The sequence below is a fragment of the Cohnella sp. GCM10020058 genome, assembly GCF_042683485.1.
GTDB lineage: Bacteria > Bacillota > Bacilli > Paenibacillales > Paenibacillaceae > Cohnella.
In genome coordinates this window covers 173,015-229,076 of record NZ_JBHUJV010000017.1, presented here as the reverse complement: position 1 = coordinate 229,076, position 56,062 = coordinate 173,015, and the positions used below count along the sequence as shown (strand labels likewise).

Here is a 56,062-nt window from a genome sequence, read left to right as displayed (position 1 = left end):
GCTTTCCGGTAAGCGGCAGATTCCTCCATCTGAAGCTCCAGTTCCCGAATGCGCCGGCCGAGACGGCTCACTGTATCGTCCTGCTCTCGCTTGAAAGCCGCGACAGCGTCCACAAGCTCTTTATTTTCCGTCTCCAGGTCCTCAAGCAGTCTGTCATATGCTTCTTCATTTACGATTGCGGTCGACTGCGCCTTCTGTTCGGGCTTCAGCCAGCCGTATCCCGCAATTGCAGCCCCGGCAATTACGAGCGTAACCCACGGATCCATGTCTAATGCACTCTCACTTTCCCGTTGCTATAGTGACAGGTCGATATGATGTCCTTTATAGGGATGTTCGGCCGCATGCGTCTCCGTTTGCTCGTTCTCGTCCGCGTGTTTTTTTTTCGAGAAAAGTCTCTTATGACGGCTTTCCTTGGGATCGTCGTCTTCAGAGATCGATTTGTGCCCGGTGCCTTCCGACTTCGCATTCCGCTTGGCGTCGCGCTCGGCCAGCTTCTGGGCCTGAACGCCAAGCGCGGCCTGGTCGGTAGACTGGCGAAGCTGCTGGGCAGCCTGCAGCGGCGTCAGTTCGATGGAGCGGGGAATCGAGGTTTGCACGTCGATCGGCTTGTAGCTCACGGCCGTTCGCCTCCTGTCGCGTTATAAAAGCGTCGCCATCGCAATCTCGCCTTCGGCGTAACGGAAGGTCACCCGCTTGGCGCTGTCCTTGACAAAACGCGTGTATCGGCCGATGACGATTTTCGTGCCGCCGTAAACCGTATGTAGTACGTTGACCCTCGCCTGATCCGTATCCTCAAGCGAGCGTTCGATCTCGAGAATGTTCGCCTTGGCCGTCTTGAGCTCCTCGGTCACCTGCCTGCGCGTCGAATTGAGCTTGATCCGCATCGCCAGCCGATCCGCAGACAACTGCCCGGCAGCCGCCAGCTGATCGAGCAGCACAAGCGCTTTTTCCGTCTTGTCCAAACTTTCGGACAATTGGCGCACTTGCTGGCGAAGGTCCCCGAGCTCTTGCCGCAGCTCGGGCTTCAAGCCGACCTCGATGGAGGTGACCGTGGACATCGAATTGCCGATCGTGCGAGCCACGACTAGATCGCCGGCTTGCATCAAGCCGCCGACCATCAAGCCCTTGGCGCCTTCGCAGCGGATGCTCCTGGCCGCCCGGATGTTCGAATGCATGATGCTCTGCGACACCAGGACGTCTTGGCCCGCCGTCACGTTGCTTTCCTGTACGAACGAGCACTTCACGTCGACGCCCGCCTTGACGTGACCTTTGCCCGATCCGATGATGCCTCCCGAGATCTCGATCGAGCCGTCCGATTCCAGCTCCGCTCCCTCAACGCCGCCTGTAACCCGGATATCACCGGAGGCGCGTACGCGGAAGCCCGTCAGCACGTTGCCGCGAATGACGACGGTGCCCACAAAGTCGATGTTGCCCGTGTGGTAGTCGATATCTCCGTTAACCTCGTAAACCGGAAAAACGTTCAGCTTGTCTTTGTCCGTCCATGTGACGAGACCGTCCATCGCGGCATACATGGCCGTCTTGTCCGGATTGACGACGACGTTTTTGCCGACCTTAAAGCTCGCTTCTTTACCCTCCTTGGGTACGACGGCATCGCCCGTTACCGCAATGCCCGCCGTCCCGGGAAGCGGAGGCACCCGGGTTGCGATCAATTGACCCGTTTTGACGTTGGGCAGCTGCTTCATTTCTCTGTAATCGACGCTGCCGTCTTCGCGCTCGGCTGGCCTTTTCGCCTGGCCCTGGTCCTCGAACAATACTTTGACATAGCCGTTGACGCCCTGGACCGGCTGCAATCCGGTTGCCACGAAGTTGTCGTTGTAAAAAAACGCTTTCGGATTGTCGGCGATCTGAATCAACAGATCTTGCCGTATGCCGTAACGAACGCCTGCGGATGCGAGCAGCGCCTCGAGCTGCCAGACGTTCACGCTTTCCGCACTCTCTGTCGGCTTGATCAGCAGCTGAGCCGCCATGCGGTCATCCGATATTTTAACCTGATAGACCTGGTCGATCGCAAACGCCTCTTCCCCTTTCATTATAAATCCCCCTTTCCTGTTTTATTTTTGAAGCAGTTGGTCCCTATGCTTGCCGAGCGCGCCGCGCAACCTCAGAATCGCTTTGGAATGCAGCTGGGAAATGCGGGACGGAGACAACGACATCACTTCGGCAATCTCGCTGAGCGACAGATCCTCGTAGTAGAAAAGAGATACGACCGTGCGCTCCTTCGGCGTGAGCTTGTCGATGCCTGACGCAAGAGAGTCTCTCAGATATGTCTCGTGCACCTTCGATTCCGGGCTCTGGGCCTTGTCGTCCACGAGCAGCGACATCCGCGTCTCGGCATCCTCCTCGCGGATCGGCTCTTCGAGCGAACCGACCGTTGCGACCGCAACCTCCTGAAGCATCTGCTGGAATTCCTTGTCCGTTATATTTAAGTAGCTGCATATTTCCTCATCGGTGGCGGAGCGTAAATTGCGCTGCTCGAGGATGGCGTATGCATCTTCCATTTTTTTCGCTTTGTCCCGAACGGACCGCGGCACCCAGTCGCCCTGGCGCAGCCCGTCGATGATCGATCCGCGAATACGCCAGGAGGCATAGGTTTCGAACTGCAAACCCCGCAGATGATCGAATTTTTCGATAGCGTCGATCAGACCCATGGACCCGTTGCTGACCAGATCGTCCTTGGATACGTTTTTGGGCAATCCCGCAGCCATGCGGCTGGATACATAATCGACGAGCGGAATGTACTTTTCGATCAGGCCTTTTTTAGCTTCGGTGTCGCCTTCTTCCTTCCAGCGGCACCACAGGTCGTAATGGGACAGCTTGGAACTCTTGGGTTCTGCCATCGCTGCATCACCTTCCTTAATCGTCGTTCAGACGCCGGATCGCCTGTGCGACTTGTTCCGGATTCGACTCGTCGATCGAGACGAGCCTTGGGGGCTTCAGCGGCTCGAAGCTGGCGGATTGCGGCTCTTCGTTGCCCGTCCATTGTTCCCGCATCAGGCGGGAAAGCGATTCGTCGTCCTCGGCCGGCGTCGTCATGTCCAGAACGATTCCTCGCTCCTCTTCTTCCCGCTCCTTGTCTCCGCCAAGCGTTTTGGCGGGCTGCAGCAGTTGCTGCAGGACGAGGCGAACGAACAGTCCGAGCAAGCCGAAAGCTAGAAATCCGTACAAGCCTCGCACAAGCGAAGTGAGCGGCGGATTGCTGGACGAGGAGATCAAGAAAATCAAAACGGCCCCGAAAAACGCGAACCCTAAATTCCATCGCCATGGCACGCTCATTTTAAATCTCCTTTACCCCGTTCTGCACGCTGCGGATCGTTAAAATTCCGCTCGCGCTGCTGAATTCGATCGTCCGCCCGAAATTACCTCCCGTATCCTCGGCGATTACGGGAATATCGAACGAGGCGAGCGCCAGCTTCGTGGACTCCACGTTGCGGGGTCCGATGCGCATGCTGTCGTTGCCGCTCGCGAATGCGAACATCTGAGCGCCGCCCGCGAGCTTCGCGACAAGGCGCCTCATGTTGGCGCCGCCGGCCTTCAGCCTGGACAGCAGTTCCGGAACGGCCGTATCCGCGTACTTCGCGATATTGATCTGTCCCTCCCGCGCGATATCCGAGCTCGGAAGCATAATGTGCGCCATGCCGGCAATACCCAGATTCGCGTCGTGAAGCGTCAGTCCGACGCAGGAGCCAAGGCCCGTCGTCTTGAGCGAGTCTCCGCCCGAGGCGACGTTCAAGTCCGCCATTCCGATTTTCACGATGATGACTTCTTTCATTAGATAGGCACTCCTAGCGCGCGGAACAAGCGCTCGAACGACTCGGGATCGGGAATAAAGAAAAAATGCCCCTCCGCTCGCCGGTCGTCTTCCAAAAATGTCGTATCGATGAGCAATGCCTCGTCGCCCATCGTGCCGAATTGAACCAGGCCATAGCTCAATATCGCACCCGCCATATCGACCGCGATCGCAGGGACGGTCGGCGACAGCGGCAAGCCCGTCAGATCCGCGAGAGACGACAGATAAGATCCGGCAAGGATATTGCCGATCTCGCTAAGGGCGGACAGCTCCATCTCGGTATACTCGGGGCCTTCCGATAACTCGAAGTGCAGAAGGCCCTGCAGCAGCACGCGCGCCTGATTCTGGCTCATCAGAAAAAACATATTGCCCGGCGCCTCTCCTTCTACGCGAAGGAAGATGGCGACCACGACCTCTTCGGCGCCGCCGACGCGGTCGGCGATGTCTTCGAAGGGAATGAAGCTAACTTTTGGGACGGCCATGTCGATCGGCTTATCGAGCAAGCGGGAGAGCGCGGTCGCCGCGTGTCCCGCTCCGATATTGCCGACTTCGCGCAGCACGTCCATTTTAAATTCGGCGTTGTGGCTGAACAGTTCCATATCGTCAAGCTCCGAATTGTTCGAGCTGGATGATCTCCGACCGGTTGAGGACTTCGGACAGATTAAGCAGAATAAGCAGTCGGTTTTCGCCGAACTTCGCCACGCCGCTCAAGTATTTGGCCTTGATGCCGCCGACGACTTCAGGCGGATTCTCGACCATGTCCGTGTTCAGGTCGATGACGTCGTTCGCCGAATCGACGATAAATCCGACTTCAAGCTCGTTCGCCGCAACGATGATGATCCGCGAGTTTTCCGTCGGTTCGGATTCGGGAAGTCCGAATCGGCTGCGCAGGTCGATGACCGGCACGACGACGCCGCGCAGATTGATGACGCCTTTTACGAATACCGGCGTCTTCGGCACGCGCGTAACCGGCGTCATGCGTTCGATCGTCCGCACTTTGTCAACCTCGATGCCGTATTCTTCGTGAGCGAGCGTAAAAACGATAACCTTGAAATCTTCTGCCATGACAGCATCCTCCTCGGATAGGAACGATTATTTGATGAGCGCGTTCGGATCTACGATCAGCGCGACTTGTCCGTCGCCCAAAATCGTCGCTCCGGAGATGACGTCCAGGTTCGTCAGATACTTGCCGAGCGTCTTCAGCACGATCTCGCTTTGTCCGATCAGCTCGTCCACCAGCACGGCGGCAAGCTTCTCTCCCTTGCGGATGACGAGCATCTCCGTCTCCTGCTCGTTCTCCTCGGAATAATCCGGCGAATCCAGCACGGCCGCCAGCGATAACACCGGTATAATCGACTTGCGGTATTCGATGACCTTCGCACCGTGCAAATCGCGGATCGCGCTGCGCTGCACGATGCCCGTCTCGACGATGGAGGTAAGCGGAACGGCGAACTTCTCCGATCCAAGCTTGACCAGCATGGCCGTGATGATCGACAGCGTGAGCGGCAGCTGAATCGACCACTTCGATCCTTGGCCCGCCTTGGAGGTGACCGATACGACGCCGCCGAGCGATTCGATCTTCGACCGGACGACATCCAGGCCGACGCCGCGTCCGGATATATCCGAGATCTTGTCCGCCGTGCTGAAGCCCGGTGCGAACAGCAGCATGTTGATCTCGTCGTCGCTCAGCTTTTTGGCTTCTTCCGGAGAGACGATGCCCTTTTTGACGGCGATGTCGAGGACCTTCGGCTGATTGATGCCGCGCCCGTCGTCCTCAATCTCGATGAAGACATGGTTGCCGCTGTGGAACGCCCTCAGATTGACAACACCCGTCTCGGATTTGCCTGCCTCGATCCGGCCTTCGATCGTCTCGACGCCGTGGTCGACCGAGTTGCGGATCAGATGCACGAGCGGGTCTCCGATCTCGTCGATGACCGTCCGGTCCAGTTCCGTCTCGGCGCCCGTAATGACCAGATCCAGCTTTTTGCCGAGCGACTTGGCCAAATCCCGCACCATCCGCGGGAAACGGTTGAACACGCTGTCCACCGGAACCATCCGCAGCTTCAGGACGATATTTTGCAGGTCGCTGCTGACGCGCGCCATATGCTCGACCGTCTCGGTCAGATCGTTGCGTTTCACCTCGCTGGCAAGCTGCTCGAGCCTGACGCGGTCGATCAGCAGCTCGCTGAACAGATTCATAAGCGAGTCGAGACGCTCGATATCGACGCGGATCGTCTTGTTCGCCACAGGCGCCGCTGCGGGCGCTCTTGCCGGCGCATCCGAGGCGGCCGGCTTGGCGGCGCTCGCCGTCGCCGCCGGAGGTGGCGCGGTCGCCGTCGCGGCCGCTTGTTGCACGGCCTCCTGAATCTGCTGCTCCGCACTTCGCGACTCGTCAAGCTCGCTCAAGCTCTCGAGATCGAGCGGTACGATGCGCACTGATTCGAGCTCGGAAATTTTGTCGAGCGCGTCCTGCAGATCCTTTTGCGGAATACGGGAAATGTAATAGACGGAAAACTGATGGCCGAATTGCTCCTGCTCGATATCCTGTACCGACGGATGGGACTTGACGAGCTCCCCGTTGCGCTCGAGCGCATCGAATACCATGTAGGCCCGTACGCCCTTAAGCAGGCAATCCTCGCGAATGGTAACCTCGATATGGAAAGCGGGACTGCCGTTTTCAATCGACTGCCTGAGCACCGATAGCTGGAATTGGTCAAGCAGCAGATGCGTAGCCACCATTGCAAGCTCGGAAGCGCCGCCTGCTGCAGCCGCTTGTCCGGCAGCTGCCGCTGGCGCGGCCGGCTCGCCTTTTACGATCTGCTTGAGCTGCGCCACGAGTTCCTTGACGTCCGCGCTGCCGTTGCCGCCGCCGACGACGTCCTGCACCATGCCTTCAAGCGAATCCAGACATTTAAAAAGCGTATCGAAAATGTGGCCGTTCATTTTCAGCTTGTCGTTGCGCACCAAGTCGAGCACGTTCTCCATCTCGTGCGTCAGCGAGGCGAGATCCTCGAAGCCCATCGAAGCCGACATGCCCTTAAGCGTATGGGCAGATCGGAAGATAATCTGAACGATGCTGATATCCTCGGGCTGCTGCTCGAGACGCAGCATGTTTTCGTTAAGCGACTGCAGATGCTCGTTCGCTTCGTCGATAAAAATGGACAAGTACTGATTCATTTCCACTGGGCGTCACCTCCTGAATGGCACAACTGCTTTAAAGCTGTTTCGCTTTTGGCTTTTCAACCGCTTTGACCAACTCGGGGGCGATACGCTGCAGCGGCAGAGCCGTTTGCGCCGCGCCGTTTTCCATCGCCGAACGCGGCATGCCGTAGACGACGCAAGTTTCTTCCGCTTCGGCGATCAGCGTCGCCGCACCGTCCTCGCGCAGTGTCTTCATGGCTCTGGCCCCGTCGCTTCCCATGCCCGTCATGAGGACCGCGTGGCGTCTTAGCTCCCGTCGTCCGACCAGCGAACCGAACATCACGTCGACCGAGGGGCGATGGCCGCTGACAGGGTCTTCTTCGGTAAGTCCGATCTTATAGACGCCGCCGGCGTCTCTGATGAGCTTCAAATGCTTGCCCCCCGGTGCGAGGTAAGCTTGTCCGGGCAGCACCCGATCGCCGTCCGCAGCCTCGCGTACTTCGATCTCCGAGCAGGAATCGAGCCGCTGCGCTAGCGAATGCGTAAACTTAGGCGGCATGTGCTGCACGATCAGGATCGGCGCGGGAAACGAGGCCGGAATCGCCGACAGCACTTCATGCAGCGCGCGCGGACCGCCGGTCGACGTGCCGATCGCGACGATGTCGGTAAAAGAATCCGACTGGCGGGGGGCCGGCTGCAAAGGCATCGGCTTCGCCTTCGCCTTATCCGGCAGCGAAGTTTGAGGCGGCGGATCGGACGTAGCCGGCTTCGTCGATTTCGACGGCTTCGATGCAGCCAAGCCTTGATCTGCGGACGCTTTTCCGGTTAAATCCGTTTTCTCAACCTGCCGGCTTTTTCGATCGGACTGCTCGCCGGACGACGGCGGCTTCGGAATCGTTCGCCGAGCGGGCGGAGGCTCCTGAGCGGCCTTGCCGGGCGCCCTTGGCCGCTCTATGGCTGCCGCAGCTTCTATTTTCGAAGCGGCTAAGCTCGAAAGGCGAGGCTTCGGCGCCAAGCCGGCAAGGTTTGCCGGCAGCTTAAGCGGATCGCGACCAAGGCTGCTCGGAGGCGCAGGTTGCGACGTTCGATTTTCGCTTTCAATTTGAGATGCTTCTACGTCTTCCGCTTGCGCCTCAGATTCAGTTTCCGCCTCGGATACAGCAGCAACTGCAGCTTCCGCCGGATTGCGTTGCATTCCCGCATCGCTAACCGCCGGGGCCGGCGCAACCTTAGCCTCGGCATCCGCTTCAGCTTGAAGCACCATCGCCTCGGCGCCTTCCTCCGTCATCCGCCGCAGCCTCAATTCGCCCGAGGCCAGCAGTTCTTTTGCGATATGCAACTTTTCGAGCAACATCTCGCCCATCTGCGAAACATCGAGCTTCAAAGCGCCGTCGGGCTTGCGGACAAAATCGAACGCCCCATACTGCAGCGCGCGGATCGTATCGCGCGTTCCCCTGTCCGTTACGGCCGACATCATGATGACCGGCGTCGGACGTTCGGCCATAATTCGCTTGAGCGCTTCAAGCCCGTTAATCTCCGGCATTTCCAGATCCATGACCGCGATATCCGGGCGCAGCTCCCGGATCTGCCGTACGGCCTCGGCTCCGTCTGCAGCGGTCCCTACGACCTCAAAGGCGGCGTCGCCGGCAACCAGGTCTCCGACTAATTTCCTCATGAAAGGGGAATCGTCAACGACCAGCACCTTAAATGCCATCATGCTTTCTCGTCCCCTTTCGGTCTTGTCGTTCGGTCCGTCAGCTCCACAGCTTGCGAACGCGCTGGAGAAAACCTTTGATGTTCGTTTGAACGGAAGTTTTCCGGCTTTCGTTTAAATATTCGGCGGCGATATCGTCAATTCCTTTGGATGCAGGACAATCGGGGTATAAATATGACAATGCCGTCTGTTTTTTGACGGCTTTCGACACATGCGCATCGTCCGGAACGAAGCCCAGCAGCGGGATTTCCAGCGACAAGTAGGTTCTGGCGACCTGCCGAATATTATCGGAGGTCTGAAGTCCCTCGCGGTTGTCGCCGACCCGATTGATCACGAGCCGAAATTCGGCCTCTTGTCCCATTGTCTTGACCATCTTCATGAGCGCATAAGCATCGGTGATGGATGTCGGCTCCGGCGTCGTCACGACGATAGTCTCATCCGCCGCTTGGATGAAGCGAAGCGTTTCCTTGGACAATCCGGCACCCGTGTCGAACAGCACATAATCGACTTCGCCGTAAAGCTTGGCGATCTCCGAAGCGAAGTACTCCAGCTCCTCGTCGCTAAGACGGATCAGATCCTTGAAGCCGGAGCCGCCCGCGATGAATCGCAGGCCGCCGGGACCTTCCTGAATAATCTCCCAGATCGATTTGTCCCGCTTGAGCAAATGAAAGAGATTATAGGCCGCAGGCGTGCCAAGCAGCACGTCGATGTTCCCCATTCCGATGTCGGCATCGAACAACAGGACGCTGTGGCCCCTCTTTTGCAGCGCCAGCGCGAAGTTCAAGCTGAAGTTGGATTTTCCGACGCCTCCCTTGCCGCTCGTCACCGTCAAAATCCGCGTTTGCTTGGCATAGTCAAGGTCGCGCGCCGATACCATGTGCCGCAGCGCTTCCGCTTGGTCACGCATGGGCCGGCGCTCCTTCCAACAGCTTGGCCGCGAGCCACGCCGGATCGAACGATCGGATGTCGTCAGGAACCGTCTGACCGAAAGTCACGTAAGGAATGCTGAATCCGAACTCGCGCACGAGATTCAGGATCGCTCCGTAAGAGTCGGTCTCGTCCATCTTGGTAAGCAGCAGCCGGGATACGCCATACTTGGCGAATTGAGCGGACACCTGTCTCATGTCCTGGTATTTGTGGGTCAGGCTGAGAACGAGAATCTTATCGGCCTCTTGACCAGGCGAGAGCAAGCTGTTGACTTCGGAAACGTACAGCTCGTTGCGGTAATTTCTGCCCGCCGTATCCATCAGCAGCAGGTCGCGGTCTTCAAGCTTCTTGTACGCCCTGGCCAGTTCCGAAGGAGAAAAGACGACCTCGAGCGGCACGTTCAGAATGTCCGCGTACGTACGCAGTTGGTCGACAGCGGCGATTCTGTACGTATCCGCCGTAATAAAACCGACGGTGCGGCGTCTGGACAGCGCTTGTTCGGCACCGAGCTTGGCGATCGTCGTCGTCTTGCCCACGCCTGTAGGTCCGACGAAATGTACGATATGCGTGTCCTGCGCGATGCCAGCGTCATAAGCAGGCGCCAGCCACGACAGGAGCAGCGCGTGCGCCTCGTTTAGAGCCAGCAGCTCGAGGTCGATATCCGTATCGTCGCCCTCTTTGTTCTCTTCCCGCTCCTTCAGCTTCGTTGAAACGGCGGCAGCGAATTCTTCGACATATATCGGCTCCACGCCTTGCTGCGCGAGCATGCGGCTGAGGCGCAGCACCGGCTCCGGCATGCGCTGCGGGGCCAGCTCGCGGCCGGCTTGCTGACGCAGCAGATCCTTCATCGCTCTCAGTTCGGCCAGCAGCTCGGCCGTCTCGCCTGGCGACGTTGCTTGCGGTTGCGGAACCGGGATCGCTTGCGTGCTTGCAGGGATCGGTTCGGCGACTCGCAAAGCTTGCGTCGTTTGAGTCGCGGCAGCCTGCGGCGCGTCAGGCGCGGTACGATCCGACGCACCTAGGGCGCGCGCAGATGCGAGCGCGCGGCTCATCGCTTCGTCGAAGCTCGCCTGCGAGGCCGAGCGTTCGTCCTTCAGTACGGATGGCGGATTGGAACGCCCCTGGACATTGCCAGCTTCGCGGAGCAGCGATACGGCAGCCTCCGCAGCGGCGGAGGTCTCCTGCTGCTCCGAAGATGGCGCGGACAAGGCGGACGAGCCACCTCCATAACGCTGCCGAATCGCGCTGGCGGGAAGCGGCTGCGGCGCCTGTTCGCCGGCGCCCCGCGCCGTATTCGCGTTCGAAGCCGGTTCCGTCCCTCTCATCGCCAAATTGGGCTCTTTTTTGACGGCTTCCGCCTGAGAACGCAAGATCGGCTTGGCCGACGGACGCGCCTGCGGCTTGGCGGACTCGTCCACCGCAGCGATCACTTCCATCCTTTTTTTGCGAAACATGCCAAGAAACCCGCCAGTGCGGATTTCTTTGGTGTTGAGGATGACGGCATCGGACCCGAGCTCGCTTCTGATTTGTTGAACGGCCTGCGGCAAATCATCCACTAAGTAGCGTTTGACCTTCATGCATTCACCACCCCGACGCTTTGTACTTCGATATTGGGCTCAAGCTCGCTATAGGAGAGCACGGGAATGTCTTGCAGGCTGCGCTCAATCAATTGACGCATATACATCCGAATGTTCGGAGACGTCAGGATAATCGGCTGTTGACCGGCTTGGAGCGTCTTGTTGATCTGCTCGCTCAAGCGGTTGTAGATCGCTTGCGTCGACGAAGGCTCCATCGCCAGGTAGCTGCCCTGGTCCGATTGCTGAACGGATTCGGCAATTCGCTTTTCGACGCCGGGACTGATCGTGATCACACGCAGCGGCTCGCTTGGATTGGCGTATTGCTGCGTGATCTGCCTGGATAGCGCTTGTCTGACGTATTCGGTCAGCACGTCCGGATCCTTCGTATACTTGCCGTAATCGGCCAGCGTCTCGAAGATCGTAACGAGATCCCGGATCGAGATTTTCTCCTTAAGCAGCTTGGCGAGCACCTTCTGGATGTCCCCGACCGTGAGGATGTTCGGCACCAGCTCTTCAACGAGCGTCGCATAGCTCTCGCGCACGCTGTCGACGAGCGATTTGGTCTCCTGGCGGCCGAGCAGCTCGTGTGCATAACGCTTGATGACTTCGGTCAGATGGGTAGCGACGACCGAAGGCGGATCGACGACGGTGTACCCGGACAGCTCCGCGCGTTCCTTGGTCGCTTCGTCGATCCAAAGCGCCGGCAGTCCGAACGCAGGTTCCTTGGTCGCGATCCCCGTAATCGAATCGTCCTCGAAGCCCGGGCTCATGGCAAGGTAGTGGTGCAGCAGCAGTTCGCCGCGCGCGACCGTGTTGCCTTTCATCTTGATAACATACTCGTTGGGCTTAAGCTGGATGTTGTCGCGTATGCGGATGACCGGCACGATCAGCCCAAGCTCGAGCGCGCATTGCCTGCGAATCAGGATAATCCGGTCGAGCAGGTCTCCCCCCTGCGACGTATCGGCCAGCGGGATGAGGCCGTAGCCGAACTCGAATTCGATCGGGTCGACCTGCAGCAGGCTGATGACGCTCTCGGGACTGCGGACCTCCTCAATTTCCTTTTCCTCGACGAGTTGCTCTTCGGCTTTTTGGCGCTTGGCGGCGCTTAACTGCATACGGTAGCCGGCTATCGCCAAGATTACCGCATAAGGAATCGTAGCCAGCGGGCCGATCGGAGTTGCGATGCCGAGCAGCAATATCGTGCCGGCGACGATATACAGCAGCTTCGGATACCGAAACAACTGACTCGTCAAATCTTCAGCCAAGTTGCCTTCAGAAGCGGCGCGCGTGACGATAATGCCGGTCGCCGTACTGATCAGGAGCGCAGGAATCTGGCTGACCAGACCGTCGCCGATGCTTAGAATCGAGTAAGTGCCTAATGCCTCGGTAATGTTCATGCCGTGGACGGCCATCCCGATGATAAAACCGCCGATCAAATTGATCGTTACGATAATGATACTGGCGACTGCATCACCCTTGACGAACTTGCTCGCACCGTCCATCGCGCCGTAAAAGTCGGCTTCATTTTGGATTTTTTCACGCCGTTCTTTGGCTTGCGTCTCGCTGATCATGCCGGCGTTGAGATCGGCGTCGATGCTCATTTGCTTACCGGGCATCGCATCCAAGGTGAAGCGCGCCGCGACTTCGGCGACGCGTTCCGACCCTTTCGTTATGACGATGAACTGAACGATGACCAGTATGAGGAAGACGATAAAGCCGATCGCGAGCTGTCCGCCGGCAACAAAGCTGCCAAATGTGGAGACAACCTTGCCCGCATCGTGCTTAGACAGGATAAGACGAGTCGTTGACACGTTGAGCGCAAGTCTGAACAAGGTCGTAATGAGGAGCAACGTCGGAAAAATTGAGAATTGAAGCGCGTCCGTCGTGTTCATGGCAATCAACAAAATCATGAGTGCTGCAGAAATGTTTACGATCAGCAGCAGGTCGAGCAGATGCGTCGGGATCGGGACGACCATCATCAGGACGATGCCGATGATGCCGACCAGAATGCTAACGTCCCGAATTTTCACAGGTCTTCTCTCCCCGCTTCAAGTTAAAAATCAATTCGGCGATGTCCCTATACATGACGGCGCCCTTTAAGACTGTATACGTAGGCCAACACTTCCGCGACAGCTTGGAACAAATCGGCAGGGACGGCGTCCCCGATATCTGTCCGCTGATAGAGCGCTCGTGCCAGCGGCTTATTTTCCATTGTCATAACTCCATTTTCTTTTGCGATCTGGCGAATCCGGAGCGCCAGATAATCCTGGCCTTTTGCGATCACCCTCGGCGCATCCATTTTGGATGCGTCGTATTGCAGCGCGACAGCGAAGTGAGTCGGGTTGGTGATGATGACGTCGGCCTTCGGCACTTCCTGCATCATGCGCATAAGCGCTAGGCGGCGCTGCTTTTCTTTAATTTTGCCTTTGATGAGCGGATCGCCGTCGGCGTTTTTAGCTTCGTCCTTAATGTCCTGCTTGCTCATCTTAAGACTTTTGTCATGCTCGTATTTGTGATAGTAAAAATCTCCGATGGCCAGAGCAAACAGCGTAACGCCTACCAGCAACCCGAGCCTGACGGTCAGACTCGCCGCAAAGGAAAATATATCTTCCACGGGCACATAGGCAAGCGCCATGATCTTATCGCGCTCCGCCCATATCGTCGTATAGACGATCATGCCGACGGCCAACAGTTTCAAAGAGCTTTTTAACAGTTCCATAATCGAACGAAGGCCGAATAAATTTTTGAGACCGTTCAGCGGATTAAGCTTGCCGAACTTAGGCTGCAGCGGCTGAAGAGTGAAAAGCCATCCGATCTGCGCGTAGTTCGCGCCGAGCGCGATGATGATCGTGACGATCAAAATTGGAGCAAGGATCAGTAGCAATTGAAGGACGTAGTTGGCGAACAGGCCCATGACATTGGCGTCAGTCACTTCCATTGACAACTGCCGTCTGAAAACATCTCCGAACAATGCGAATACCCGCTCGTGAAAAAAAGGCCCTAACGCCATCAGGATACAAACCGTTCCGACTAAAATAATGGAGCTGGCAATTTCGGAACTCTTGGCAACCTGACCTTTTTTCCTGGCGTCATTATATTTTTTCGCTGTCCCTTTTTCCGTCTTTTCCCCGGCGAATAGCTGCAGATCCATCCGCAAACGATTGGCTGTCAACGATTCATCTTCCCTTCGCGGCGGTACCTACCGATTCAACCGGATGAAGTGGCCTTCATGATGACGAACATCTTCTCGAGCGTGCTGAACATACGATCGAATATGATCTGGAAAAGCGTGCTGAAACCGGGCATTAATAAAATCAAGAGGGCCAACCCTATCAAAAGCTTGATTGGAACGCCGATAACAAAGACATTGTATTGAGGAGCCGTACGCGCCAAAAGACCGAGTCCAATATCCGTAATAAACATCGCGACGACCAAGGGAGCAGCAATCTGCAGTGAGAGCATAAATGTATCCGCGAACGTCCGAACGAGAAATTCCGTTAAACGTCCCTCGTATACCGTTTGAAACATAGCGTTTTCAAGCGGCAGCCATTTGTAGCTGTTCATAATCGCGCCTAGCAGGTAATGGTGACCGTTCATCGATAAAAATACCAGCATCATCAGCATGTATTTTAAATTGCCGAAAAGCGGAGCCGACACACCTGATATGGGATCCAAAATATTGGCCATCCCCAGTCCGATTTGCATATCGATAAAAGTACCCGCCGTTTGAATCAAACTGAAGAAAAGTGAAGCCGTATAACCGATGAAAAGGCCTGCAATAATCTCCTTCAGCACCGCTAAAATATAAGTGGCATCCGTCGGCACGGGATTATCGAAACCTACGGTTAAAAATACGAGCAATGCAATAAAAACGCTTATCGCAGCCTTAAACGGACCCGGCAATGAACGAGACGAGAAAATCGGCGCAACGACAACAAAGGCAGATATTCGACAAAGAACGAGCATATAGGCAGGGAACAACTGCATGACTTGATCGGTTGTCATGTCATCCGATATAACTCGACAGATTGCCGAGCAAATGACTTGTGAAATCAACCATCGTATTTAACATCCAAGGTCCGAAAACTAGAATGGCCACAAAAACGGCTACAATTTTAGGAATAAAAGCAAGCGTCTGCTCCTGGATCTGCGTCGTTGCTTGAAATATGCTGACGAGCAGGCCCACGACAAGACCGATGACCAACATGGGCGCACTCACTTTAAGAACGGTGAACAACGCTTGTCCGGCCAATCCGATTACGAATTCCGCACTCACTAGCGATCTTCCCCTCTTGCTCCATCAAGTTTGAAAACTTGTCAGGAGCGATTTGACGATCAGATACCAACCGTCCACGAGCACGAATAACAGGATCTTGAACGGAAGCGAGATCATGACGGGGGGCAACATCATCATCCCCATGGCCATCAATGTACTGGCGACGACCATATCGATTACGAGAAAGGGGATAAAAATCATGAATCCCATTTGAAATGCGGTCTTGAGTTCGCTAATCGCGTATGCGGGCACAAGCACCGTGATCGGAATATCCTGATACGATGCCGGCTTCGCCGTCTTGGTGTAATTTAAAAATAACAGCAAGTCTTTCTCGCGCGTATGTTTGTACATAAAAGCCTTAATGGGTACCGAAGCTTTCTCCAAAGCGACCGTCTGAGTGATCTCGCCTTTAAGGTACGGCTGAACCGCCTGTTCGTTCACTTGCGAGATCGTTGGAGCCATGATAAAAAAGGTCAAAAACAGCGCAAGACCGATTAACACTTGATTTGGCGGTGTCGTCTGAGTGCCTAGAGATGTACGAACAAATCCGAGTACGATAACAATTCGCGTAAAACTCGTCATAAGCACCAGGATAGAAGGCGCCAAACTGAGCACGGTCAGCATCAGCAGCAGCGACAACGACGAAGCGCCAACAGGCTGACTGCCGTCACCGGCGGTGATGCTGATGATCGGTTCGGCATAAACGGACGAGGCTGCGGCGAAAAGCGTGCCGGAGCTCAATAGGATACTGTACATCAATTTGCGTGTCATGGTTCTTCCGTCCGATCCGCTGGCCGGCTGTCCGACAGCAGGTGATCAACCTGCTGCTTGCGCTCGGACAGCTGGCGCAGGCGTTTTTCCAACGTTTGTTCAAAGCTGCTTGTATCCGGTCCGTTGTCGACGGCTTTGGAAATTCCTGAATTGCCGCCTCTGCGGTTCAGCCATTGCTTGAGCCAAGGAGGAACCGGAGACTTGGCGGACGCATCGGCATTATCATATTGGGCGATAAGCGCCGCCACGACTTCAGGGTCGGTGATTGACTCCAGGAGCTGTACGTTTTCCCCGACGCCGAGCACGTAGATGCGATTGTTCCATTCAACGACCTGCATCGATTTGTTCGTGCCGAGCGTCAATCCGCCGAGAGACCGCAGAGATCGGTTGATCCACCACCCGCGGTTGCGCTTGCCGACGAATCGAAGCAGCATCACGATACCGCCGATCATCAGCAGGAGCACGAGCAGCACCCACAACATATCCCAAGATGATGTCATGCCGTTCAGTCGCCGATCAACCCAGCGTTTTTTTGATCGCTTCGATTACGCGGTCCGCTTGGAATGGCTTCACGATAAAGTCTTTGGCTCCCGCCTGGATCGCGTCTATGACCATCGCTTGCTGGCCCATTGCGGAGCACATGATGACTTTTGCGTTGGAATCCATTTTGCGGATTTCTTTCAGCGCTGCTATTCCGTCCATTTCGGGCATCGTAATGTCCATCGTTATGAGATCCGGGGACAGTTCCTTGAATTTCTCGATCGCCTGCGAGCCGTCCTGCGCCTCGCCTACGACCTCATAACCATTTTTCGTCAAGATGTCTCGAATCATCATGCGCATGAATGCTGCGTCGTCCACGACCAAAATACGATTTGCCATAACGATTTCCTCCTAGGATGCTGATTATTGGATTTTTTGAACGCGGTCCCACTGACTGACGATGTCGGTAACCCGAACGCCGAAGTTTTCGTCAATGACGACGACCTCACCTTTGGCGATCAGCTTGTTGTTGACCAGAATATCCACCGGCTCACCGGCAAGCTTGTCCAACTCGATAATCGAGCCTTGAGACAACTCGAGAATATCCTTAATCTGTTTATGCGTCCGGCCCAACTCTACTGTGACTCGTAACGGTATGTCAAGCAAAAGATTTAAATTTCCCTCGTCCGCGTGCGTACCGCCTCCTGTTGGGAATCCAGCAAACTGGACCGGCTGCACATTTACGTTGCGGCTGACAGGTCCGCCAAGTGTCTGAGGCTGTTGTGGCGGCATGGAAAACTGTTGCTGTGCGTACTGAGGTTGTGCATATGGTGGCTGAGCGTACATCGGCTGCTGCGGCGGGTATCCGAGCGGCGGGTATCCGGGCGGCGGGTATGCGCCAGGAGGCGGATACTCGTATGCAGGTTGCGCCGGAACTTGCGGAGCGGCAGCCTGCGGCGGCGGTGAAAACTGCTGCGCTTGGGCAGGCGGAGCGCTAGGCTGCGGTGCAGGTGCAGATCCTGCTGACGTGGATGCGGGAGCCGGAATCTCGTCCATACCTCCAATGAGCGAGTGAACAAGTTCTTTAGCGAAATCCACAGTCAAAAGCTGCATAATCGTCGAATCTATCAACTCACCGATTTTCAGGCGAAATGAGATTTTAACGAACACTTCGTCCGGCGGAATCTTTTCAATACCGGTATTTTTTTGAACGTCCATCACATCAACGGCCGGCGGAGAAATATTCACGAATCGATTAAATATCGTCGACATCGATGTCGCCGACGAACCCATCATTTGATTCATCGCTTCCTGAACCGCACTGATATGAATTTCGTTCAACTCTTCGGTCTGTACATTGCCCTCACCGCCGAGCATTAGATCTGCGATAACCTGAGCGTCATGCGTTTTGATAACGAGCGAGTTGATACCCTCAAAACCGTCTACATAATCAACATGCACTGCGACGTGCGGCCTTGGAAACTCACTAACGAATTTGTCTCGCGAGATCATGGAGACTTTAGGCGTCGTAATGTCTACCTTTCTGCTGAGCAGAGTCGATAGCGCGGTAGCCGCGCTGCCAAACGTAATATTTCCGATCTCACCGAGAGCATCTTGTTCCAGCGGCGTAAGAAAGTCGTCTATATGCATCTCCGCCTTAGCAGCGGGCGCTTCTTCCTGGTCGCCGGCAGATTGTCTCAACAGGGCGTCGATCTCCTCCTGAGACAAGTAATCCTTACTCGTCATGGGCTTCTTCCACTCCTTCGTCAATGATCTCGAGGATTTGGATCGCGATTTTATCTCGAACCGTACCGGGGCTGCCGATATACTTTAGCTTATCCCCGACTTTAATATCCAGGCCGCTATCGACACTCTTTCCGAGCGTAATGACATCACCGACACCTAGATTTAAAAATTCGTGAATCGAGATTTGAGAGGATCCAAGTTCCGCCGCGATCGGCAGCTTAGCCTTCGTGACCCGTTGCTCAAGCTGCTTGAACTCTTCAGGCGCCCGCGATTTTTTTTGGGAAACGAACCAATGATGCACGGATAACTTTGACATGATCGGCTCAATTACAACGTGCGGTATGCACAGATTAATCATACCGGTCGTATCGCCAATCTTTGTGCTAAGCGAAATCAAGGCAATCGTCTCATTCGGAGAAACGATCTGCATGAATTGCGGATTCGTCTCAAGGGCTTCGAGCCGCGGCTCAATATCAATGACGGTCCGCCAAGCCTCCTGCAGCGTCTCGAGCGCCCGACTGAATATTTTTTCCATGATGATATTCTCGATCTCGGTCAAACTGCCGATTTTGGTCGGAGCCGAACCGACTCCCCCCAGTAATCTGTCAAGCATGGCGAATGCTACATTGGGGTGCACTTCTAGTACCATGCGTCCCTCGAGCGGTTCCGCTTCAAAAATATTCAGAATCGTCATTTTCGGAATGGAGCGGATGAATTCGTCGTAAGGCAGCTGTTCGACCTGTACGACATTGATCTGCACGAACGTCCGCAGTTGAGCCGAAAAATAAGTCGTCAGAAAACGCGCGAAGTTCTCATGTATTCGGGTCAGGCTTCGAATGTGATCTTTGGAGAATCGCGTCGCCCGCTTAAAATCATAAGCTCTTATTTTTTTCTGTGTATCCTCCTTACGAAGCTCTTCCGCGTCCATTTCGCCAGAGGACAGCGCGGCCAGCAAGGCGTCAATCTCGTTTTGCGAAAGAACGTCAACCAATTTTTTTCACCCCTCTCCCGTATTCGGCGAGACTCACAGTTCTTGCATTAAGAAATTCGTAATCCCAATTTTAGCGACCTTTCCCTTAGTGAGAACCGGATTGATTTCATTCAGCAGCTCGGCTACCAGTTCGTCTTTTCCCTTCGTGCCTTGCATTTCTTCAGGCGTCGTACTCCAAAGCGCGCGATTTATGATAGGCTTAATGACACTTTCCTTAATCTCATCGAACTCAGCCTTCGCTTTTGCGTTGTCTAGTTGAAATGTAAAGCCGAAAATTACAATGAAGTTCGTGTCTGACAAGTTCGTTTTTATATCGTTTAAATCGGATGTGACCTTGCTCCGTTCTTCCGCGGAGAGCGCTTCGGCCTCTACATGCTTCACGCTCTCCTGTACTGCCGTTTCCGTATCAACGGCGTCTTTCTTGCCGAAGAAGGTGGACCAGGAATAGAGCCCGGCAATTACGATAAGCGTAATCGCCAGAAGCAGAGATACAAGCCAAGGCAACATTTTTTTCATGAAGAAGCTCCCTCCGTCTGCGTATCGGACGAACTCGTGAGCGCAGCCATCATGCCAATGCTTCGCAAGTAATGGCGAATGGAGCGGATCACATCCGAACTATTTTCGACGACGATGTATTTTTTGCCCGTCGTCAGCGTGACGAGCGTATCCGGCGTCTGCTCTACTGATTCAATCAGTAAGGCATTAATAAAAAATTGTGTGCCGTTAAGCCGAGTGACGGCAATCATGGGAATCCCTCCGTAAATGGGGAGGGATTCCCCCTCCCGCTGTGATTCTAGTTGTTAAAACCAATATCATGCTAGCGTTTAACGCTTGAGGTTTACAACTTCCTCCAGAATGGAGTCGGAGGTCGTAATAATGCGAGAGTTTGCTTGGAATCCACGTTGCGCTACGATCATTTCGGTAAATTCGCTTGTCAGATCTACGTTCGACATTTCCAGCTGACCTGCAACGATAGTCCCTGTTCCGCGCTCCGCGTCTTGCGCAGTTCCCAGGTTTAGCTCACCTTCCGGATTCGCGTTCGATGTCACACGGTACAAATTTCCTCCGATTTTTTCCAGGCCACTCGGATTGACGACTTTGGCTACGCCGATCTGAATGCCGGTATCCGTCTGATTGCCGTCTTGATCGATCGAGACAATGCTACCGTTTTGAGAGATCGAGAACGAAGTTACGCCTTCATCCAATGTAATTGGAGCCCCTCCGTCGGCGGATACGACGAACATGCCGTCGCCGTTGACCAACTGTCGGTTAGCGTCGAGGGTAAAGTTTCCGGCGCGCGTCAGATAAGTGGCTTCGGAATCGCTGCTCGGCTTGACAGCGAAAAACCCATCTCCGTCGATCCGAAGATCGGTAGGCACGTTCGTAGTCATGGCGCTGCCCGCTGTATGCACGTTGTCAATGGATGCGACCGATACGCCCAGACCGATCTGCTTGGCGTTAACCCCGCCTGACGTACCTTCGACTGGGGAAGTAACTCCAGACATCGATTGGCTTAGAATGTCCTTGAACATGACGCGACCCGCTTTAAAACCGACCGTATTGACATTCGCGATGTTGTTGCCGATAACGTCGAGTTTGGTTTGGAATCCCCGCATGCCCGACACGCCCGAATACATGGAACGCAACATTATAATCCACTCTCCATTTAAGTTTTCTGCGCAGACGAACCGCTTCTGTCAATCCACGGTCCAGGCCCCCTCGGAAGGTCCAGCCCATTTCTGCTTGACTATTTTACGAAAACGGCGCTGTCTATGTTTGTAAATACATGCTGTAGGATCGATTTATCGTCCATTGCCGTTACGACGGTGCGGCTCGGTACATTTACGATTAAAGCCACATTTCTGTAAAGTACTAGCGAGTCTTTGGCGCCCTTGGCCGAAGCTTGATCCACTGCAGATGCAATCGCGCTCAATTGCTCGGGGCCGAGCTTGATGCCTCGCTGGGAAAGTCGCTGTTCGGCGTGATGACTAAATTTCAATGATTCGGCGGTCAGCATTGTCTTGAAGACACTGCTTTCAGGAGACTTGGATTCTTCCGTACTGCGCGGGCTCTGACGCGTTACCGACGTCAACGGGACGACAGCCCTGGCTGGGAGTCCGATGTTCAGACCGGATATCGGATCAATCACCCGTCTCCGCCTCGCCCTCCTGCGCGGCAATGGTCACGGACGTCAAGTCCGAGATCGCCACTTCGTCCTGACCGATTACGGCAAACTGGTCTCCGTTTTTCATTTTGATCGAATCGACGATACCAGACTTTGTTACCGTTGCTCCGTTCGTTGTCGAACCAAGCCATTCAACCTGCTTACCGATCAGGCTGGAGGCCAGCGCGGCGGACTGACTTAAGCTGTGCAATTCTGTCGCCATGTTCATCGTCTGTTCTAGTGACGAGAAAGTTGCCATCTGAGCGATAAAGTCTTTGTCCTGCATGGGCTCCATCGGATCTTGATTTTGAAGCTGAGTCAGCAGAATCTTCATAAATTGATCCTTGCCGAGCTCCGAGCTAGCTCCCGTGGCTTCTGTCTTGTTGAAGGTTGAATAATTTGACCAAACCGTTTTCGAGATTGTCGCCATTTTTCTGTCACCTCCCTGATTCGCTTTAAGCCGTTACGTTTAGAGCTCCCCCAAAGCCTGCTTCTCTTAACGTAGCGGAACGCTCAAGCTCTTCTTCGAATTCCTCCAGCGTCTCTACGCCGTCCGTCGACCGTTTGGCTTCACCGCCGCCAGTTTGCTGTCTGCGCTGCTCCTGATTCATAAACGACGGACTATCCGCAGTTTGCTGTTGCTGCTGAACGACTTCAACCCGTTCGATCTGTATACCTTGGTTCTGGAGCGACCCTCGCAGCTGTGCCATCTGATTTTCAAGCATTTCCTTGGCGGCTTCATTATGCGTAACGAATTGTGCGTTCAAGATACCATTTTGCATCGTGAGGCGAATCTGTACTTCCCCAAGGTGTTCCGGATGCAAGTTAATGTTTGCTTCTGATATCCCGTTCCCGCCGGTTAGCTTGAACTGTTTCACGAGAAATTTATTCATTTCTTCAGCAAACTGGTGTGCCGGGACTGTAGCAGGTCCTTGTTGCTTGACGCTCGATGCAAGGTCAGTCTTTACTTCTGCATCCTTAGAGATCGATTGCCAATTAAGATTCAAGCTCTGATCTTCCGTACTGACGCCAGCGTCTGCAGTCTTCTCCTGCTCAGAAGATGAGCTTTCGCCTTGCGTATATACGGAATGCAAATTCCAGTACACCACAGGCTCCTTGAACGCCGGTAAAACTTTCATGACGTCCGTTTGGCCCGTTTGCAGTGCACGTTGAATTGCTGTGCTGGCGTCAGCCATCTCTGTGGTTGACATTTGACCATTCTTCATTATTGAACGAAGATTCTTGATCGCATCGCTCAACGCGGGCAATAAAATTGCAGCTTGAATCTGTTCAGCAGGCGAATCCACGATCGTCGTCCCGTAATGAAAATCGCCGGCTCCCGTTAAGTTCCCCACCTGTTGCGATTGACTGGCATTTTGCTGCAGCATCGCTTGAAGGTTGGCTAGCAGTTCAGCCATTTTCTCGAACATCGAATCAGACGTTTGATCGTCTTGTCCGACCTGGGCAAGCTTCTCCTCCAACCCATCCAGCATTTGGGCAAGCTGTGTCTCCCCTTCGCTAGACGCTGCATCGGCCGACTCTCCAGACGGAGCCATAAGTGCAGCGGACAGCATGCCGAGCAATCCAGCCGTCTGATTGGGCGCCGCAGCGTTCTTGCCGTCTGCCGGACCTGCCGCATCGATTTTTTGCACCAGTACGCCTTGGAAAATCCCGCCTGCCGCTGTCGCCTTAGAAGCGCCGGCGCCCCCCGCATTCGTGGAGGAAGCTGCGTTTGTCGATTGAATATTCATCTTTTTCACCTCCCTTCCAATGTGCTGGTCAATCTTTTTGTTTAAGAGTTCGCCGGTACGAGCTTGCTTACCAGCGACGCGGTCTTCTCTGCGTCCTTTTGCGACATCGCGGCGAGCACGCTGGATCTGGCGTTGTTCGTCATCGCGCTCAGGATGCGCAGCGTTTTCGTCTGCTCGGACGCAGACATTTTGAGAAGCAGCTCCGCAGCGCTAGCCGCGTCCATGGAAGAGAAGGTACTTGCCAGCGCCGAGCTGTCGAGCGAGCTCGAAGCCGTCTTCGTCTTGTTCTCGAGCTCCTTGACCCTTGCCTGCAGCGCTGCGATCTGCTGGTTGGTCACGCCGTCGGAATCTTTGAGTCTCATCGTAATATCGGCCGCCACGGCAGGCGTCATCTTCTCGAGGATACGGCCTCTGGAAGTATCGTTCATCGCCCCCATAACGAGCGCCGCCTCTTCCGCCGTTAAGCTTTCCATAATCGGAGCAGCCTTGCCCGGCGTCATTTTGCCATACATATCAGCTAGCGAACGAATCTTGGCCTGATAGGCGTCTTGGTTGATCTGATGATCGCTCGACTGCTTGTCCAGCGCAGCGATCTTCTCCTGGAGCTCCGCGATCGTCTTTTGCTGCGTGACGCTTTTGGCATCCGAAGCTTTGAGCGCGGCGTCGCGCTGAGTCAGCAGCGCCTGCAGTTCAGCCAGCTTTTGCCTGGCCTCGCTCACCGACTCGACCTGCGACTGCTGCGCCGGATCCTCCGTGCTCTTCACGTCGGGAACGAGCGAATTGATGACCGGTATTTGATTGCCGATCTTCTGCGCCTTCTCTCGCAATGCCGGATTGAAGATGATCAGGAGAACGAAGAGCAATATCGCCGTAAAAATGATAGGCGTAATAAAAAACAGAAAACGTTCAAAGCCGGAATAGCCGTTTTTTTCCGCGCTGGCATCCGCCACGGCCTTCCCCTCCATTCATCGAGCTGACTAAGTTACCTTCTGGCAGAAGCTCTCCGCAGCGCGATTTCGTCCAGCTCGTTCTGCTCGCGGATGAGCGCTTCTTGACGGTACTTTTGCAGCGATTTGGAGCGTGCGTTCTGCCATACCTTCTCGTCCACCATCTTGTCGGTGAGGAAAACCTGACGCTGCTGGACATGCTCTTCGGCCGCTCGCACGCCTTGTCTTTGTTGCCTGATCCTGTCGTCCAAAAAAGAGATGTAATCCTGCAGCAGGTGAAGCTCGGCAAGCGCCGTCGGTTGTGACGAGCGTTCGGACAGCTCCTGTTCGTAAGCGCCGCGCTCTTGGCGGAGCTGATCGAGCTGCTCTTCTTCGCTTCTTAGGCGTCCGAGCGACGCGGCATACTCCCATTCCGCCATCGACTTTTCGCTTCCCTTAAGATCTACGATCTTTTGCAATGGATATCGGAATCGCAAGACCATTCAGCCTCATCTCTTGTAGAAGTCAATGACCAGCCGTTCCTGCGCCTGCTCCAGCGTCAGCTTTTCCGACGTGCGCTGCCTGCAGTAATCGTTGATGACGTCGATAAATTGAATCGCTTTATCGATCTGGGGATTCGTACCCCGCTGATAAGCACCGATATTGATCAGATCCTCCGAATCGCGGTAAACGGATAACAGTCGCTTCAATTGCTCTGCCGCTTCCTGCTGCTCGCTCGCTACGATATCTTTCATTACGCGGCTGATGCTCGCCAGCACGTCGATCGCCGGAAAATGTCCTTTGTGGGCCAAATGCCTGCTCAAGACGATGTGACCGTCCAAGATGCCACGCACGGCATCCGCGATCGGCTCGTTCATATCGTCGCCGTCCACAAGGACGGTATAAAACGCGGTAATCGATCCCGCAACGCCCGTGCCCGCTCGCTCGAGCAGCTTGGGCAGCGCCGCGAATACCGAAGGCGTATACCCGCGCGTGGCCGGCGGCTCCCCGATGGCGAGTCCCACCTCGCGCAGCGCCATCGCGTATCGCGTAACCGAATCCATCATCAGCATGACATTCATGCCGCGGTCTCTGAAATACTCCGCGATCGATGTTGCGATCAGCGCTCCCTTGATGCGGATCAATGCCGGCTGGTCGGATGTCGCTACGATAACGACCGACCGTTCAAGGCCTTCCGGCCCGAGATCCCGCTCGATGAACTCGAGCACTTCCCGTCCGCGCTCCCCGATCAGGGCAATGACATTGACGTCGGCCGATGTGTTGCGCGCAATCATGCCAAGCAGCGTGCTCTTGCCGACGCCGGAGCCGGCGAATATCCCCATCCGTTGTCCTTGTCCGACGGTTAGCAAACCGTCGATGCAGCGCACGCCTGTGCCCAGCGGATCCGTAACGCGCGGACGCTTGAGCGGATTGCTCGGCACGCTCTGCGTCGAATATCGAGGCATCCGCGCGGGCAGCCTGGCGCCGTCGAGCGGTCGGCCGAGCCCGTCGAGCACTTGTCCCAGCAGCTCGGAGCCGACCTGCACGGTCAACGGTCTGCCGGTCGCGACGACATCGCAGCCCGGTCCGATCGCCTGGAGCTCGCCCAGCGGCATTAACAGTACCCGGTTGTCGCGAAAACCGACGACCTCCGCCTCGATCGGAGCCCCGCCCCGAACCGGATAAATGAGACAAACTTCGCCGATCGCCGCATCCGGTCCTTCGGATTCGACGGTGAGGCCGATAATCTGCGCCACTTTTCCGTTGACGCGAACCGGGTCGATATGCTTCAACGCCTCGGTGTACTTGCCGAGATCAAGCGCCATCAACTGTCGCCCCTTCTTCGGAGGAGTGCGCCGCGATCTGCAGCAGTTCTTCGCGAATCGCCTCCAGCTGCGTATCGACCCGCGCATCGATGCTGCCGTAGGCAGAACGGATCACGCAGCCGCCGCCCCGCACCGTTGGATCCGGAACGATCTGAAGCTCCGCTTGGGAATCGACGGAGAGCGCGAGCTCATCCTTGGCCGCCTCTACGAATTCGAACTGCTCCGGCGCGACGCACAGCGTAATCGTTCCCTGCTCCTTGCGCCGTGCCAGTGCCTGCTTCATCAGGTCCAGCGCCGTCTCTGGCGCGCTTTCCAGCGTGCCGCGCACGATTTTCCCCGCGATATCGCAGCTAAGCTCAACGACGAATTGCTCCGCTTCAGCGATAATTCTCGCCTTGGCTTCATAGGCTTGCGTTACGACACGCTGCGCCTCTTGCAGCATCTGATCCAACCTTGCCATTGTCTGATGCTCCGCCTGCTCGCTGCCGCTTGCAAAGCCTTCCTCATAGCCGCTCCGTTTAGCCTCTTCGACGTATTCGGCATCTTCCGATCTGCGGGCTTCCCACCATGCCGCGATTTGCGCCTCGGCATCCGTCTGGAACTGATTCGATTGTTCCGCCGCAGTTTGAAGAATCTGCCGCGCCGTCTCCTCGGCATCCTCGAGGATCCGGTCCTTCAATGCCAGCGTTTGTTCGTCGGGCGCGTCGTCAACTGCCGCTTCCCCGCCGTTCGTCTTGGACTGCTGCGCGACGAAGCGTATCTGCTCCAGCCGCTTAAGCTCGTCCAACGATATAACGTGCGAGGATTTGATCAGATTAGACAATAATATCGTCTCCTCCGCCGCGAGCGATGATGATCTCGCCGGATTCCTCGAGCCTGCGGATCGTCGCTACGATGCGCGTCTGCGCCTCTTCGACGTCGCGCAGCCGTACAGGCCCCATGTACTCCATTTCCTCTCTGAACGTTTCGGCCATCCGCTTGGACATGTTGCGGAAGATCGCGTCCCGGACTTCCTCGCTCGCCACCTTGAGTGCGAGCTGCAAATCTGCGCTCTCCACGTCGCGTATAATACGCTGGATCGAACGATTGTCCAGGTTGACGATATCTTCGAAAACGAACATCCGCTTTTTGATTTCTTCCGCGAGCTCCGGATCCTGAATCTCCAGGGAATCGAGAATGGTCCGTTCCGTGCCGCGGTCTACGCCGTTCAGAATCTGTACGATCGATTCGATGCCGCCTGCGTTCGTATAGTCCTGCGTAACGGTGGAAGAAAGCTTTTGCTCGAGAACCCGCTCCACCTGAGCGATCACGTCAGGCGACGTGCTGTCCATGAGCGCGATTCTTCTGGCGACGTCCGCTTGTTTCTCCGTCGGCAGCGAAGACAGCACCGCCGAGGATTGTTCCGGCTGCAAATAGGAAAGCACGAGCGCGATCGTTTGCGAATTTTCGTTTTGTATAAAGTTTAGAATCTGCGTCGGCTCAGCCTTGCGGGCAAAGTCGAACGGCCTTACTTGCAGCGTTGCAGTCAGCCGGTTCAAAATGTCGTTTGCCTTTTGCGAGCCGAGCGCCTTCTCGAGAATTTCCTTGGCGTACGTAATACCGCCCTGCGTCAGATATTCTTGCGCTACGCAAATTTGGTGAAACTCGCTGAGGATGGACTCTTTTTCGTTATGATCGACTTTGCGTACGTTCGCGATCTCCAGCGTGAGCTGCTCGATCTCATCCTCTCGCAGATGCTTGAACACTTGAGCGGAAACTTCCGGCCCGAGCGTGATAAGCAGGATCGCCGCTTTTTGACGGCCGCTGAGCTGCATTTGCGTTCCTTTAGCCATGTATGCCACCTCTATTCATCCACCAGCCATGTACGCAATAGATTGACGAATTCGTCCGGTTTGCGCTTGGCGAGCCCTTCAAGCTGCTTGCGCACCTGGCTCTCGTTCGTGACGCTCTCGATATCGATCGTCGGCAATTCTGAGCGAGGCGCGTCGAGCTGCTCTTGCGCCGCCGCCGCCAACTCCGCTTCCCTTGCATTCTTTCGTCTTCTGTATACCAGATATCCGGCACCGCCCAGCACAGCAAGCGCAGCAACGCCGATGCCTGCCAGCCAAAGCGACGAAGCCGATACGCCGCCGCTCCCGGCGGAATCGTTCGAAAATTGTTGAGATACGACCGACACGCGGTTCGCAAGATCCGTGTCTGTCAGCGACTGCCCGGAATCCGCGAGCAGGATCCGCACATTGTTGCGAAGCATCTGCTCCAGCTGCGTCTGCTTTTCGGGCGTCATGACGGTCGAATCGACCGCTACGCTGATTGCTAGGTCCTTAACCTGGTAAGGCGCATAAGAGATACTCGTCGTTTCCCGGCTCGGCTCGTAGTTCGTCGTACCGCTCGTGCTCTCCGAGCTGGCCGTCCCGCTTGTGCCGCCGGACGGATAGTTAGGCACGTCCGTCGAGCCCGTGCCTGCGACGCCGCCTGCCGTACCCGTACCGCCAGTCGTGGACTCGCTTTGCGTCTGTTCGCTGATGATAATGCCCTTGTTGTCGTTGTTATCGAGCGGCTTGACCAGATTGAGCTGCGTGGAGCGTTGGTCGAAGTTGAGCGTCGACACGACGCTGACGACGAAGTTATCCATGCCGACCGTCTTGGCCAGTATTTGCTGGATATTGGTCTTCACGCCGCTCTCGTATTGCTTCTGGATGGCGAACTGCTCGTCGAGCGCACTGCCGCCGACTGCCCCCGTCCCGCCCAGCTTGGCGGACGGTGCAAGGTCTCCCGTCGTGCTCGTGATGGTGATGCCGTCATAGTTGAGGTTAGGAACCGATGTTTTTACCAGCTTGTAGTAGCTGTCGATCTCTTCTTGCTTGGGCCGGTAGCCGGGCTTGAATGTGATCTGAACGGAGGCCGTGGCCAGCTCCTTGTCGGAATCGTTCAGAAACACGGACTCCTCGGGAAGGTTGATCAGCACTTTCGCCTTCTTGACGCCCTGCATGCCTTGGAGCAGCTGCTGCACTTCGCCGTTAAGCGCGTTGCGGTATTTGACCTTGAACTCCTGATCGGTCGTACCGATCGTCGAGGAGGATTGGCTGAGTTCCGCAAAGCCGATGCTGCCGTTCTGCACGAGCCCCTGGGAGCCGACATCGACTTTGACCTTGTCCGCGGAAGCGCTCGGCACGGAAATGCTTGTACCGCCGTTGCCGAGCTTGTAGGGAATGCCGCTTCCGTTCAAATATTCCATAATGGCCGACGCGTCGCCGCTGTCGAGATCTTGAAAGGCCAACTCGTATTCGGTACGCGTAAGCATATAGGAAATAAAAATAATAAAGATCAGAATGAATGCTGCGGATGAAGCTAAAATCCATTTTTGCTTTTTGCTGTATTGATTCCAAAAGCCGATCAGTCTGTCTCTCAAGCGGGCCCATCTTTCGTTCACAATTTCACCTCATCTGCGGACTTTGGATGCTCGTCTAACCCAAGTTACATCTGCATCCGCATGACTTCTTGGTAGGCCTCGACCACTTTATTGCGAACCTGAGCGGTCATCTCGAGACTGAGTTCGGCTTTTGTAGAGGCAATCATTACATCACTCACGTCCGCTTGTCCCACTAAAAATCGATCCGTCACATCATGAGAATTTTGCTCTTGGGAAGCGACGCTTTCTACGGCTTTTTTCAGGAAGTCCGCGAAGCTCGCAGTCGCCTCGGAAGGCGTCGTTCCAGCCTGCGTGTTTTGAAGCTGGGACATCGAAGCGGCGGAAATGCCGGAGGCGCCCAAAAGATTATTGATAATCATGTTTCAATCCATCCTCGCGTGGGTAATGACGTTCAAGAGAACTAAGATCAATTACATAATTAAGAGGATCTGCCGATCTCCAACGTTTTGGAGAACATAGATTTGCTGGCATTGAGGGCCGTGACGCTTGCTTCGTAGGAACGCGTGGCCGAGATCATGTCGACCATTTCCTTCAATACGTCGACATTGGGCATGCTCACCATGCCGTTCGCGTCAGCGTCCGGATGCGTAGGATTGTAGACTTGCTTGAATGGCGTCTGATCGTCGGTAATAGCCGTGACCTTTACGCCCTGGGCGCCCGTAGCGTCCAATTTGTCGTTCAGCATGTTCTGAAAAGTCGTGTCGACAGGAGCGACTTCTACCATTTTCCGTCGGTACGGTACGAATTTGCCGTCGACATACGAAGCGCGCGTCGTTTCCGCGTTGGCAATGTTCGACGAGATGACGTCCATGCGCAGTCTTTGCGCAGTCAAGGCGGAAGCGCTGATATCGAAGCTTCCCAGGATCATTAATGCCCCTCCTCGATGGGTGTTTCTTAAAATTTGATGCTACCGTTTATTTACCCATTCCTGTGCGCATCATCTTAACATCATGGTTCAGTTGTTGAATATATAAGTTATAGCGCAATTGGTTTTCGGCTAGCTTCGTCATCTCGCTGTCGATATCCACGTTGTTGCCGCTGTTGTTAAACACTGTTGTCTTATCTGACAGCACCTGCGCGTCCGGAATCGAGCCCGAAGCGCCGATCGCGATATGCCTCGCGTCTGTTCGTTTCCCGATTAATGTCGAATTGCCGCCGTTCATCGCCTGACTGAGCAACTGCTCGAATTGAACGTCCGACCGTTTAAAATTAGGCGTATCGACATTGGCCACATTGTTTTGCAGAACGCTTTGTCTTAACGAAGCCGCGTGCAATGCGCCTTCGAGCCGCTGGTAGCTGACGCCGCTCAGCAAATCCATGTCTCTACCCCCTTTATTAAAAATCTATCACTTCTCTAATAATAACTTCGTCCTGCAATTCCAAAATCCTCTTTTTTTTCGACAAAGTCTTCACATGGCGTGGAAAAAAGTCGATATATAGGAGATTAAAAATTTCTAAAATTATCATCTACGAGTAGCCCTATTCTGACAATAAGAAAAAAGCCCTAATCTTCACGAAGAAGATTAGGGCTTAAATACGCCAAATATGGATATTTCAGGATTTCCTGGACGCCAATTCCGGAAGCAGTTTTGGGTTCATAATGCGAATATATGTCCCTTTCATGCCGAGCGAACGCGTCTCGATGACGCCGGCGCTCTCCAGCTTGCGCAGCGCGTTAACGATGACCGAGCGCGTGATCCCCGCACGATCCGCAATTTTCGAAGCGACGAGGAGGCCTTCTTTTCCTTCTAATTCCTCAAAAATCTGATCGACGGCCTCCAGTTCGCTGAACGATAGCGAGCTTACCGCAATCGCGACGACCGTCTTGCTCCGTGATTCCAGCTCGGCCTCTTCGGCTCTTTCACGCAAGATTTCCATGCCGATAATCGTAGAACCGTACTCCGCGAGAATGAGATTATCGTCTCCGAATGGCCCGCTTTCGCGGGCAAGGACTATAGTCCCTAATCGGTCTCCCCCTCCAATAATTGGCACAATTGTTACATTCGTCCCCGCGAATGCGGCATCGACGGGAGCCAGGAGAGATTGGCTATCGACGTCGACGGCTGTCGCGTCAATTCGCAGCAGCCTTGCGTTCGTTTCATTCGGAAAACGGTACTCATCCTGTCCTTCCTGCTTCAACATCCAATCCTGGAAATAGGAAGGCAGAGCGGCGCCCAATATTTTTCCGCGCCTGCTGACGACGAATACGCCGCCCGTAAGCGTCTCCCGCAAGCCTTCCGCCATTTCGCGAAAGCTTAGCGATTTGCCCGCAGCCTTCTGCAGCAGCGCGTTAAGCGTACGGGTCTTTTCCAACAGCGTCATGACTGCTTCCTCCTGCCTGACTTAAGCAACGGCTTTTACAAAATATATTGGCTTAAATCTCGGTTGCTGGCAATCGTGCCGAGCTTCTCCCGCACGTACTCGGGCGTAATTTCCAGCCGCTCCAGCTGAAGCTCCGGCGCTTCGAACGACAAATCCTCCAGCAGCTTCTCCAGCAGCGTATGGAGGCGGCGTGCGCCGATATTCTCTGTATTGCGGTTTACGTCTTGCGCCATGTTCGCCAGCTCCGAGATCGCCTCGGCGGTGAACTCGACTTCGATGCCTTCGGTACGCAGCAGCGCCGCATACTGTTTCGTCAAGGCGTTTTCCGGCTCCGTCAAGATCCGCACAAAATCTTCGTCAGTCAGGCTGCTGAGCTCGACACGGATCGGAAAACGCCCTTGCAGCTCCGGGATAAGATCGGACGGCTTCGCGACATGAAACGCGCCCGCTGCGATAAATAAAATATAATCCGTTTTAACGGGACCGTATTTGGTCACGACGGTCGAGCCCTCTACGATAGGCAAAATATCGCGCTGCACGCCTTCTCGCGACACATCGGGCCCCTGGCCCCGACCGTTGCTTGCAATTTTATCGATTTCGTCCAGGAAAATAATGCCCGACTGCTCCGCGCGGCGAACCGATTCAGAAACGACCTCGTCCATATCGATCAGCTTGCCCGCCTCTTCCTGCACGAGCAGCTTGCGTGCGTCTCGAACGGACAGCTTGCGCTTTTTACGCTTCTTAGGCATAAACTGGCTCAGCATTTCCTGCATGTTCTGACCCATTTGCTCTTGTCCGGGCCCCGAAAAGAGATCCATCATCGAAGGCGTTTGGTCTTCCACTTCGACTTCGACGAGCTCGTTTTCCAGCTTCCCGTCTTCAATCTTGGACAGGATATCGGAACGTTTGGATGCAAGATCGGGATCGACCGGGTCCGGCTCCTCCGCCTGCGCGTTCGCATTGCCGCCGAACAACATCTCCAGCGGATTGCGCTGCGTTTTCGCCTTGGACGGGGATGGCGCGAGCAAGGCGGCCAGCCGCTCGTTAGCGGCGCGAACCGCCTTGTCCTTGACTTTTTCCGTCCGCTCTTCCTTTACCATGCGGATCGACGTTTCGACGAGGTCCCGAATCATCGACTCGACGTCCCGTCCCACATAGCCGACCTCGGTAAACTTCGTCGCTTCAAGCTTAATGAAAGGCGCATGCACGAGCTTCGCAAGCCTGCGGGCGATTTCCGTCTTCCCGACGCCGGTAGGTCCGATCATCAAAATATTTTTGGGCACGACCTCGTCTCGCAGCTCGTCAGGGAGTCTGCTGCGGCGGTACCGGTTGCGCAGCGCGACGGCTACCGAACGCTTCGCGGGCTTCTGACCGACAATGTATTTATCCAGCTCGGCTACGATCTGCCGCGGGGTGAGTTGATCGTTCATCGCTATCCCTCCACTTATCCGATTCAAATTTCTTCGACGATGAGGTTGTCGTTCGTAAATACGCAAATCTCGGAAGCGATCTGCAGCGAGTTTCTCGCAATCTCGGCAGCCGTCATTTGCGGCGCATGACGCTTTAATGCCCGAGCTGCGGATAAGGCGAAGCTGCCGCCGGATCCGATCGCGAGGATCCCGTCGTCCGGCTCGATAACCTCTCCGTTCCCGGACAGGAGCAGCATGCCCGTGGCGTCGACAACGAGGAGCATCGCCTCCAGACGCCGTAGTACGCGATCCGAACGCCAGTCCTTGGCAAGCTCTACTGCAGCGCGCTGCAAATTGCCGTGGTGCTCCTCCAGCTTGCCTTCGAACTTTTCAAACAGTGTGATGGCGTCCGCGACCGAGCCCGCGAAGCCCGCAAGCACCTGTCCACGGTACAGCCGACGTACCTTTTTCGCGGAAGCCTTCATTACCATGCTGTTGCCGAACGTGACCTGGCCATCTCCTGCGATCGCGCCTTTTCCGTTATGACGGACGGCGCAGATCGTTGTGGCGTGAAAAGTTGCGTCCATGCTTATTCCTCCCTCTTTCATCGGTTGAACACTTGCCTTGCCTATGGTCCGACGTTGACTGCCTGCTGGAATCGATATGTTTTGCGCCAAAGAAGCGGCTAGCTATGAATGCGCTGCCGCTGCTTCGACTGCCTATTGCCTAAGTGCCGACGAACCGCGATTCCTCGGCAAAAGCACGAACCGCCTCGAGCGCGCGTTCCGCGATCGCTTCATTTTTCTCTTTTTTGCTCTTGACCTTCCTGCCCAGCGGCGGAAACAACCCGAAGTTCGCGTTCATCGGCTGGAAATGGCGGAAATCGGCCGTCGTAATATATTGCGCCATGCTGCCAAGCGTCGTGTGCTCGGGCAGCGTTACCGGGTCCAGACCGCGTGCGAGCCGGCCTGCGTTCAACCCGGCGATCAGGCCAGAAGCGGCCGATTCGACGTAACCTTCTACGCCGGTCATCTGACCCGCGAAGAAGAGCGTCTCCCGTTCCCGATATTGATAGGTGGGACGCAATAGCTTCGGCGAGTTGATAAACGTGTTGCGGTGCATGACGCCAAAACGCACGAACTCGGCTTTTTCCAGGCCGGGGATGAGCGAGAATACGCGTTTCTGTTCGCCCCATTTGAGATGGGTCTGGAAGCCGACAAGATTGAACAGCGTACCGGCGGCATTATCCTGCCTCAGTTGAATGACCGCATGCGGCAGTTTGCCGGTACGCGGATCGACCAGACCTACCGGTTTCATCGGTCCGAACAGTACCGTCTGTTTGCCTCGGCCCGCCATCACTTCGATCGGCATGCAGCCTTCGAAGTACATTTCCTTCTCGAAGTCTTTAATTTCGGCCGTCTCGGCGGTCGTGAGCGCCTCGTAAAATGCGTCAAACTGCTCCTCCGACATCGGACAGTTCAAATACGCCGCTTCGCCTTTGTCGTATCGCGAAGCCAGGAACACCTTGTCCATATCTATCGAGTCTTTCTCCACGATCGGCGCTGCAGCATCGTAAAAATAAAAATACTCCTCGCCGAACAAGTCCTTGATCTGCGCGGACAGCTCCGGAGAAGTCAAAGGTCCGGTTGCGATAACGACGATCTCGTCCTGCGGAATGGCGGACAGTTCTTCGTTGACGACCGTGACAAGCGGGTGCTCGCGCAAACGACTCGTCACTTCGCCCGAAAAGCCTTCGCGGTCTACGGCAAGCGCGCCGCCTGCCGGCACTGCATGACGATCCGCCGCGGATAAAATTAAAGATTGCAAAAGTCGCATTTCTTCTTTAAGTACGCCGACCGCATTGGTCAGGCCATTGGCTCTTAAGCTATTGCTGCATACGAGTTCGGCAAACCGGTCGGTATGGTGCGCCGGCGTCTTGCGTACGGGCCTCATCTCGTAAAGCTTGACCGGCACGCCTTGAGAAGCGATCTGCCAGGCCGCTTCGCTGCCGGCGAGTCCCGCCCCGACGACGGTTACGGCTGGATATGAATTCACGATCATAGACCTCCTGCGCTGCAAATACAATTCGGCTCCCGCAACCGGCAAGGCGCGCTTGCGATCCCGGGAGCCGCCATTTTAGTCGAACGCTTCTTCGAGTTCCGCGGCTTCCTCCTGATGGGTGCATGCGGTGCAGTGCCATTCGGTCTGGCCGCGCACGCGCTTCTCCACCATCATGCCGCCGCAATCCGGACAAGGCTTCGGCACCGGTTTGTCCCAAGAAACAAAGTCGCATTCCGGATATTTGTCGCAGCCGTAGAACATCCGTCCCTTTTTGCTTCGCCGCTCTACGACCTGGCCGCTCTTGCACTTCGGACAAGTGACGCCCGTCGCCTTGACGATCGGCTTGGTATTGCGGCATTCGGGAAATCCGGAGCAAGCGAGAAACTTGCCGAATCTGCCCATCTTGTAAACCATCTGACTGCCGCATTTTTCGCAGATTTCGTCCGAGGGCTCATCCTTAATCTCGATTTCCTTCATTTCCTCTTCGGCCACTTCAAGCCGCTTCTCGAACGACTTGTAAAACTCGCCGATGACGTCGACCCAATCTTCCTTGCCGTCCTCGACATGGTCGAGGTCGCCTTCCATATGCGCCGTGAACTCGGCATCCAGAATCTCCGGGAAAAATTCTTCCATAAGCTGAATGACTAACTCGCCGAGCTCGGTCGGGAAAAACTTCTTCTCTTCGATGGCCACATAGTTGCGCTTTTGGATCGTCTCCAGCGTCGGCGCGTATGTGCTTGGCCGTCCGATGCCGAGTTCCTCGAGCGATCTTACCAGACGCGCTTCGGTGTATCGCGGAGGCGGCTGCGTAAAGTGCTGCTTGGGATCGACAGACTCCGTCTTTACCTTGTCGCCGGTCGTAAGGGCAGGCAACAGTCGCTCTTCGTCAGGCGTGTCGTCATCGCTGCCTTCGACATATACCTTCATAAAGCCGGCGAATTTGAGCTTGGAGCCCGCCGCGCGGAATGTCGCCTCGCCGCTGATCAGATCGACCGTCATCGTGTCGAGCACGGCGGAAGACATCTGGCTCGCGACGAAGCGCTCCCATACGAGCTTGTAAAGCCGAAGCTGATCACGGGACAGATACTGCTTGACCTCTTCCGGCGTTCGCAGTACAGATGTCGGCCTGATCGCCTCATGCGCATCTTGTGCGTTGGCATTCTTTTTCAAATAAACGCGAGGCGTTTCCGGATAAAAGCTCGCGCCGTATTTTTCTTCGATAAAGCCTTTGGCTTCCTCTTGGGCGATCGGCGAGATACGCGTCGAATCCGTACGCATGTACGTAATAAGACCTACCGTGCCTTCAGCGCCCAGGTCGACGCCTTCGTATAGCTGCTGCGCCACCTGCATCGTTTTGGAAGCGCGGAAGTTCAGCTTGCGCGCCGCCTCCTGCTGCAAGGAGCTCGTAATAAAAGGCGGCGAAGGGTTGCGCTGCCTTTCCTTTTCCTTGATCTCGCCAACGATAAAGGGGTTGTTGCCGACTTTTTCAAGAACCTTGTTCACGTCGGCTTCCGTGTGAAGTTCGCTTTTGTCGCCGGCCAGCGAATGGAACTTCGCTTCGAATGCGGACGCCCCCTGCTTCAAGTGAGCGGTGATGCTCCAATATTCGACGGGCTCGAACACTTTGATTTCGTTTTCACGGTCCATGATCAGCTTGACCGCAACGGATTGTACGCGGCCCGCGCTCAAGCCCTTCTTCACTTTTTTCCATAGAAGCGGGCTGATCTTGTAACCGACCAGGCGATCGAGCACGCGCCGGGCTTGTTGAGCGTTGACAAGATCCATGTTAATCGGGCGAGGCGTCTTGAATGCGTCCTTGACGGCCTGCTTCGTTATTTCATTAAATACGACGCGGCAAGCGTCCTTTTCGTTCAACTCCAAATAGTGGGCAAGATGCCACGCGATCGCTTCGCCTTCGCGATCGGGGTCGGCCGCGAGATAGACGCGCTTGACCCGCTTGCTGGCGTCCTTGAGCTCTTTGAGGATGCTTCCTTTGCCTCTGATCGTTATATATTTCGGTTGAAAATCGTTTTCCACTTCCACGCCGATTTGGCTTTTCGGTAAATCGCGGATGTGCCCCATGGATGCCTTGACGATATACTTGCTGCCTAAATATTTGCCGATCGTCTTGGCCTTGGCCGGGGATTCTACGATGACAAGTGAATCCGCCACGTCAAAACCTCCTCTCCTACGGTCAACGGGCCCTTGGCCGGTCCGTCGTCCGTTTGAAATCCGGGATCGACGGGGCGCTCACAGGGCGATATATACGGAACCGGGTTGCTGGTGTATTCGTTGCTTTATTTGTAAAGATATCAGAACCGCGTGTAAAAGTCCAAACGTGAGGCCGCTGCGATGGCATAGTTCCTCCGCGGAAGCCGGCCCGTCGGCCAGCAGACGGAATATTCGCGCTTCTTGTTCCGTGAGCTCGGGCATGCTGTACGAAGGCATTTCCGGGATCCGGACGCCGCCAAGATAGCGGCGGTAATGCTTGATCACATCCTCCGCTTCAAGCACTTGGGCGGCCGCTCCGTCGCGAAGCAGCTCAAGCGCGCCGCGGCTTCTCGGCGAGCTGATCGGACCCGGCACCGCAAAGACGTCGCGATTTTCCTTGATCGCTTCGTTCGCCGTGAGCAATGCTCCGCTGCGCGACGCCGCTTCCACTACGACGACGCCGAGCGACAAACCCGCGATAACCCGATTGCGCATCGGAAACATGCCGGGATGAATCGGTACGTCCGGCGGCGTCATCGAAACGATTAAGCCTTCTTCCGCGATGCGCCTGTAGAGCAGGCGATTTTCCGGCGGGTATACCACATCGGCGGGCGAGCCGAGCACGGCTACCGTCCCGCCGCTGCCGCGAAGCGCGCCGGCATGGGCGGCGGCGTCGATGCCCTTGGCCATTCCGCTTGTGACTGCGAGTCCGGCGTGGCTGAATGCGGCGGACAAATCCTCTGCAGCGCGCTTGCCGTAAATCGTCGCTTGCCGGGTCCCGACGACGGCGATCTGCGGTCTAGCAAGCAATTCCAATCGTCCAATATAATAGAGCACCCAAGGCGGTCTGTAAATATGCCGAAGCAAATCGGGATAGTCCGGATCCATTTCCGTCACGACGGAAAGCCCGGTTTTATCCCATCTGGCGCGGCGACGTTCCATTCGACGGCTATCCAAGCTTGCGACAATCGCCTCGGCTCTTCTTGCGGAAAGCCCCATTTCCCTCCATTCGGCGGGCCTTCGCAGCGCTGCGCCCTTCAAGCCGTCCTTTGCCATAATCGTGTTGATCGTTTCCCAGCCGACGCCTTCCGTCTCGTGAAGCGCCGCCAGCGTATCTCGCAGCTGCTCGAGCATCCGGACACAACCTTTCCGTTTTTCAAAAAAACAAACAGCCCTCCACGCTCCGTCGGGAGCGCGGAAGGCTGCCTGCCATCCGAAAAATCACGTATTTTGTCTAAATGTTAGTTCTTGCACTTTTCCAGCATGCCGCGCTCTTCAAGAACCGCGACCAAAGTCGCGCCCATGTCGGAAGGCGTCGGCGCAACGCGAATGCCGCACTCTTCAAGCACTTTGATCTTCTCGGCAGCGGTACCCTTGCCGCCGGAAATGATCGCGCCGGCGTGGCCCATGCGCTTGCCTGCAGGCGCCGTCGCGCCGCCGATGAAGCCCACGACAGGCTTGGTCATGTTGGCCTTGACCCATTCTGCCGCTTCTTCTTCTGCCGTGCCGCCGATCTCGCCGATCATGATGACCGCATAAGTGTCCGGGTCTTCATTGAACAGGTTCAAAATATCGATGAACTCGGAGCCTTTGACCGGGTCGCCGCCGATGCCGACTGCGGAAGACTGGCCGATGCCGCGCGTCGTCAATTGATGAACGGCTTCGTACGTCAGCGTGCCCGAACGGGATACGACGCCGACGTGGCCCTTTTTGTGAATATAGCCAGGCATAATGCCGATCTTGATCTCGTCCGGCGTAATGACGCCGGGGCAGTTAGGACCGATCAGGCGAGTCTTCTTGCCTTCCATGTAGCGCTTGACCTTAACCATGTCGAGCACCGGGATGCCTTCGGTGATACAGATGACAAGGTCGAGCTCCGCGTCGACCGCTTCGATGATCGAATCGGCGGCGAACGGAGGCGCGACGTAAATGACGGATGCGGTTGCGCCCGTCTTGGCAACGGCTTCGCGAACCGTGTTAAAAATGGGCAGCGTTACCTTCGTGCCGTTCTCCAGATCGAAATCGATCGTTTGGCCGCCCTTGCCCGGCGTAACGCCGCCGACCATTTGCGTGCCGTATTCGAGTGCGCCCTTGGCGTGGAACGCGCCAGTCGCCCCCGTGATGCCTTGGGTAATGACCTTCGTATTTTTATCGATCAAGATGCTCATGACTTCACACTCCCCGGTTCTCCCTGATTATTTCACCAGCGCGACGATCTTCTGAGCGCCGTCCGACATCGAATCCGCGGCCACGATATTGAGGCCGGAGTTGTTCAAAATTTCCTTGCCGAGCTTGACGTTCGTGCCTTCGAGGCGAACGACGAGCGGCTTGTCGAGTCCCAGCTCGCGCGCAGCGGCAACGACGCCCTCGGCAATGATGTCGCACTTCATGATGCCGCCGAAGATGTTGACGAAGATTCCCTTAACGTTCGCGTCGGACAAAATGATCTTGAACGCTTCGGTTACTTTTTCTTTCGTCGCGCCGCCGCCGACGTCGAGGAAGTTGGCCGGCTCGCCTCCGAAATATTTGATAATGTCCATCGTGGCCATAGCAAGGCCCGCGCCGTTGACCATGCAACCGATGTTGCCGTCAAGCGCGATATAGGACAGATCGAATTTGGAAGCTTGGATTTCCTTTTCGTCTTCTTCGTCCAGGTCGCGAAGCTCCAGGATATCCTTGTGGCGGAACAGCGCGTTGGAATCGAAATTCAGCTTGGCGTCGAGCGCCATGACGTCGCCGCCGCCGGTAACGACGAGCGGATTGATCTCGGCAATGGAGCAATCCTTGTCCACGAACGCCTGGTACAGCGACAACATGAACTTCGCCGCCTTGTTCACGAGCTCGTTCGGAATATTGATAGCGTAGGCGATGCGGCGGGCCTGGAACGTCTGAAGGCCGATCGCCGGATCGACGATTTCCTTGATAATTTTCTCAGGGGAGTGCGCGGCGACTTCTTCGATCTCCGTGCCGCCTTCTTCGGAAGCCATCAGAACGACGCGTCCCGTGCCGCGGTCGACAACGAGGCCCACGTAATATTCCTTCTTAATGTCGCAGCCTTCCTCGATCAGCAGGCGTTTGACTTCCTTGCCTTCCGGACCGGTCTGGTGCGTGACCAGAACCTTGCCGAGAATGTCGGAGGCATATTGGCGAACTTCGTCCAGGTTTTTGGCTACCTTTACACCGCCGGCCTTGCCGCGTCCGCCGGCATGAATTTGCGCTTTGACGACCGAGACGGCCGTGCCGAGCTCTTCGGCAGCCTTGACCGCTTCGTCGACCGTAAACGCGACCTTCCCGCGAGGTACGGCGACGCCGTACTGTCTCAAGACTTCCTTGCCTTGATACTCATGAATATTCATGGCCCTGCATCCTCCCGTTTAAAACGCATCATAACAACCTTGTAGGCGCTTCGTACAAGCACCAAACCTTACCCATTGTATCACTTTTCGACTTGGCGTTCCTCTGTTTTTCATCAAATTTTTAGATGACTTTGGCAACGATTTCATCTAAAAAGGAGAATGAACGGCCCACACTTTCCTTAACATAGCCCAATACGCAGGCACTGTATTCATCGCTTTTGCCTATTGCCCGCCATAGCAGAAGAAGACGTTTTCCGCTTAGATTCGTGCATCCTTGTCAGCACTCTGCGTCCTAACGAGCAAGCCATCGCTCTTCGTCTTGAGAAGGCGATTTTCTCCGGCTGCCTCCTTATGTGCCCGGCGATTCGCGCGTTGCGCCAAATTCATAGCCGGGCACTTGCCTGTCCAGCGCGCGATACTGAACCGCCTCTGCGACATGCTCGAGTCCCACCGCGTCGCTGTCTTCCAGATCCGCGATCGTTCGTGACAGCTTTAAGATACGGTCATGAGCCCGGTAGCTAAGCCCAAGCCTGCTGTAAATACTGGTCAGCAGCGCCTCCGCGTCGCCCGCAAGCCGAACATGTGCGGCCAGCAGCCGTCCTGAGAGCTCACTGTTCCAGCGGATGCCGGCTTCGGCATAGCGGCTTTGCTGCCTTTCATAGGCGACGCTTATTCTATCTCTCGCGTCTGCGGATGACATCCCGCCCCCGCCGAAGCTGACAGGCTGCCTCGGGATCTCGACCTGGAGATCGATCCGGTCTGCCAGCGGCCCCGACATCCTTGCGCGATATCGGGCTAGCGAGCCGACCGAACAGGTGCATGGATGCTCGCTCTGATCGCCGCCAAAGTAACCGCACGCGCATGGATTCATCGCCGCGGCCAGCATGAAGCTTGCGGGAAAGCGCGTCACGCCGCGCGCCCGTCCGATCGTCACATGACGATCCTCGAGCGGCTGGCGGAGCGACTCGAGCGCGCCTCTTCCGAATTCGGGCAATTCGTCCAAAAACAGCACGCCCCGGTGCGCGAGCGTGACCTCGCCGGGCTTGGGCACAGGTCCCCCTCCGATCAAGCCGGAGGTCGATATCGTATGATGCGGCGCTCGGAAAGGGCGTTCCCGAATCAAGCCGGCGCGCGCCGCCGGAAACTTCCCGCTTACGCTATATATTTTGGTAACCTCAAGCGCCTCTTCGTCCACAAGCGGCGGCAGCAGCGATGGCAGCCTCCTGCAAAGCATCGTCTTGCCCGTGCCCGGCGGTCCGAGAAAAAGCAGATTGTGCATGCCGGCTGCCGCGATAAGTAGCGCCCGCTTGCCATGCAGCTGACCGGCGACGTCCTCCAAATCGAGCGGAACGCCCGAGGCGGGTCCGCTTATCGGCTCCGAATCGATCGCGGCATGTGCGATCGCATCCGTCCCGCCCCGGCCGCGAATCCAATCCGCCAGCGACGAGACGGACTGGACCTCGATGCCTTCGATCAATCCGGCCTCGCGCGCACTCGCCGGCGGCACGAATACGCGCCGCAATCCCGCCGACCGGGCCCTCTCCGCCATTGCAAGCACGCCCGGAACCGCCTTCACTTCTCCGTTCAGCGACAATTCGCCGATGATCAAAGCGCCGTCAAGCTCGTCCTGCCGCATCTGACCGCTCGCGCAAAGAATGCCTGCCGCGATCGCCAGATCGAACGCACTCCCTTGCTTGCGCATGTCCGCCGGCGCCAGATTGACCGTAATGCGATCCAGCGGAAACTTCATTCCGGCGTTCTGAATGGCTGCCCGCGCACGGTCGATCGATTCGCGGACGGCCGGATCGGGCAAGCCGACCACGTTGACTTGAGGCAAACCGGCGGCGATGTCCACCTCCACTTCGATCAGCCTGCCTTCAACGCCCAGTACGATCGCGCTCAATAGCTTGCAGTACATAAAAAATACACCTTCCCTCCGCAACGTAAATTCGTCGCCGGAGCAAGGTGCTTCCCTGCAATCCGTATCCATTTTATTTCCTTACCGCATAGTCTAATGACATGCGCGCCGCTTGTCAATCGCAGCCTTCAAAATGCGCCGGTCAAATGCCGCACTTCCGTAATCTGATCCGTCCCGTCGTACGTTACCGCCACGACGTCGAATCTCATCCGGCCCCCCTCAAGTCCTGCGAAGCGCAAATACACCTGGGCCGTCGCGCGAACCTGCATGCATTTGCGCGGCGTGACCGCCTCGATCGCCGTGCCGAACCGGCCGTTTTCCCTGCGCGAACGGACTTCTACGATCACGGTAACGTCCCCGTCCGACGCGACGATATCCAGCTCGCCGGTCCGGCAGCGCCAGTTTCGCTCGCGTATACGATAACCCAAACGTTCCAAAAAAGCAGCCGCTTCCGCCTCGGCACGATCGCCGCGCATTTTGCGAAGGTCCGTCTTCCGAATGCCCGCCCCCGGTTCCCGCTTCAATTTGACTGCCCCCTATTCCTCTGGGAGGCCCGCTTGTCCGAGCGGTAAACAAAGCTAAGCACCTCTGCGACCAGCTGGTACAGCTCCTGCGGAATCTCCTGTTCGAGGTCCAGCTTCGAGAGCACTTCGACGAGCGACGCGTCTTCTTGGACGGGCACGCCGTTCTCCACTGCGCGCTTCATGATCTCTTCCGCAACGACGCCTTTGCCTTTGGCTACAACGACAGGCGCGGACCTTGTCTCCGGATTGTATTTGAGCGCGACAGCTTTACGAGGGACGTACCGCTCGCCTCCGCCCGTCTCTCCAGCTCCGCCGGAACGATCGGCGCCTCCCGCCTTTCGTCCGTCACCCTTCGGCTGCTCCATGCGCTTCCCACCTTGTTGTATCCGTGTGCAGGCCGTCAAGCCCGATAATCGATACCTTTGTAAAGCTTGGCGGCATAAGCGCCTCCAGGGGCCGCCTGATTTGATTCTGGCGCGCCCGTCTCCGAGGCCACCCGCTCGGGATAGGGAGCTGCCGTCAAGGACATAAGCCGGTAACCGGCCGAACTGAGGCCATCCGCGGCCTCTCCCTTGGCTTCCTCGACCAGCTCCGCCATGCCGGGCTGATCGTTCAACAGGCGAAGCGAGACCATCCGGTCGACGACCTGTACGTCGACGACGGTGCGTCCCATGTGACGCATGTCCAGATCGAACAGCAGTCTGCAATTGTCGGCATCCAGCTGGCCGCGCCGCCCGCGCCGCGCTTCGATATGAACCTTGGCCGTCGTCTCGCCGTCCTGCCCCTTCATCGGAACGAATAGCGTCATATGGCTCATCATCGCCGTATTCTGGCGTTCTGCGGACAACAGCAGCTGTTGCCCGGTGATTTGCTGGACGAGATTTTGCGCCGCTTCGCGCAGCGCCGGCGGGACATCGTCGCTCGCGGTCAATCCGAGCAACACGCTTTTTAACGAGTCCGCCGGCTGAGCCGCCCCGTTCGCAGCTTGATCCGCCGCGTTTGCCGTGCCGGCCTGAAGTTCGCTCCAGATGCCACTTTTGAGCGCCGCATGCTCATGGTTTGCGCCCAGCGCGTTTAGCAGCTTGCCGATCCAGGACGGCTCCTTGTCCGCGCTCATCCCGGCCGTTCGATCGCCCGGGACGGCGGCGCCGTTCGCCGGGCGCGGAGACCCCGAAGAAGCTCCGGGCTCCGCTCGGCCGCCGACGGCGCCGGAATCCTCGTCCGCTCCATCAGGCGCAGCCCCTGTAGCTCGCAAACCTGCCGTCGCCGAATCCGACGCACGGCGGCCCGGCGCTTCCGCAACTCGCGGCGCGTCTCCCGGAACGCCAGCCGGATCCGCTTGCGGCATGACATTCCCGCGGCCCATCGCGTCCTGACGCCCCTCGGGCTGCCGAGCCGTTCTTGCAGGCTCCGCGAATTCGCCGCGGCCGTCCGGCTGCGGCCTGACGCCCGCGGTTGCATCCGCGGTCGCCGCACGACCGCCCCCGGCCGTTTCGCTGTCGCCGGAAGCCTGCGGCGCCGTATCCCCCGCAGCTTGGCCCTCCACCAGCGCGGTCACCTGCCTCAGCAGCGTCAAAACGCGCCGCGAGGCATCCGCCGTCTCCGGCTTGATCGACGGATCGGCCGCGGCTTGCCCTGCGAGCTCCGCCAGGGCGGACAGCTGCTCATGCAGCGGCTGGCCGTATAAAGCCTGTCTTAAAGAGCCGATCGTCGTCTCCGTCGGCTGCAACCCTCGCCGGAAGGCGACCCCCGCCGCATTCATCCACTCCTGCGCATCGGCGCCCGGCGGCTTGGCCGAAGCAGCCTGCGCGAACCAATCGGCCGTCTCGCGCGTAACGGGATAACCGTCCCGCGCAAGCCCGCGGAGCAGCTCCCGGCTCCACGGCTGCTCGGGCAGGCCGAAAGCCTTGACGCCTTCGCGGGCCAGCGTCAAGTCCGCGGCATCGGCCTGCGTCACGTCCGCAAGCGGCCGCAAGGAGACCAAGCCCGAAGACGAATCCGGACGTACCTGCAGCAGCGTGCTCTGGCCGACCGACATTTCAGCCTCGAGCTTGGCCCGGACAGGGACGCCGTTAATGTTCATAAGCGCATCCTGCCCGTCCAGCATCTCGATCAGAACGCCCCGCACGATCTGTCCGACCCGCAGCTCCAGCGCTTTGACGTCGGTCGGCTGGCTGTCCTTCATGAACGCCCGCATCAAAGAACCGATGTTCATGTCCATTTTGGCGCAACTCCCTTCTTCGAGTCTGCGCTCGGCAGAACTGAAGGTTATGTATCCGTTTATCGGCTGCCGCTCGTCAATTCGTTAAAACAGCGTCTGCTGCTCGGCGACGTACTTCGTTAAAAACGATCTGCGATGGAGGGGCGTGGGACCGAGCGCGAGCAGCGCCTCCCGATGCACCTTCGTCGCATAGCCCTTGTGGTCTTTGATTCCGTAGCCGGCATAATTCAAATCCCATATTTGATCGCACAACCGGTCCCGCGTTACCTTGGCGACGATCGAAGCAGCGCCGATCGATTGGCTGAGCATGTCGCCCTTGATAATCTTCGTTTGAGGTAGCGGCAATTCGACGGTCTCCGCGTCGATCAGCAGGTGGTCCGGCTTGACCGCAAGCCCCTCTACCGCCAGCTTCATCGCCAGACGCGACGCCTGCCGGATATTGATTCTGTCGATCGTCGCGGCGTCAACGCGGCCGACCGACCACGCAACCGCATTCGCGAGGATGATATCGTATAGCTCGTCCCGCTTTTTTTCGCTCAGCCGCTTGGAGTCGTCGATTCCTTCAAGCACCAGGCCGACCGGCAACACGATGGCCGCGGCGACGACATCGCCGAACAAGCACCCCCTGCCTACTTCGTCCACGCCGGCGATGGCGGACATACCGTCCGCCCACAAGTCCCGTTCGTACAATAATCTGTCGATTTCAAGAGGTAGCTCGGTTTTCAAATTCATCTCCGCCTTTAATGCGCTTTTGTTCGTATGCGTTCTGTCCTCTATTGTCCGACAACTGCGACAATCCGGCAACTGTTTTTCAACGCTCCCCATCGCCTGCAGCACCCCCAACCTGCAATTACTGACAATGGTTCTACCGAAGCCCCCATGCAAACGCATTTGCTGCAGTCTTCTCGGAAATAAAAAAAGCCCGCCGACCGAAGTCGGCAAGCCTCTCTTTAAATGACCGGCGTCTCGAGCGATATCCGCCCCAGCTTGCCGGAGCGCAGATCGCGCAGCAGGACGCCCGCAGCCTTGTCGTAGTCCACGTGGCCGCCGCTGCCGAGACAACCCCGACGTTTGCCGATATCGGCGAGCACGTCAGCCGCCGCCGCCGTGTCAGGAAGCTCCGCGGGTAGCGCGTCCAAATGGTAACGATCGGTCAGCGTGTCCCGGTAATGCTCCGCCAGATAACGGATCAGCGTACAGCCGACCTCGTCGACGTGCAGAACCTCTTCCTTGATTGCGCCCGTTGCGGCCAGCCTGAAGCCGACGTCCGCATCCTCGAACCTGGGCCACAAAATGCCGGGCGTGTCCAGCAGCTCGAGACCGCCGCCGGTACGGATCCACTGCTGCCCCTTCGTGACGCCGGGCTTGTCGCCGGTCACGGCGGCGCTTCTTCCCGCCAGCTTGTTGATCAGCGTAGACTTCCCTACGTTCGGTATGCCTACGATCAAAGCCCGGGCAGGCCTCGGCTTAAGGCCCTTGGCAATCTGCCGGTCGGTCTTTTCCTTAAGCAGCGCCTGGACGCGGACAGCGATATCCTTGACGCCCGTGCCGGTGCTCGAGTCGATCAGGAGCGCGCTGTGTCCGAGCGCCTGGTAATGCGCGAGCCAAGCCGTATTCGCGGCCGGGTCGGCCAGGTCCGCCTTGTTCAGCAAAATAAGCCTCGGCTTGCCGCCGACGATCTCGTCGATCATCGGATTGCGGCTAGCTTCGGGTATGCGCGCGTCCAGCAGCTCGAATACGACGTCAATCAGCTTAAGCTTTTCTTCGATTTGCCTTTTGGCCCGGGTCATATGACCGGGGAACCATTGGATGGTCAAACGAAACAGCCTCCTCTCGTATGCGCCTCGGGGTAGCGCCGGTCCACCCGGCTGCCGCAGCCTTGGGCCAAGACGCATCGCGTCAGATTCGGCTTAATACCCTTTGCCGATATATTTGATCTTGTCGAGCGGCCAGAAAACGAGTTCGGCCCGCCCGACGACGCGGTCGATCGGCACATAGCCGATCATGCGGCTGTCCTTGCTGTTCGGACGGTTGTCGCCCATGACGTACAGCATGCCGTCAGGCACCTTGCCGTCCGGGAACGTTTCGTTCGGGAAATCGCTGCTCCACTTTTCTTCGTTGTACAGCTGCCCCGAGGCGTGCATTTCCTCGTACGTATCCTGCAAATACGGCTCCTTTATCTTCGTTCCGTTGACGTAAATGTCGTCGCCTTGAACCTTGACAGTATCGCCGCCGACGGCGATGATCCGCTTGATATAGTCCCTATGCTCGTCCGGCACGTGAAAGACGATGACTTCACCGGCCTTCGGCTTGCGCATGTCGTACAGGGCTTTGTTCACGATGATACGTTCGCCGTTCCAGAAGTTCGGCTGCATCGACTCGCCGTCGACGATAAAAGGGTTGAACAGCAGCCAGCGGATCAGAACGACGAGCACGCCGGCGATCGCCAGCGCCTTGACCCATTCGACGGCTTCTTTGCCGGCCTTGGACTTTCCGGCGCCGGGCGCGGGCGGAGACGCACCGTTCGAGCCGGGCTCGCCGGGGGAAGCTTCCGGAACGGTCTGCCCGGAAGGCGAGCCGGGTACGGACGAATCGCCGAACGCGGTCTCCGTTTGCTCCCATTCATTCCGTTTGTCAGATTGATCCATAAGCTCGCCTCTTTTCTGCCTCAGCTAAATATACCCGTCCCAGGGTATGTATTTCACTTGTGCGAAGAACGCGAAGAACGCAAAAGAGGGCTTGAACGAATGCCAAGCCCCCTTGCTTTTTCATTATCGAATTTCCTTGATGCGAGCTGCCTTGCCGCGCAGGTTGCGCAGGTAGTAGAGCTTCGCACGGCGAACTTTACCGCGACGCGCCACTTCGATTTTCTCGATGCGGGGCGAGTGAACCGGGAAAGTACGCTCGACGCCGACGCCGTAGGAAATCTTGCGAACCGTAAAGGTCTCGCTGATCCCGCCGCCGCGACGCTTGATCACGACGCCTTCGAACAGTTGTACCCGCTCGCGGGAACCCTCGACGACTTTAACGTGAACCTTCAGCGTATCGCCAGGACGGAAAGCCGGGATGTCCTTGCGCAGTTGCTCTTGCGTAATCGTTTGAATCAGACTCATGGGGGTGTCCCCTCCTTCCGCCATAGACGTTCGTGCCGCTCCCCGAATATTCGAATCCGGATCTTAGCTTGCAGAGGACCGCCCGATTAATCATGCCGCAGCGCTGAGGCACAAGGCCGAACATAGGCTCCGACATACACAACATTTGAAATTCTATCATAAACGACCGCCGCATTCAAGTTCTAATTATTCTAGCAGACGATCGCCGGCGAATCGCCAGGCAAAAATGCCAAAGCTCAAAGAGCGTCGCCATCGCTCCGCTCCTGTACCGCAGTCTCAAGCCACTTTTTCTCCTTGTCGGTCAGCTCGGCAAGGTCCAGCAGCTCGGGCCGGCGCGCATGCGTCCGCAGCAGAGATTGCTGCCGACGCCACTTGTCGATCTCGGCGTGATGGCCCGATAGCAGCACGTCCGGCACCTGGAGGCCGCGGAAATTGACGGGACGGGTATAGTGGGGGTATTCGAGCAGGCCGTCGCTGAACGAATCGGTAACGGCGGAGCTCTCGTTGCCCAGCACGCCCGGCAGCAGCCTGACGACGGCGTCCACGACGGTCATGGCGGGCAGTTCTCCGCCCGTGAGCACATAGTCTCCGATGGACAGCTCGTCCGTCACCAAGTGACTGCGTATGCGCTCGTCATAGCCCTCGTAATGGCCGCAGATGAAAATGAGATGCGCCTCCCGGGACAGCTCCTGCGCCTTCGCCTGCGTGAAGGTCTCTCCCTGCGGACACATGAGAATGACGCGCGGCGGACGCGAGCTCTCCGCCTCCGAAGCAGGCATGACGCTCTCGGCTTCGTCGTTGCCGGGTTCTGTCAGCACCGTCCGTCCAGTAACCGCCTCTACGGCCGCGAAGATCGGGTCCGGCTTCAGCACCATTCCGCCCCCGCCGCCGTAGGGCGTGTCGTCGACAGTGTTGTGCTTGTTGTTCGCGTAGTCGCGGAAGTTCACCGTATTCAGGGAGACGAGTCCGCGATCGCGCGCTTTGCCCAGGATGCTGCTGCCGAACACGCCTTCGAACATCTCTGGAAAAAGCGTCAAAACGTCTACGCGCATCGTCAGAGCAATCCTTCCATCAGATGAACTTTGACCTTGCGGGCGGCGACGTCGACTTCCTTGACGACATCGTCGATATACGGCAGCAGCAAATCTCCGCCCTTCGGACGTTTGACGACCCACACATCGTTCGCGCCGGGGGACAGAATCTCCTTGACGAAGCCAAGCTCCTCGCCTTCCTCGGTGACGACCGCGCAGCCGACGATATCGCTCAGATAGTACTCGTCTTCCTCCAGCTCCACGCGGTGCTCGGCTTCGACTTTCAGCTCCCAGCCCTTGTATTTCTCGACCTTGTTAATGTCGTCCCAGCCTTTCAGCCGGACTACGAACATGTTTTTTTGCTCGCGGGCGCTGACGACCTCGACCTCCGAAGGCTGCCCGCCGGCTTCCGGATTCACGAGGAGCAGCTTGCTGCCCGCGCGGAACCTGACGTCCGGAAAGTCCGTCTGCGGCCACACCTTGATCTCGCCCCGCACGCCGTGCGTATTGACGATTTTGCCGACGTTCAACAGTTGTTGCTCTGACAAGGGAACGCCCCCTTTTACAATAGAATATCCCGACACGCTGCCTGCCCATACGGCAACAGTTGGCCCATAAGGACGAAAAAGCCCGGTACGCTGTTCGCGCGCCCGGACTTCAGCTGCCTGCTATTCGGATACGATGTCCACGATGACGCGTTTGTGGGTCTTGACCGCAGCGGACGAGACGACCGTGCGCAGCGCCTTCGCGATCCGCCCCTGCTTGCCGATGACCTTGCCGACATCGCCGGGATGAACGGTAAGCTCGTACACCAGGCCTCGCGCGTCTTCCTTGACCTGAATTCGTACGTCTTCCGGATGATCCACCAATGCCTGTGCAATAACCCGTATGAGTTGTTCCATGGCCGTTAGCCTCCGGGAAATCCGACGTCTTACTTCGAGAGCTTGGATTCGTGGTACTTCTTCAGAACGCCGGCTTTGCTCAGGAGATTGCGGACCGTATCGGACGCTTGCGCGCCGGATTGCAGCCACTTCAGTGCCTTCTCCTCGTCGATCTTCACTTCGGCCGGTTGAGCGACCGGGTTGTAGATACCGATCTCCTCGATGAAGCGGCCGTCGCGCGGGGAGCGGGAATCAGCTACGACCACGCGATAGAAAGGGGCTTTGTGAGCGCCCATACGCTTAAGACGAATGCGAGTTGCCATTTTAAACTTTCACCTCCTTAACGAGATCTCGATCCTTGCGGATCAGAAAGGAAACTTCATGCCCTTGCCGCCTTTGCCGCCGAGCAGATTTTTGAGGCCCTTCATCCCGCCCTTGGGTCCCTTCGGTCCCATCATGCCGGAAAATTGCTTCATCATCTTCTTCATGTCCTCGAACTGCTTGAGCAGCCGGTTCACGTCGGCCACGTTCGTGCCGCTGCCGGCCGCGATCCGCTTGCGCCTGCTGTAGTTGATGATGTCGGGCTTCTGCTTCTCCGCCTTCGTCATCGACTTGGCGATCGCCTCGGTGCGGGAGATCTGCTTCTCGTCGATCTTGAAGTTGGGATTGGCCTTCAGCTTGTTCATGCCGGGCATCATGTCGAGCAGCTGGTCGAGCGGTCCCATCTTGCGAACCTGCTCCATCTGCTCGAGAAAATCGTCGAAGGTGAACTCGGCCGTACGCATCTTGCGCTCGAGCTCTTTCGCCTTCTCCTCGTCGATGTTCGTCTGGGCCTTCTCGATAAGCGACAGCATGTCGCCCATGCCGAGAATCCGCGACGCCATCCGGTCGGGATGGAACGCCTCGAGCTGGTCGATCTTCTCGCCCGTGGAGGCGAACTTGATCGGACAGCCCGTTACCGCCTTGACCGACAACGCCGCGCCGCCGCGGGTGTCGCCGTCAAGCTTGGTCAGCACGACGCCGGTCAGCGCAAGCTGATCGTGGAAGCTCTTGGCCACGTTGACGGCCTCTTGTCCGGTCATGGCGTCGACGACCAGCAGCACCTCGTCCGGATTGACCGCCGCGTGAATCTGCTTGATCTCTTCCATAAGCGCTTCGTCGATCTGCAGACGGCCCGCGGTATCGATAAGCACGTAGTCGCGGCCCTCTTCCTTGGCGCGCGCCACGCCCTGCCGGGCGATCTCGACCGGGCTGACCTGGTCGCCCAGGGAGAACACCGGCACGTCGATCTGTCCGCCGAGCACCTGAAGCTGCTTGATCGCGGCGGGACGATAGATGTCGCCGGCTACGAGCAGCGGCTTGTGGTTCTGCGACTGCAGCTGCTTGGCAAGCTTGCCGACGAGCGTCGTCTTGCCCGCGCCTTGCAAGCCTGCCATCAGAACGACCGTAGGAGGCCGGTTGGACTTGGCCAGCTTGGACTGCGTACCGCCCATCAGTTCGATCAGTTCTTTGTGGACGATGTCGACCACGACCATGCCGGGCGTGAAGCTCTTCGTCACTTCCAGGCCGACGGCCTTCTCCTTCACCTTCGCGATGAAGTCCTTGACGACCTTGAAGTTGACGTCGGCCTCCAGCAGCGCCAGCCGCACCTCGCGCATCGCTTCGTTGACGTCGTCCTCGGACAGCTTGCCCTTGCCGCGCAGCTTGCCGAACACATTTTGAAGCCTTGTCGTCAATCCCTCGAATGCCATAAGCCGGTCCCTCCCTTCTTCGAAAATCTCGCATCTATTCGTTCAATCATATCATTTGTCGGGTTCGCGTTCAAAGCTCGCCGTCTTCCGTTCCGCGCAAACCTGCGGCCGTCCTGGCCAGCGCCTCGCGATGCGGCTCCGGGAGCCCGTCGATCTGCCGGTCGAGCGTCTCGAGCCAGCCGTGCAGCCGCACATGCCGCGCCATGAGTCCGAGCTTGTCCTCGTACCCCTCGAGTGCCTGCTCCGCCCGCTTCAGATGTTCGTAGACCGCCTGTCGGCTGATGTCGAAGTCCGAAGCGATCTCGCCAAGCGAGTAATCGTCGTGGTAATAAAACTTCAGAAACGTCTGCTGCTTGTCAGTCAGCAGCGGCCCGTAAAAATCGAACAGCATGTTCATCCGGGTCGTCTTCGCGAGTGCGCGCTCTCCTTGCATCACGATCACTCCTATGCTGTCAAGGGAAACGACTTGACACGCCGCGTCCGAAAACAATCATAAGCTTTCGCCCCGACGTTGTCAAGGCAAATACCTTAACACAGTAAATAGAACCCACGCCTCCGATAAGGAGGCCATGGGTTCCGGCGGTCAAGACGATTAACGCCTATTGTTTACCGCCTAATGAAATATCCGACCAGCTGCTTCGTCTCGGGATCGAATACGATCGTCAGCGGTCCGATCAATGCGTCTTGATCCGTGCTGTAATTGACTGCGATCAGCTTGCCGCCGGCCGCCTTGATCGCATCGACGCGCTTCTTGGCAGCTTCGTCGGCAGCCATAAGACCTGCGCTGTCAGGTTCGATCACGGCCACCTGGGCTTCTTCCTTTTTAGTCAGCAGATGCGGCAGTTGCTCGGCAGGCACCAGCTTCCAGGCGATCTCGCGATAAGCCGCGATCTGCTCGGCGGTAGGCTGCTGCTCCAGCACGACGACCGTATCGAGCGCCGCGACCTCTCCGCCCGTAATCGTCGGGCCGTAATAAGCGCGAACCGGCGTGCCCGGCTTGATCTGCGTCCAATCGGCAGAGCGGCCTTCCTTGTCGACGAGGCGCGTTTCCTTGCCGGATTGGAGGGTTAGCACGGGCGTATCGACGCCGTTCTTCAGTTCGGAGAATTGAATCCGCCAGCCGCCGTCCGCTTTTTCCACGGAATAGACCGCCTGCTCCTTGACCAGCCGCTCTGCCGTCACGGTTACGGACGCGGCATGGGATTGCCCCGGATAACTCATCGCGATGGCCGGGCCGTATTCGGCGATAATATGCATGCCCGCCTTGAGGCCGCCGGCCGCGATCTTCTTGCCGTCCGCGCCGGTGACGACCGACTTGGCGTCGGCCGTCAGGATGATCCATGCGTTCGGTCCGGTACCGAGCACCTCGAGTCTGACGCCGCCGTCCGCGGTCGCGGTCGCGCTCGCTACGACGCCGGAAGTCATCGCGTACTCGGCCTCTTCCGCCGGCGCGTTCTTGCTCGTCAAGGCCAGCTGCTTTTGATTCCAAGAGATCCCGTAGCCGAACGCTTCAGCCGCGTCGCGGACCGGAATATAAGCCTTGCCGTCGATATAAACCGGATGGAGCTCCGTTTTTTCACCGTTGACCGTAACGGCGATATCGCCGCGGAGCTGGCCGCTTACTTTTTCGATAAGTCCAGCCGCGCTGGCGCCCGTCGTCGCGAGCAGACCGGCCGCGGTCACGAGGATGATCCATTTTTGTTTTTTCATAAGTGAGACTCCCTTCTGAACCCGAGAATAGCGCAGTGATCAAGCGCTTGCATGGTCACTGACGCGCCGGCGCGTCCAAAAGTTACACCCCTTGAGCGATTTCGTCCATTTATTATTATAAAGGAATATTCAGCTCTCGGGCTACCGACCGGATATAGCGAGCCGCTTCCTCGGCTTCTTCGGGCGCATGCAAATGTTCGACGATCAGCGAAGTATCGGGGTCCAGCTTGCTCAGCTCGCTAAGAAAGGTCCGATAGTCCAGCGCGCCGCGACCGGGCACGACCTCGTCCAGATGCACCGTCAGCTTGCCTGCCAGCTTGATATCCTTGGCATGGCAGTTGCGTATATACGGACCGAGCTTGGCGAAAAAATCGCGAATCATATCGCCGTTCTTATAGTAGATTCTCGGGCTTGCGATCATGTTGACCGGGTCGAAATGGACTGCGAACGCCTTCCGGTCGATCGCCTTCAGCAGCGCCAGATAAGTGTCCGCGGAATCCGGGAAAATCCACGGCATCGTCTCCAGCGAGAAATACGTGCGCGTCGGACGCACGGCGTCGATAATCTCGCGTACCGTGTCTACGATAAGCGCGAAGGTGTCGTCAGAAAAATTGTCCGGGTGCGGTCCGTCCCATTGTTCGCCACGAGACCCGGCGATGTTGACGCAGCAGCGCGCGCCGACCGTATCCGAGAGCGCAAGCCGCCGCTTGCAATGGGCTATCGCCTCCTGCCGGACCGTCTCGTCCGCACTGATCGGATTGCTCCAGGCGCCCACCTCCGAGATGGTGATATCGCTTTCCTCCGCAGCTCGCACATAAGCGCGCACGACGTCGTCGGACGTATCGGTCAAATCCGGGCATACGGCGGACCGGTATCCGCCCTTAAGCACCTCTCTCACCCATGATTCAGGGGTGCTCGTATCTCCGAAAAGCTGGCTGCCCAGTCGCATGTTTTACATCCTCCCCGGTTCGTTTTCGAATGGTTCGTCGTTAAGAACGACTGCCTTTAACAATGCGCCGTCGCCGCCCATGACCTTCCCGAATTCGGACGGCAAATCCGCAAGACGGAACCGATGCGTTACGAAAGCGAGCGGGTCCAGTTCGCCCGCAACCGCCATCCGCTGCAGCTCGGCCCCGTCCTCCATCGAGGAATACAGCGATCCTAGCAGCGTGAGATGCTTATGGATAAGGCGGCTCGAATCCAGCGCGAACTTCGCGCCTTCGCCGATCGTGACGACCGTGCCTCCGATCGCGATAAGCTCGAAGATAAGCTCGTAGGAAGCCGTCTTGCCCGAGCAGTCGACGCCGTAACCGAAGCCGGATTCGCCCGAAAATGCACGCAGCCGCCAAGCTGCGGCTTCGTCCGGAGACACGGCGATCGACGCGCCGAGACGCAGCGCAGCCTCCCTGCGCGTCGCGATCGGATCGACCGCCGCCACGGCGGCGCCCTTTGCCTTGCAAAGCGCAACCGCGGCCAGTCCGATCGGGCCGCAGCCGGTTACGAGCACGCTGTCGCCCGCGCCGAGACGCGTTCGTTTTAGCGCGGCGTAGGGCGTGCCCCAGTTGTCGAACAGCAGCGCGCCTTGCTCGAAGCTGATCGCCGGATCGAGCGGCAGGCAGTTGCGCGCGGGCACCGCCATTCGTTCGGCGAAGCCGAATCCCATATGGACGAGCGGCGCGCCGCCGCAGCGGACGAACCGTCCAGCCCGGCATTCTTCGCATTCGCCGCAGCCTTTTACATTGTTTACCGCCACCCGGTCGCCAGGCTTGAGGTCGGTCACGCCGGCACCGGCCTTGACGATCACGCCGGCCGCTTCATGTCCGGCTACATAATCGCTGGGCGCCTCGACATGCCAAAACCATTTATCAGACCCGCAAATGCCGCAGGCCCGGGTCTCCACCAGCACTTCGCCGGGTCCGGGCTCTGGCTCGACGCCGTCGACGACGCGCAGATCCTGCGGCCCAAAGGCTTTGACCGTCTTCATTGCCCACTGCACCTCCATTGTCGCAAAAGCATGTTAGCTTGA

At 57.1% G+C, this 56,062-nt stretch carries 61 protein-coding genes (1 of these 61 only partly in view); all 61 read right to left on the bottom strand.

What is annotated here, in order from left to right:
• Window positions 1-266, bottom strand: the 5' portion of a protein-coding gene (locus ACFSR7_RS28520; RefSeq protein WP_378167518.1) for a hypothetical protein. It extends 451 nt beyond the left edge of the window; 266 of the gene's 717 nt are visible here — the first part of the coding sequence; its start codon is at window positions 264-266; its stop codon lies beyond the left edge, outside the window.
• Between the two features lie 27 nt (window positions 267-293).
• Window positions 294-617 carry a hypothetical protein gene (locus tag ACFSR7_RS28515; protein WP_378167516.1) on the bottom strand — a complete coding sequence of 108 codons (324 nt, stop codon included), beginning with the start codon at window positions 615-617 and terminating at the stop codon, window positions 294-296.
• 21 nt (window positions 618-638) lie between these two features.
• Complete coding sequence (locus ACFSR7_RS28510) at window positions 639-2,051, bottom strand: FapA family protein (RefSeq protein ID WP_378167514.1); 1,413 nt, start codon at window positions 2,049-2,051, stop codon at window positions 639-641.
• 21 nt (window positions 2,052-2,072) lie between these two features.
• The gene (locus tag ACFSR7_RS28505) at window positions 2,073-2,858 is read right to left on the bottom strand and encodes a FliA/WhiG family RNA polymerase sigma factor (RefSeq protein WP_378167512.1); all 786 of its coding nucleotides are present in this window, start codon (window positions 2,856-2,858) and stop codon (window positions 2,073-2,075) included.
• A 16-nt stretch (window positions 2,859-2,874) separates the two neighbouring features.
• A complete protein-coding gene (locus tag ACFSR7_RS28500; protein ID WP_378167510.1) occupies window positions 2,875-3,294 on the bottom strand; it encodes a hypothetical protein in 420 nt (139 codons plus the stop codon).
• Window position 3,295: 1 nt separating this feature from the next.
• Window positions 3,296-3,790 (bottom strand): chemotaxis protein CheD, encoded by a 495-nt coding sequence (locus ACFSR7_RS28495; protein ID WP_378167508.1) that lies wholly within the window; start codon window positions 3,788-3,790, stop codon window positions 3,296-3,298.
• Window positions 3,790-4,407 (bottom strand): chemotaxis protein CheC, encoded by a 618-nt coding sequence (locus tag ACFSR7_RS28490; protein ID WP_378167506.1) that lies wholly within the window; start codon window positions 4,405-4,407, stop codon window positions 3,790-3,792. The genes ACFSR7_RS28495 and ACFSR7_RS28490 overlap by 1 nt, the downstream gene beginning before the upstream one ends.
• Before the next feature lie 4 nt (window positions 4,408-4,411).
• Window positions 4,412-4,873 carry a chemotaxis protein CheW gene (locus tag ACFSR7_RS28485; RefSeq protein ID WP_090117367.1) on the bottom strand — a complete coding sequence of 154 codons (462 nt, stop codon included), beginning with the start codon at window positions 4,871-4,873 and terminating at the stop codon, window positions 4,412-4,414.
• Window positions 4,874-4,900: 27 nt separating this feature from the next.
• Complete coding sequence (locus ACFSR7_RS28480) at window positions 4,901-6,991, bottom strand: chemotaxis protein CheA (protein ID WP_378167504.1); 2,091 nt, start codon at window positions 6,989-6,991, stop codon at window positions 4,901-4,903.
• A gap of 31 nt (window positions 6,992-7,022) precedes the next feature.
• On the bottom strand, window positions 7,023-8,666 hold the full coding sequence (locus ACFSR7_RS28475; protein WP_378167502.1) for a chemotaxis protein CheB: 1,644 nt from the start codon (window positions 8,664-8,666) through the stop codon (window positions 7,023-7,025).
• Window positions 8,667-8,703: 37 nt separating this feature from the next.
• A complete protein-coding gene (locus tag ACFSR7_RS28470; protein WP_378114790.1) occupies window positions 8,704-9,570 on the bottom strand; it encodes a MinD/ParA family protein in 867 nt (288 codons plus the stop codon).
• A complete protein-coding gene (locus ACFSR7_RS28465) occupies window positions 9,563-11,167 on the bottom strand; it encodes a flagellar biosynthesis protein FlhF (RefSeq protein ID WP_378167500.1) in 1,605 nt (534 codons plus the stop codon). Before ACFSR7_RS28465 ends, ACFSR7_RS28470 begins: the two co-directional genes overlap by 8 nt.
• Window positions 11,164-13,197: a flagellar biosynthesis protein FlhA gene (gene flhA, locus ACFSR7_RS28460; protein WP_378167498.1), complete on the bottom strand. Its 2,034-nt coding sequence runs from the start codon at window positions 13,195-13,197 to the stop codon at window positions 11,164-11,166. The genes ACFSR7_RS28465 and flhA overlap by 4 nt, the downstream gene beginning before the upstream one ends.
• Before the next feature lie 47 nt (window positions 13,198-13,244).
• A complete protein-coding gene (flhB, locus tag ACFSR7_RS28455) occupies window positions 13,245-14,318 on the bottom strand; it encodes a flagellar biosynthesis protein FlhB (protein ID WP_378168181.1) in 1,074 nt (357 codons plus the stop codon).
• A 56-nt stretch (window positions 14,319-14,374) separates the two neighbouring features.
• Entirely contained in the window at window positions 14,375-15,172 is a 798-nt protein-coding gene (gene fliR, locus ACFSR7_RS28450; protein ID WP_378167496.1) for a flagellar biosynthetic protein FliR, read from the bottom strand.
• A 1-nt stretch (window position 15,173) separates the two neighbouring features.
• Window positions 15,174-15,443: a flagellar biosynthesis protein FliQ gene (fliQ, locus tag ACFSR7_RS28445; RefSeq protein WP_277535755.1), complete on the bottom strand. Its 270-nt coding sequence runs from the start codon at window positions 15,441-15,443 to the stop codon at window positions 15,174-15,176.
• A gap of 24 nt (window positions 15,444-15,467) precedes the next feature.
• The gene (gene fliP / locus ACFSR7_RS28440) at window positions 15,468-16,199 is read right to left on the bottom strand and encodes a flagellar type III secretion system pore protein FliP (protein ID WP_378168179.1); all 732 of its coding nucleotides are present in this window, start codon (window positions 16,197-16,199) and stop codon (window positions 15,468-15,470) included.
• 11 nt (window positions 16,200-16,210) lie between these two features.
• A complete protein-coding gene (locus ACFSR7_RS28435) occupies window positions 16,211-16,714 on the bottom strand; it encodes a flagellar biosynthetic protein FliO (protein WP_378167494.1) in 504 nt (167 codons plus the stop codon).
• Between the two features lie 16 nt (window positions 16,715-16,730).
• Entirely contained in the window at window positions 16,731-17,093 is a 363-nt protein-coding gene (locus tag ACFSR7_RS28430; RefSeq protein ID WP_090117377.1) for a response regulator, read from the bottom strand.
• A 24-nt stretch (window positions 17,094-17,117) separates the two neighbouring features.
• Window positions 17,118-18,440, bottom strand: a complete 1,323-nt coding sequence (gene fliY / locus ACFSR7_RS28425) for a flagellar motor switch phosphatase FliY (RefSeq protein WP_378167492.1) — start codon at window positions 18,438-18,440, stop codon at window positions 17,118-17,120.
• A complete protein-coding gene (fliM, locus tag ACFSR7_RS28420) occupies window positions 18,430-19,431 on the bottom strand; it encodes a flagellar motor switch protein FliM (protein WP_378167490.1) in 1,002 nt (333 codons plus the stop codon). The genes fliY and fliM overlap by 11 nt, the downstream gene beginning before the upstream one ends.
• Window positions 19,432-19,464: 33 nt before the next feature.
• The gene (locus ACFSR7_RS28415; RefSeq protein ID WP_378167488.1) at window positions 19,465-19,947 is read right to left on the bottom strand and encodes a flagellar basal body-associated FliL family protein; all 483 of its coding nucleotides are present in this window, start codon (window positions 19,945-19,947) and stop codon (window positions 19,465-19,467) included.
• Window positions 19,944-20,177, bottom strand: coding sequence for a flagellar FlbD family protein (locus tag ACFSR7_RS28410; protein ID WP_378167486.1), 234 nt, complete (start codon window positions 20,175-20,177; stop codon window positions 19,944-19,946). The genes ACFSR7_RS28415 and ACFSR7_RS28410 overlap by 4 nt, the downstream gene beginning before the upstream one ends.
• A gap of 78 nt (window positions 20,178-20,255) precedes the next feature.
• A complete protein-coding gene (flgG, locus tag ACFSR7_RS28405) occupies window positions 20,256-21,080 on the bottom strand; it encodes a flagellar basal body rod protein FlgG (protein WP_378167485.1) in 825 nt (274 codons plus the stop codon).
• 98 nt (window positions 21,081-21,178) lie between these two features.
• Window positions 21,179-21,577, bottom strand: a complete 399-nt coding sequence (locus ACFSR7_RS28400; RefSeq protein ID WP_378168177.1) for a TIGR02530 family flagellar biosynthesis protein — start codon at window positions 21,575-21,577, stop codon at window positions 21,179-21,181.
• Window positions 21,573-22,025 (bottom strand): flagellar hook assembly protein FlgD, encoded by a 453-nt coding sequence (gene flgD / locus ACFSR7_RS28395; RefSeq protein ID WP_378167483.1) that lies wholly within the window; start codon window positions 22,023-22,025, stop codon window positions 21,573-21,575. Before flgD ends, ACFSR7_RS28400 begins: the two co-directional genes overlap by 5 nt.
• Before the next feature lie 25 nt (window positions 22,026-22,050).
• Entirely contained in the window at window positions 22,051-23,346 is a 1,296-nt protein-coding gene (locus ACFSR7_RS28390) for a flagellar hook-length control protein FliK (protein WP_378167481.1), read from the bottom strand.
• Window positions 23,347-23,387: 41 nt separating this feature from the next.
• Window positions 23,388-24,296, bottom strand: a complete 909-nt coding sequence (locus tag ACFSR7_RS28385; RefSeq protein ID WP_378167479.1) for a MotE family protein — start codon at window positions 24,294-24,296, stop codon at window positions 23,388-23,390.
• A gap of 32 nt (window positions 24,297-24,328) precedes the next feature.
• Window positions 24,329-24,775: a flagellar export protein FliJ gene (fliJ, locus tag ACFSR7_RS28380; protein ID WP_378167477.1), complete on the bottom strand. Its 447-nt coding sequence runs from the start codon at window positions 24,773-24,775 to the stop codon at window positions 24,329-24,331.
• A gap of 6 nt (window positions 24,776-24,781) precedes the next feature.
• Complete coding sequence (gene fliI / locus ACFSR7_RS28375) at window positions 24,782-26,098, bottom strand: flagellar protein export ATPase FliI (protein WP_378167476.1); 1,317 nt, start codon at window positions 26,096-26,098, stop codon at window positions 24,782-24,784.
• Window positions 26,088-26,921: a FliH/SctL family protein gene (locus ACFSR7_RS28370; protein WP_378167474.1), complete on the bottom strand. Its 834-nt coding sequence runs from the start codon at window positions 26,919-26,921 to the stop codon at window positions 26,088-26,090. Before ACFSR7_RS28370 ends, fliI begins: the two co-directional genes overlap by 11 nt.
• The gene (fliG, locus tag ACFSR7_RS28365; RefSeq protein ID WP_378167473.1) at window positions 26,914-27,930 is read right to left on the bottom strand and encodes a flagellar motor switch protein FliG; all 1,017 of its coding nucleotides are present in this window, start codon (window positions 27,928-27,930) and stop codon (window positions 26,914-26,916) included. The genes ACFSR7_RS28370 and fliG overlap by 8 nt, the downstream gene beginning before the upstream one ends.
• An 11-nt stretch (window positions 27,931-27,941) precedes the next feature.
• Entirely contained in the window at window positions 27,942-29,528 is a 1,587-nt protein-coding gene (gene fliF, locus ACFSR7_RS28360) for a flagellar basal-body MS-ring/collar protein FliF (protein ID WP_378167472.1), read from the bottom strand.
• A 44-nt stretch (window positions 29,529-29,572) separates the two neighbouring features.
• Complete coding sequence (gene fliE, locus ACFSR7_RS28355; protein ID WP_378167470.1) at window positions 29,573-29,887, bottom strand: flagellar hook-basal body complex protein FliE; 315 nt, start codon at window positions 29,885-29,887, stop codon at window positions 29,573-29,575.
• A gap of 59 nt (window positions 29,888-29,946) precedes the next feature.
• Entirely contained in the window at window positions 29,947-30,396 is a 450-nt protein-coding gene (flgC, locus tag ACFSR7_RS28350; protein ID WP_378114819.1) for a flagellar basal body rod protein FlgC, read from the bottom strand.
• A 46-nt stretch (window positions 30,397-30,442) separates the two neighbouring features.
• A complete protein-coding gene (flgB, locus tag ACFSR7_RS28345) occupies window positions 30,443-30,847 on the bottom strand; it encodes a flagellar basal body rod protein FlgB (RefSeq protein WP_378114821.1) in 405 nt (134 codons plus the stop codon).
• 235 nt (window positions 30,848-31,082) lie between these two features.
• Complete coding sequence (gene codY / locus ACFSR7_RS28340; protein ID WP_378167468.1) at window positions 31,083-31,850, bottom strand: GTP-sensing pleiotropic transcriptional regulator CodY; 768 nt, start codon at window positions 31,848-31,850, stop codon at window positions 31,083-31,085.
• A 35-nt stretch (window positions 31,851-31,885) separates the two neighbouring features.
• Window positions 31,886-33,280, bottom strand: coding sequence for an ATP-dependent protease ATPase subunit HslU (gene hslU, locus ACFSR7_RS28335; RefSeq protein WP_378167466.1), 1,395 nt, complete (start codon window positions 33,278-33,280; stop codon window positions 31,886-31,888).
• 23 nt (window positions 33,281-33,303) lie between these two features.
• Window positions 33,304-33,846, bottom strand: coding sequence for an ATP-dependent protease subunit HslV (hslV, locus tag ACFSR7_RS28330; protein WP_378167464.1), 543 nt, complete (start codon window positions 33,844-33,846; stop codon window positions 33,304-33,306).
• Between the two features lie 139 nt (window positions 33,847-33,985).
• A complete protein-coding gene (trmFO, locus tag ACFSR7_RS28325) occupies window positions 33,986-35,314 on the bottom strand; it encodes an FADH(2)-oxidizing methylenetetrahydrofolate--tRNA-(uracil(54)-C(5))-methyltransferase TrmFO (protein ID WP_378167462.1) in 1,329 nt (442 codons plus the stop codon).
• An 81-nt stretch (window positions 35,315-35,395) separates the two neighbouring features.
• Window positions 35,396-37,492 (bottom strand): type I DNA topoisomerase, encoded by a 2,097-nt coding sequence (topA, locus tag ACFSR7_RS28320; protein ID WP_378167460.1) that lies wholly within the window; start codon window positions 37,490-37,492, stop codon window positions 35,396-35,398.
• Window positions 37,493-37,570: 78 nt separating this feature from the next.
• Window positions 37,571-38,665: a DNA-processing protein DprA gene (gene dprA / locus ACFSR7_RS28315; protein ID WP_378167458.1), complete on the bottom strand. Its 1,095-nt coding sequence runs from the start codon at window positions 38,663-38,665 to the stop codon at window positions 37,571-37,573.
• A gap of 107 nt (window positions 38,666-38,772) precedes the next feature.
• A complete protein-coding gene (gene sucD / locus ACFSR7_RS28310; protein WP_378167456.1) occupies window positions 38,773-39,699 on the bottom strand; it encodes a succinate--CoA ligase subunit alpha in 927 nt (308 codons plus the stop codon).
• Between the two features lie 27 nt (window positions 39,700-39,726).
• Window positions 39,727-40,887: an ADP-forming succinate--CoA ligase subunit beta gene (sucC, locus tag ACFSR7_RS28305; protein ID WP_378167454.1), complete on the bottom strand. Its 1,161-nt coding sequence runs from the start codon at window positions 40,885-40,887 to the stop codon at window positions 39,727-39,729.
• A 349-nt stretch (window positions 40,888-41,236) separates the two neighbouring features.
• Entirely contained in the window at window positions 41,237-42,805 is a 1,569-nt protein-coding gene (locus ACFSR7_RS28300; protein ID WP_378167452.1) for a YifB family Mg chelatase-like AAA ATPase, read from the bottom strand.
• A 128-nt stretch (window positions 42,806-42,933) separates the two neighbouring features.
• A complete protein-coding gene (locus tag ACFSR7_RS28295) occupies window positions 42,934-43,329 on the bottom strand; it encodes a YraN family protein (protein WP_378167451.1) in 396 nt (131 codons plus the stop codon).
• A complete protein-coding gene (locus tag ACFSR7_RS28290; protein WP_378167450.1) occupies window positions 43,326-43,694 on the bottom strand; it encodes an EscU/YscU/HrcU family type III secretion system export apparatus switch protein in 369 nt (122 codons plus the stop codon). The genes ACFSR7_RS28295 and ACFSR7_RS28290 overlap by 4 nt, the downstream gene beginning before the upstream one ends.
• A gap of 35 nt (window positions 43,695-43,729) precedes the next feature.
• A complete protein-coding gene (locus tag ACFSR7_RS28285; RefSeq protein ID WP_378167448.1) occupies window positions 43,730-45,550 on the bottom strand; it encodes a hypothetical protein in 1,821 nt (606 codons plus the stop codon).
• Window positions 45,551-45,634: 84 nt separating this feature from the next.
• Window positions 45,635-46,282 (bottom strand): ribonuclease HII, encoded by a 648-nt coding sequence (locus tag ACFSR7_RS28280; protein ID WP_378167446.1) that lies wholly within the window; start codon window positions 46,280-46,282, stop codon window positions 45,635-45,637.
• Window positions 46,283-46,500: 218 nt separating this feature from the next.
• Window positions 46,501-47,367 carry a ribosome biogenesis GTPase YlqF gene (gene ylqF / locus ACFSR7_RS28275; RefSeq protein ID WP_378167444.1) on the bottom strand — a complete coding sequence of 289 codons (867 nt, stop codon included), beginning with the start codon at window positions 47,365-47,367 and terminating at the stop codon, window positions 46,501-46,503.
• 93 nt (window positions 47,368-47,460) lie between these two features.
• A complete protein-coding gene (gene lepB, locus ACFSR7_RS28270; protein ID WP_378167442.1) occupies window positions 47,461-48,198 on the bottom strand; it encodes a signal peptidase I in 738 nt (245 codons plus the stop codon).
• A 123-nt stretch (window positions 48,199-48,321) separates the two neighbouring features.
• Window positions 48,322-48,663 carry a 50S ribosomal protein L19 gene (gene rplS, locus ACFSR7_RS28265; protein ID WP_090117408.1) on the bottom strand — a complete coding sequence of 114 codons (342 nt, stop codon included), beginning with the start codon at window positions 48,661-48,663 and terminating at the stop codon, window positions 48,322-48,324.
• Window positions 48,664-48,899: 236 nt separating this feature from the next.
• Window positions 48,900-49,715, bottom strand: a complete 816-nt coding sequence (gene trmD, locus ACFSR7_RS28260) for a tRNA (guanosine(37)-N1)-methyltransferase TrmD (protein WP_378167440.1) — start codon at window positions 49,713-49,715, stop codon at window positions 48,900-48,902.
• A 2-nt stretch (window positions 49,716-49,717) separates the two neighbouring features.
• Complete coding sequence (gene rimM / locus ACFSR7_RS28255) at window positions 49,718-50,242, bottom strand: ribosome maturation factor RimM (RefSeq protein WP_378167438.1); 525 nt, start codon at window positions 50,240-50,242, stop codon at window positions 49,718-49,720.
• A 120-nt stretch (window positions 50,243-50,362) separates the two neighbouring features.
• A complete protein-coding gene (locus tag ACFSR7_RS28250) occupies window positions 50,363-50,596 on the bottom strand; it encodes a KH domain-containing protein (RefSeq protein WP_090117411.1) in 234 nt (77 codons plus the stop codon).
• 29 nt (window positions 50,597-50,625) lie between these two features.
• Window positions 50,626-50,898: a 30S ribosomal protein S16 gene (gene rpsP, locus ACFSR7_RS28245; RefSeq protein WP_378167436.1), complete on the bottom strand. Its 273-nt coding sequence runs from the start codon at window positions 50,896-50,898 to the stop codon at window positions 50,626-50,628.
• Window positions 50,899-50,940: 42 nt separating this feature from the next.
• Window positions 50,941-52,326: a signal recognition particle protein gene (ffh, locus tag ACFSR7_RS28240; RefSeq protein WP_378114857.1), complete on the bottom strand. Its 1,386-nt coding sequence runs from the start codon at window positions 52,324-52,326 to the stop codon at window positions 50,941-50,943.
• Between the two features lie 70 nt (window positions 52,327-52,396).
• Entirely contained in the window at window positions 52,397-52,759 is a 363-nt protein-coding gene (gene ylxM, locus ACFSR7_RS28235) for a YlxM family DNA-binding protein (RefSeq protein WP_378167434.1), read from the bottom strand.
• A 173-nt stretch (window positions 52,760-52,932) separates the two neighbouring features.
• The gene (locus ACFSR7_RS28230; protein ID WP_378167432.1) at window positions 52,933-54,036 is read right to left on the bottom strand and encodes a stalk domain-containing protein; all 1,104 of its coding nucleotides are present in this window, start codon (window positions 54,034-54,036) and stop codon (window positions 52,933-52,935) included.
• Window positions 54,037-54,151: 115 nt separating this feature from the next.
• Entirely contained in the window at window positions 54,152-54,985 is an 834-nt protein-coding gene (locus tag ACFSR7_RS28225) for a sugar phosphate isomerase/epimerase family protein (RefSeq protein WP_378167430.1), read from the bottom strand.
• Window positions 54,986-54,988: 3 nt separating this feature from the next.
• Window positions 54,989-56,020, bottom strand: coding sequence for a zinc-dependent alcohol dehydrogenase (locus ACFSR7_RS28220; protein ID WP_378167429.1), 1,032 nt, complete (start codon window positions 56,018-56,020; stop codon window positions 54,989-54,991).
• Window positions 56,021-56,062: the final 42 nt, after the last annotated feature.

What these genes read in the sequence shown, in the direction of transcription:
- ACFSR7_RS28510 (WP_378167514.1), bottom strand. Translation starts at nt 2,051, where the DNA reads ATGAAAGGGGAAGAGGCGTTTGCGATCGACCAGGTCTATCAGGTTAAA.
- ACFSR7_RS28505 (WP_378167512.1), bottom strand. Translation starts at nt 2,858, where the DNA reads ATGGCAGAACCCAAGAGTTCCAAGCTGTCCCATTACGACCTGTGGTGC.
- ACFSR7_RS28500 (WP_378167510.1), bottom strand. Translation starts at nt 3,294, where the DNA reads ATGAGCGTGCCATGGCGATGGAATTTAGGGTTCGCGTTTTTCGGGGCC.
- ACFSR7_RS28495 (WP_378167508.1), bottom strand. Translation starts at nt 3,790, where the DNA reads ATGAAAGAAGTCATCATCGTGAAAATCGGAATGGCGGACTTGAACGTC.
- ACFSR7_RS28490 (WP_378167506.1), bottom strand. Translation starts at nt 4,407, where the DNA reads ATGGAACTGTTCAGCCACAACGCCGAATTTAAAATGGACGTGCTGCGC.
- ACFSR7_RS28485 (WP_090117367.1), bottom strand. Translation starts at nt 4,873, where the DNA reads ATGGCAGAAGATTTCAAGGTTATCGTTTTTACGCTCGCTCACGAAGAA.
- ACFSR7_RS28475 (WP_378167502.1), bottom strand. Translation starts at nt 8,666, where the DNA reads ATGATGGCATTTAAGGTGCTGGTCGTTGACGATTCCCCTTTCATGAGG.
- ACFSR7_RS28470 (WP_378114790.1), bottom strand. Translation starts at nt 9,570, where the DNA reads ATGCGTGACCAAGCGGAAGCGCTGCGGCACATGGTATCGGCGCGCGAC.
- ACFSR7_RS28465 (WP_378167500.1), bottom strand. Translation starts at nt 11,167, where the DNA reads ATGAAGGTCAAACGCTACTTAGTGGATGATTTGCCGCAGGCCGTTCAA.
- flhB (WP_378168181.1), bottom strand. Translation starts at nt 14,318, where the DNA reads ATGGATCTGCAGCTATTCGCCGGGGAAAAGACGGAAAAAGGGACAGCG.
- fliR (WP_378167496.1), bottom strand. Translation starts at nt 15,172, where the DNA reads ATGACAACCGATCAAGTCATGCAGTTGTTCCCTGCCTATATGCTCGTT.
- fliP (WP_378168179.1), bottom strand. Translation starts at nt 16,199, where the DNA reads ATGTACAGTATCCTATTGAGCTCCGGCACGCTTTTCGCCGCAGCCTCG.
- ACFSR7_RS28435 (WP_378167494.1), bottom strand. Translation starts at nt 16,714, where the DNA reads ATGACATCATCTTGGGATATGTTGTGGGTGCTGCTCGTGCTCCTGCTG.
- ACFSR7_RS28430 (WP_090117377.1), bottom strand. Translation starts at nt 17,093, where the DNA reads ATGGCAAATCGTATTTTGGTCGTGGACGACGCAGCATTCATGCGCATG.
- fliY (WP_378167492.1), bottom strand. Translation starts at nt 18,440, where the DNA reads ATGACGAGTAAGGATTACTTGTCTCAGGAGGAGATCGACGCCCTGTTG.
- ACFSR7_RS28415 (WP_378167488.1), bottom strand. Translation starts at nt 19,947, where the DNA reads ATGAAAAAAATGTTGCCTTGGCTTGTATCTCTGCTTCTGGCGATTACG.
- ACFSR7_RS28410 (WP_378167486.1), bottom strand. Translation starts at nt 20,177, where the DNA reads ATGATTGCCGTCACTCGGCTTAACGGCACACAATTTTTTATTAATGCC.
- flgG (WP_378167485.1), bottom strand. Translation starts at nt 21,080, where the DNA reads ATGTTGCGTTCCATGTATTCGGGCGTGTCGGGCATGCGGGGATTCCAA.
- flgD (WP_378167483.1), bottom strand. Translation starts at nt 22,025, where the DNA reads ATGGCGACAATCTCGAAAACGGTTTGGTCAAATTATTCAACCTTCAAC.
- ACFSR7_RS28390 (WP_378167481.1), bottom strand. Translation starts at nt 23,346, where the DNA reads ATGAATATTCAATCGACAAACGCAGCTTCCTCCACGAATGCGGGGGGC.
- fliJ (WP_378167477.1), bottom strand. Translation starts at nt 24,775, where the DNA reads ATGGTCTTGCGATTCCGATATCCATTGCAAAAGATCGTAGATCTTAAG.
- fliI (WP_378167476.1), bottom strand. Translation starts at nt 26,098, where the DNA reads ATGGCGCTTGATCTCGGCAAGTACACCGAGGCGTTGAAGCATATCGAC.
- fliG (WP_378167473.1), bottom strand. Translation starts at nt 27,930, where the DNA reads ATGGCTAAAGGAACGCAAATGCAGCTCAGCGGCCGTCAAAAAGCGGCG.
- fliE (WP_378167470.1), bottom strand. Translation starts at nt 29,887, where the DNA reads ATGATTATCAATAATCTTTTGGGCGCCTCCGGCATTTCCGCCGCTTCG.
- flgC (WP_378114819.1), bottom strand. Translation starts at nt 30,396, where the DNA reads ATGATCCTGGGAAGCTTCGATATCAGCGCTTCCGCCTTGACTGCGCAA.
- flgB (WP_378114821.1), bottom strand. Translation starts at nt 30,847, where the DNA reads ATGGATTTGCTGAGCGGCGTCAGCTACCAGCGGCTCGAAGGCGCATTG.
- codY (WP_378167468.1), bottom strand. Translation starts at nt 31,850, where the DNA reads ATGACGCTGTTGGAAAAGACCCGTACGCTTAACGCGCTGCTGCAGAAG.
- hslU (WP_378167466.1), bottom strand. Translation starts at nt 33,280, where the DNA reads ATGAACGATCAACTCACCCCGCGGCAGATCGTAGCCGAGCTGGATAAA.
- hslV (WP_378167464.1), bottom strand. Translation starts at nt 33,846, where the DNA reads ATGGACGCAACTTTTCACGCCACAACGATCTGCGCCGTCCGTCATAAC.
- dprA (WP_378167458.1), bottom strand. Translation starts at nt 38,665, where the DNA reads ATGCTCGAGCAGCTGCGAGATACGCTGGCGGCGCTTCACGAGACGGAA.
- sucD (WP_378167456.1), bottom strand. Translation starts at nt 39,699, where the DNA reads ATGAGCATCTTGATCGATAAAAATACGAAGGTCATTACCCAAGGCATC.
- sucC (WP_378167454.1), bottom strand. Translation starts at nt 40,887, where the DNA reads ATGAATATTCATGAGTATCAAGGCAAGGAAGTCTTGAGACAGTACGGC.
- ACFSR7_RS28300 (WP_378167452.1), bottom strand. Translation starts at nt 42,805, where the DNA reads ATGTACTGCAAGCTATTGAGCGCGATCGTACTGGGCGTTGAAGGCAGG.
- ACFSR7_RS28290 (WP_378167450.1), bottom strand. Translation starts at nt 43,694, where the DNA reads ATGGAGCAGCCGAAGGGTGACGGACGAAAGGCGGGAGGCGCCGATCGT.
- ACFSR7_RS28285 (WP_378167448.1), bottom strand. Translation starts at nt 45,550, where the DNA reads ATGGACATGAACATCGGTTCTTTGATGCGGGCGTTCATGAAGGACAGC.
- ACFSR7_RS28280 (WP_378167446.1), bottom strand. Translation starts at nt 46,282, where the DNA reads ATGAATTTGAAAACCGAGCTACCTCTTGAAATCGACAGATTATTGTAC.
- lepB (WP_378167442.1), bottom strand. Translation starts at nt 48,198, where the DNA reads ATGGATCAATCTGACAAACGGAATGAATGGGAGCAAACGGAGACCGCG.
- rplS (WP_090117408.1), bottom strand. Translation starts at nt 48,663, where the DNA reads ATGAGTCTGATTCAAACGATTACGCAAGAGCAACTGCGCAAGGACATC.
- trmD (WP_378167440.1), bottom strand. Translation starts at nt 49,715, where the DNA reads ATGCGCGTAGACGTTTTGACGCTTTTTCCAGAGATGTTCGAAGGCGTG.
- ACFSR7_RS28250 (WP_090117411.1), bottom strand. Translation starts at nt 50,596, where the DNA reads ATGGAACAACTCATACGGGTTATTGCACAGGCATTGGTGGATCATCCG.
- rpsP (WP_378167436.1), bottom strand. Translation starts at nt 50,898, where the DNA reads ATGGCAACTCGCATTCGTCTTAAGCGTATGGGCGCTCACAAAGCCCCT.
- ffh (WP_378114857.1), bottom strand. Translation starts at nt 52,326, where the DNA reads ATGGCATTCGAGGGATTGACGACAAGGCTTCAAAATGTGTTCGGCAAG.
- ylxM (WP_378167434.1), bottom strand. Translation starts at nt 52,759, where the DNA reads ATGCAAGGAGAGCGCGCACTCGCGAAGACGACCCGGATGAACATGCTG.
- ACFSR7_RS28230 (WP_378167432.1), bottom strand. Translation starts at nt 54,036, where the DNA reads ATGAAAAAACAAAAATGGATCATCCTCGTGACCGCGGCCGGTCTGCTC.
- ACFSR7_RS28225 (WP_378167430.1), bottom strand. Translation starts at nt 54,985, where the DNA reads ATGCGACTGGGCAGCCAGCTTTTCGGAGATACGAGCACCCCTGAATCA.
- ACFSR7_RS28220 (WP_378167429.1), bottom strand. Translation starts at nt 56,020, where the DNA reads ATGAAGACGGTCAAAGCCTTTGGGCCGCAGGATCTGCGCGTCGTCGAC.